This window comes from Paenibacillus sp. PvR098, assembly GCF_017833255.1.
GTDB lineage: Bacteria > Bacillota > Bacilli > Paenibacillales > NBRC-103111 > Paenibacillus_G.
On the sequence record NZ_JAFIBU010000001.1, the window covers coordinates 2,422,204 to 2,479,874 of the forward strand.

The window sequence follows — 57,671 nt, forward strand, 5'->3', positions numbered from 1 at the left end:
CCCGCATCCTTCTGGACATCCGTTGTCATTAAATTGATGTGATCCGCATCAATCGGCGCAATAGCTCCCCTTTCTTTGAGGGCCGGTGCATGAGGGAAATGATACTTATTGTCTTCCACGCAAACCAATTCAGCTTTGATCCCGCTAGGCAATGTAAATCCGATGCCTTTCACTTGACCAGGCTCTCTGCCATCCGTGTTTTCTACCGCAACATTCAGTTCCTTGATCATTCTCGCATACCGCTCCAGGTCATCTTCATTCGTTACCCGTACGGCAAAATGCGCTACGCCGGTCCCCCCCTCAGTAACCGCCAGATCGTAATTGTTATCCAAGCCGCAGCCGAAATAAGCGGTTTTGCCTTCCCGATGTATTTCCACAAGACCCAGGACCTCTTTGTAAAAAGCGCTCGCCTTTCCTAGATCCATGACTCTTAATTCCGCGTGCTCAAAACAACGTTCTCCTGCCATACAAGCACCTCATTTTTATGTAGATATGAAGGAATTGAATAAATTTTACATTGAGATATTTTAGAAGAAAAAGGAAATATACGACATCGGCAATGTGGTCTGATCCAAATAAACGGTTCTTTTCGCAATTTTTAATTGACCATCCACGTGGCGTAAATAATCCAATCTTTCACCGCACAATAGTTCAAAGGCTGGGTTATCTCCTCTGCTGCGGTAAACGATAAAGTTGCTTCTCACCTCGATCTCCGAACCTTCCTTCGGAAGATTAGGTCTAATATTGCTAATCATGTGGCGTAAACGAGAACGCGGTTGTTCCGACCAGGCATAATCCGTATTTAAACGCTCCACTCTCGTCTTGATGGAATCCCAATCTTCCAGCAGGATGAAAGCCGATTGGCTAAAACCTGTTTCTCCTTTCCCCTCCCGGGTCACTCTCACTGGAACGCGATAGTCGATATCCGGAGTCAAATAGTCCAGCCATTGCATCAGTTCACCATTATCGAAAAGCTCGGCCTCTTTATTCAAAAAACTTACACATTCCATATATACTTGCATATATTCTTGCCAATTTTCCATTGTTGTCCGAGTCAAATTTATCCCTACTTTCTTGTAAACAAATGATGAGGGAATATCCTTTCGGCATTCCGGCGCCCATATTTCAAACACTAGGCGATCTGAAAAAATAATTTTGTAAACGTTTTCAAATATTGCAATTATTCTTCCTTCATCAACAATTCTCCGAATTCCCGTTGGTACTTTTTTGTATCCGTCAAACAAGCTTGCTGGGCTAAGGATAGGAATAGTACAAACAATAAGCTTTGGACATACGCCTGAACCCCTTTCGTTTCAGCGTTTGAAACTGCTTTCATTTAAAATTTTAATACGGATGTTTTTTTTTATCAAATCGAAATATTTTGAATTGTATTCACTTTTTTTGATAACTTTACACGGTACATTTCTCGTCTCAGCCGCTTTGATCCCGATTTGTAATCCGGTTTTTTGGATGCCGAAGAGGCCAACCAGAAAAGTCTGGTTGACCACATCATAAGAAATCCCCTCTGAATGGCAATGTTACTCGATCTTACCCACTAGGGTAACATCAAGCAGCACGCCAAACGCGAGGGGATCACACCTGCTATTCTTTTATTTGATTTTGTAAGTAATCCAATACTTCCTCTACACCGGCAACTTGAGCATATTTGGCCTGAAGGTCAAATAAGCTTTGTTCATGCGCCGTTTGTGAACGGTCTCCCACAGCCTCTTTTACGACAACGGGCCGGAATCCGTAGGATATTCCGTCAACAGCCGTCGCACGCACACAACCGCTGGTAGAACATCCCGTCAGAATAATGGTATCAACGCCTTGCGACACCAAGCGGGAAACCAAATCTGTTCCAAAGAAGGCTGAAGCGTATTTTTTGGTCAAAAGCATATCGCCCTTTTGGAATTCAAGTACGGGGTCCACTTCCACAGCAGGCGTGCCGGCTTTTAATGTTTCGATTCCTTTTTGTTTTAAGGACCATGTCCCTGCATCCCTAAAATCGTCATCGTCATAAGCTACTCTGGTAAATATAACTGGAATTTTACGGGCACGGGCTACATCGAGAAGGCGCTTGTTCTCTGCCATTTGTGTGTCCATATTAGATGCAAGGAGCATCTCTGGATTTTTATAATCGGTAAAAGCGGGGGTGAGGTCAATGATAATGAGAGCCGGCCGTTTACCGAACCCAATATTCAACCCGAAACCCTTCTCCTTAAAAAACTGCTGTTCATCCACAATGGAATGTTCTTGCATGTTGATCCTCCTCTAGGGTAAAGCGCTTTCTAAGTGGCTCGACCTCTTGATATCTAAATCGTGAATTCCTCAAGCGTCGACTTCGCAAACAGATCTTCGATTTGCGGCTTGCTTTTAATCAGTCCTTGTTCAAAGGAATAGTTCACCATCGCGTTCAAAGTGATCCTGTTCTTTTCCAGCCCGTAAGGCCAAAAATCGTCGCCCAGCACCTTTTTCGTCCTTTGAACCTCCGCCGAAAGCCAAGGAAGCATGACATTTAGCGCTACATTCTGATTAAAGCTTTCATATACATCGTTTTTGGCTTGCGCAAAAGCTTTATACAGATTTTGAGCGACCCAAGGATTTTTCTCCAGTATTTCATCCTTAATGGCCACCAGATGCATAATCGGGAAAATGCCGGTCTTACGGAAATATTCTTGTTCGACGGTTGCATGATCATCAAACAGCCTCTTGACGTTAGGTGAACCCTTAACAAAGCAAGATGGTGCACGCGGACAGACTAGTGCGTCGATCTCGCCCTCCTCAAGCATTTGATTTAAGGTCTTATGCGGATCGATCGGTTGAATTTTAATTTCAGGAGGCAAACTTAATTTTATTTTTTCAATCCGCCCTGGTTTCTCTTGACCACCGCTGAACCAAAGAAGATCCGAAGGGTGAACGTCATATTCATGCTGCAGCATACCACGAATAAATACGCTGGCTGTTACTTGATATTCAGGTATACCTACACGCTTTCCGATTAAGTCCTTAGGTTCCTTAATCCCTGAATTTACATTCACATATATGCCCGAATGGCGGAAGGATCGTGATGGAAAAACGGGAATTGCGGTAAATTTCGGAAACCCGCGGTCACGAGCGATTAAATAGGAGGAAAGGGACATTTCGGATACGTCGAACTCCTGATGGCGCATCATTCGAAAGAACGTTTCCTCTACAGGCAATTTTAAAAAGTTAAGCTCGATTCCTTCAGGTTGGATCGTTCCGTCGACTAATCCCTGGACTCTATCGTAATTCCAACAAGCAAAGCTTAATGACAGTTTTGACATGATGTACCTCCCATATTTTGTTTTAACATTTTTATTGCGGCGAATTTGAAACCATGTTTAGAAAAGTCTGAAAGCGCTAACGTTATTGTGCATTCGGAGACGATGTGAATAATATTTATTCATCGTCCTTTCTAAGAACCTTAGTCTAGTTGCACGAAATAACTACATTCCGAGATATGACACCCCCGATTCCACAAATAGTGAACATAATTCACTAACAAGACTACATTTATTATAATTCATGAGATAAACAGAATTCAACAAAAAAATAAAATAACATAAGAAAAACCTGGCCGTGGCCAGGTCCTTGTCTAAACCCATACTTCTTACACAGGGAGGTATTTATACGAATCTGGCCTAACATATTGTTCTGTCATGAAATCAGCTCCCTTGACCATTATTGAAAGCGATTTAAAAGATTATATACGGAGTTACCGTTTTTGTGTCCTAACTGTGCGCGAAACGCAAAAAAATAGTCATGTACTGATCTCGTCGAGCTCTGAGGGTTAGTTCCCTTGCGTCCTCCGAACTGCATATTACAGTTGTTGTCGAACACAAAAAGATGCTGTCGAATTTTGGATGCAATGATTGACTACTAGTGCTAGACTGTATATGATTGCCGAGATCTTAAATCAGGTAGTAAAAAGCAAAGCACCAAGGAGCTGGAGGATTTTGAAAAAAAATATGCTTGCATTCGTTGCAAACATCGCAGTACTCGCACCATATGTAGGGTTTCTCTATGCGGAATGGCTGTTCCATCAGAATATACCCCTTCCTCTTCATTTACTGCTTCTTGCCGCTATGATGCTGTTCACTTACTTCGTAGCCGCGCCTCTATGGTTGAATTCCTTTCCAAGGAAAAGAAGGTTCGTCATCTATTTGATGATAAGCATTATTTTAATACTTGGTTTTGTTTGGGATCTGTTAAGAACCGTACATAGCGGGAATGTGTTCAGTCTGGAGATCTTCATGGTTCCCATTGTTTTGGCTCTGCTTTTTTTCTCTGTGAAAGAAGCTATCTTTGTATTGTTCCTCTGTGTGATGATCAGTACGGTTCATGTACTCATGAATTTCGATAAAACTCAACCCGGCAGCATATTGTCAGGTTTATTGCAGGTAGGGATTTGCATTGTTATCATTTTCATCATGGATCGTGCGCTTAAGGTAAGAGCAAGTCTTATGAACAAACAGCACATACTGGTAGAGAACTCCAGTGCATTCATTCTTGGAATCGATCGTAATGGTAAGATTGATTTGTGCAACCCGGCCATGTGTCGGTTATTAAATATGAAGCGGAATGAGGTTCTGGATCAATTTTTTTGGAAAGTTGGAGTAAGATTAGTCAACAAAGATGCGGATCAAATCTTCCAGCTACTGGCCCAAAGACAAAAAGTAGATCAAATGGAACTGAATATCTCAGATAGTTATAAAAATACATATACGTATCTTGCAGATACCTATCTGGTCAATGATGACGGACTGGCCAGCGGACTTATCGTCGTTCTCAATGACATTACAGAGCGTATCGTCATCGAAAGAAAACTATACGAACTTTCTGTTACTGACGAATTGACGAAAATAGCAAACCGGAGACACTTCGAGAAGCGCTTTGATGAAGAAGTCATCCGATCAAACCGGTATGGACATCCTCTCTCATTAATCTTGATTGATTTGGACCATTTCAAACAGATTAATGATACGTATGGTCATATATTTGGCGATCAAGTGCTGCAGACCGCTGCCAAAGTGCTGAAAATGCACGTACGGGATACGGATCTTGTTTCCAGATGGGGAGGTGAGGAGTTCGCCATATTGCTTCCGGAGACCACGCTATCCGAAGCGGAAGAAATCGGTGCTCGGTTGCTTGCAAAGGTTCAGGAAACTCCAATTCCGTTACAAGACGACCAAAGTGTGACAGTGACTTTTTCAGCTGGAGTAACCACTAGAACGCATGATATCGCAAAGGAAAATGTGATTGCGTCAGCCGACTCCGCCTTGTATCAAGCAAAACAAAACGGAAGAAACCGTGTGATGATTGATCAGTGACGGTTTCATTACAAAATAAAACATCCGCTTCGGGGTGTTTTATTTGTTTTCCCTTTCAAATATTTACTTTTAAACTCCTACTAATACATATTCTTACCATAAAAAATTTCATCCATTTCCATGTTGAGACTTTCCGTTATTTCCTCCTGCTCCCTTGGACTTAACTTATCTTTCGTATATCCAAATAAATAGTTGTTTAAATCGAATGCTTTCAACTTACATTTGGTATGAAAAATATTTTCCTGATATACATTCACATCGATCATGTCATATAAGCTTCTAACATTTTCCGGAATGTAATTTTGAATGGAGCTGATATCGTGATCGACAAACAGCTTGTGACCGCTTATATCTCTTGTGAAGCCGCGAACCCGGTAATCAATCGTCATAATGTCCGTATCAAAGGAGTGAATCAGATAATTGAGCGCTTTAAGCGGCGATATTTCCCCACAGGTAGATACGTCAATATCTGCTCTGAACGTGCTGATCCCTTCATCGGGATGGTATTCAGGATAAGTATGAACCGTAATATGACTTTTATCTAACTGCATGACGACCGTTGCTGGAAGAGGTCCGGGTGATTCATCGAATGACTCCGTTGGAGCTTCTTCAACCGGCCCCTCCGAAACCAGCAAGGTGACACTAGATCCTTGAGGAACATAATCTTGTTTGGCAATATTTAAAACATGGGCGCCAATGATATCCGATACGGCCTTGAGTATCTTGGTTAATCGGTCGGCATTGTACTGCTCATCTATATATTCTATGTAGGCTTCGCGTTCTTCTTTGGTTTTCGTATAGCAAATGTCATACATATTAAAGCTTAACGATTTTGTAAGATTGTTAAAGCCATGTAATTGGATACGCTGCTCCGGCGTTAATTTCATCATGAATTTCCCCTTATTCTTGAGATTCAATGAATACTATTCCCTTTTTCATACTTACCCATTCTTTTCCCCTTCAGAGCGCAGTCAAGAAAATAAATTGTTAATTTTTTTTGAACTATTTATGTCGGATTCGGTCGTTTTCGGTTGTTTGAGGAATACCATGTGTTCAATCACGTAAACTATTCTGACAAAAGAAAGGGGAGCGCTATGATACATTTCCATCAAGTCAATAAACACTACGGCCAATTTCATGTACTGAAAGATATTAATTTATCAATTAAACAAGGCGAAGTGGTTGTTGTCATTGGTCCATCCGGTTCGGGCAAAAGCACACTGGTCCGCTGCATCAACCGTTTGGAAGCGATCACGGACGGCGAGTTGATTGTTGACAGTGTAAGAATCAATGACAAGAAGACCGACATCAATGCGTTGCGCAGGGATATCGGAATGGTGTTCCAGCATTTTAACTTATACCCGCATAAAACCGTGCTTGAAAATATTACTCTCGCTCCCATGAAAGTCGTCGGGGTATCGAAAGAGGAAGCGGAAAAGACTGCAATGTTTTACCTTGAGAAAGTCGGCATCCCCGATAAGGCAAATGCGTTCCCGTCTCAGCTATCCGGCGGCCAGCAGCAGCGTGTCGCCATCGCGCGCGGTCTTTCCATGAAGCCGAAAATCATGCTGTTCGACGAACCGACGTCCGCGTTGGATCCGGAAACTATCGGGGAAGTACTCGATGTCATGAAGAAGCTTGCACGCGAAGGAATGACGATGGTTGTCGTCACCCACGAAATGGGATTTGCGAAGGAAGTCGCCGACCGGGTCGTTTTTATGGATCAAGGACAAATTGTCGAGGAAGCAGCGCCGGCTGAGTTTTTTGCAAACCCGCGAGAAGAACGAGCGCGTTTATTCCTCAGCCGTATCTTAAATCACTAATTCAGGAAAAAAGGGGATGTATGAAATGAAACGTTGGGGCAAAGTCACGAGTATTGCATTGACCGCCGTATTGGCACTGGGAACATTGGCTGCCTGTGGAAAGCCAGCTGCAGAAGAAGCACAAGGATCGATCGCGAAAATCAAAGAACACGGCAAAGTCATTGCTGGCGTAAAGTATGACCTGAATTTGTTCGGCTTGAAGGATCCGGCAAGCGGCCAAGTTCAAGGCTTGGATATCGACATCGCGAAAGCAGTAGCAAAGAAAGTTCTCGGCGACGAGAACGCGATCGAGCTTAAGGAAGTTACCTCCAAAACACGGATTCCAATGCTTAAAAACGGCGAAATCGATATGATCGTAGCTACGATGACGATTACAGAAGAGCGCAAACAAGAGATCGACTTCTCTGACGTTTATTTCACGGCAGGCCAATCCCTGCTTGTTCCGGCTAACAGCCCGATTACATCCATTAAAGATTTGACCAAGTCTTCTAAAGTATTGACAGCCAAAGGCTCCACATCGGCCAAGAACGTACGCGAAGCGGCACCAGATGCGCAGGTTCTTGAATTCGAAACCTACGCTGAGGCGTTCACTGCATTAAAAGCTGGCCAAGGCGACGCCTTGACGACAGATAACGCTCTGCTCTTCGGAATGGCCAAACAAGACAGCAACTTCAAAGTACTGGATGAGACATTTACGGAAGAGCCGTACGGTATCGGAATCCGTAAAGGCGATGCAGAGTTTGTGCAGCTGGTTAATGATACATTGAAGGAAATGAAAGAAAACGGCGAATACGACGCCATCCACGAGAAATGGATCGGCAAGAAACCGAACTAATATAATACACAAGCCGAGGGGATGAGCGCAGGCCGCTGGTCTCCTCTATGCTTTCAAACGGGATGTAAGGAGGTAAGGGATATGTTAATCGATTTTACGGTCCTCACCGACAATATTGACCGCTATATGATCGGATTTGGCGGGACCGTCGCAGCAAGTGTGATATCCCTCATTGCAAGTTTTATTCTAGGCACCATCATTGCGGTGTTTCGAATCACCCCCTTTAAGCCGCTTCAATGGTTCGGCGCGGCCTATGTTGAATTTATCCGGAATATTCCACTGCTGCTGATAGCATTTTTCGTCTTGGTCGGACTTCCGATCATGACCGGCGTTGTCCTCGTTCCTTTTGTTACCGGTTTGGTTGCTCTTTCCGTTTATACCTCCGCCTTTATCGCGGAAGCTATTCGCGCCGGTATTCAAACCGTACCCAAAGGTCAGATGGAAGCCGCTCGCTCGTCAGGCTTAACGTATATTCAAGCCATGTGGCACATTATTTTGCCGCAGGCCATTAAGATCGTAATTCCTCCACTAGGCAATCAATTTTTGAACCTGGTGAAGAACTCTTCGATATTTACGATTTTATCCGCGTCGGACTTAATGTATCAAGCCGACTTAATTAACTCGGATACCTTCGACACGTTTAGTTCTTATATATTTGCTGCCATTTTTTATTTGGTTTTGACCATTCCACTTAGCTACGGCGTGCGTTATTTGGAACGCAGGTACGCAGGGAATTAAAGGAGGGGAAGCGTAATGGATTTTATTGGTGCACTGTCCCCTGTGAATATACAATTTATGCTGCAAGGCTTTCTGCTCACGATCGAGGTAGCGCTCCTATCGATTGCGATTAGTTTTGTCATCAGTATTCTTGTAGGCACGGTTCGATACGCCAAGGTACCTGTACTTAGCAAAGTATTCGCGGTGTTGGTCGAGACGGTCCGTAACTTACCTCTGCTTCTGATCATCTTTTTTACGTATTTTGCTCTGCCAGAGATCGGCATTAAGATGGATAAGTTTACAGCGGCAGTAGTCGCTCTCGTTATTTTTGAATCGGCTATGATCTCCGAAATCGTACGAAGCGGTCTAAACTCGGTTGAAAAAGGTCTCATCGAAGCCGGACGTTCTTCCGGATTGACGAATACGCAAACGCTGAGGCATATTGTTCTCCCCATTGCGCTCCGTCGCATGGTTCCTCCTATGGTGAGCCAATTCATCTCACTGCTGAAAGATACGTCTTTAGCGGTGGTCATTGCGCTGCCGGAGCTGATGAACCACGTTCAAATCATCAACGGCCATAACATCAATTACGTCATTCCGACGTTCCTGTTTGCGGCTCTTCTGTATTTTGTAGTCAATTACCTGCTTTCCATCGCTTCTCGCAGGCTCGAAAATCAACAGGCATAACAACTATATGTATCTTTTCCTACGCGACAAAATGCTCTTTCTTCCTGTACTATAGGAAGAAGGAGTATTTTTGATATCCGGAGTAAAAAGGAGTGGCGAATCGAGAGATGCGGGATCATAAATTGTTCATCTGGGTCGTCATACTTCTGTCGACGGCGCTGCTTGGAGAAGTGAAAATCACTCCGTTCGATGGAGATTTTCGATTTTCACTTGGCATTGCAGCCTATTTCTTCGGATTATTATGGTTTTCTATCCCTGTTCTTGCTACAGGCATTTCTGCTGGAGTGTTCATCGTCTTTTTTCGGGTTGTGATGGATGCTTCGCTGTATGGCATTCCCTGGCCCGAAGGAATCGTACAGCATTTGCCCGTCTTTTTTTACTATGTTACGTTTGCAGCGGTCATTTCCCTGTTAAAGATAAAAACAAACGTAGAATATCCTTTAAAGGTAGGATTTTACGGCGCGATTGCGGATATGGCATCCAATGTAGCGGAATTGCTCATTCGTATGGGATTGGATGCAGTATCTAATATTACCACCCAAGGGATTTTGCTGATCGTTCTGATCGGCTTGCTTCGCAGCTTTTTTGTCGTCGGTCTGTGCAATATTTTAGCGATTCGACAGGTCCGGGCGCAGGGGGAGCAGCGTCGACAAGAGTTGGAACGGTTAATGCTGATTAATTCCGATTTGTTTGAAGAGGCCTTTTATCTTCGAAAATCAATGTCCAATATTGAAGACATTACTCGGGAGAGCTACCAGTTGTCCAAAGAGCTGAAAAATCTGTCTCCCCCTCACGCGGTGCGAGCGCTCCATATCGCAGAGAACGTGCATGAAATCAAGAAGGATTCCCAGCGCATTCTGTCTGGCTTATCTAAGATCATTCAACAGGAACAGATGCTTTCGAAGCGAGTTTCCATTTCGGTTCTTTGCTCGATGGTGGCGAGGGCCAATGAAAACTACAGTTTGCTGCTGGGAAAAACCATTGAGCTCAATACCCGCTGCGACGTTAAACTATCCACCGACGAAATTTATCCGCTTCTTTCCGTATTGAATAACATCGTGTCTAATGCGGTTGAATCGATTGAGATCCAAGGGCGAATCGAAATACGGGTTGATCTTAAATTCGATTCTGTTGTATTCTACGTGACAGACAATGGTCCCGGCATATCTTCCGATGAGCTGGACTTGATCTTTCACCCCGGCTATACGACCAAATTTGACAACGAAGGAAACTCTTCAACCGGTATCGGTCTTTCGCATGCCGCGGATATCGTTCGTTTGCTCGGAGGAGATATCTGCGTGTACAGTGTATCGGGACAAACGCGGTTTGAAGTCCGTATTCCGTCGGAACGTTTAATACAAAGGGAGGAGGCAGAGCATGCTGAAATTTTATCTGGTGGATGACGACCCTGCCGTCCGAAAAATGGTATCTCGTATCATTAGCGAAAGCGGCCTCGGAGAGGTCATCGGCGAATCGGAAGATGGAGCTCGAACAACGAAAGAAGACATTCGGTATGCGGAAATCGTCATCATTGATTTGCTGATGCCAGGACGCGACGGGATTGAAACGGTCAAAGCTCTTCGGGAAGAAGGCTACGAGGGCAGATTTATCATGATCTCCCAGGTCGAAAACAAGGAAATGATCGGAGAGGCTTATCAGCAAGGGGTCGATACGTTCATCCAAAAGCCGATTAATCGCTTGGAGGTTCTTGCGGTTTTAAGACGAGTTTCGGATCATGTATTACTGGAGAGATCGATGCAAACGATCCGTCATTCGCTTAGTTTATTGGAGACGTCGGGAATCGGAGATGCCAAAGGAAGCACTGCCGGGCAGAAGCAAAGGTCCATCGAAGAACAAGCACGCTCCTTATTGCCGCAATTGGGAATCGCCGGCGAAGCGGGCGCCTCTGACCTGATCCATATTGTCAGTTGGTTGAAAGAGCAGGAACAGGAAGGCAATATGCTGACCGATTTGCCGCCGCTCAAAACCATTTATGAGCAAGTTGCTAAGAAGAACAGCTATTCGCCGGATGCAAGTATGCTTAAGGACGTTCGTGCGCTGGAGCAGCGGGTACGTCGGTTGGCGCTGCAATCCCTTACCCATCTTTCATCTTTGGGATTAAACGATTACGGAAACCCAACATTCGAATACTATGCATCCCGATTATTCGATTTTCAGGAAGTACGCAATCGAATGCGAGAATTAGAGGAAGACAGCAAGACGTCGTCCTCTAAGTTGAATATTCGAAAATTTCTGTATGTATTCTATATGGAGGCGTGTTCTCTGAGCCATTGAGATCATCTTTGATAAAAGCAAGAATAAAGCATGTCATCATTGGGCCGCTTAAAACACTGATTTGCCTGTTGGATGTGGATTTGCGATAATGCGTATATACCATGAATCGGAAAGAGGTTGGAGTATTTATGGAGAAAAAGAAAAAGATTCTCGCGTTCTTAGGATCCTACGCGGAATCCGACAATCCCGGACTGTATTCATGCTGGTTCGATACGGAAACCGGTGGTCTAGAAATCATCGACCAAGCTGAAGGCCTTCAAAACCCGACCTTTCTCGCCGTGGATAAAGAGGGTTCAAAGCTGTACGCCATAACAGAGGAAACGGACTCTAATGGACAGCGCAGCGGAGCTGCTGCTGCTTTTGCTTTTGACCCTTCAACCGGAGCATTAACGTTTTCAAACAAAGAGATGACCGTTCCGTCAACTACTTGTCATATCACTTTGGATCATACCCGCCAATGCATCATGGTGTCCAGCTATCATGGAGGCATGATCGGTCTGTCCCCCCTGCTGGAGGATGGCCAGGTGGGAAAGACCGCTGACATCCACCAGCATAAAGGCTCCAGCATTCTTCCCGTGCAGGACCGGCCGCGGGCGCATTCCGTATTTATCGACCGCTCCAATCGTTTTGCCATCGTTTCCGATTTGGGCCTTGACCGCATCTTTATCTACCAGCTGGATATCTCTGCCCACCGGTTAATTCCTCATGGAGAAGTACAGGTTGCTCCCGGTTCAGGTCCGCGGCATTTTGCCTTCCATCCTTCGTTGCCATTTGGTTACGTTATTAATGAACTCAATGCAACCATCACCGGGTTCGCCTATGATGAGAAACACGGGGAGTTAAGCGAAACCCAAACGGTTTCTACACTCCCTGAATCGTATAAGGGGGAAAATGCATGCGCCGATATTCACATTTCTCCCGACGGTCGTTTCCTTTATGGGTCCAATCGCGGACATGACAGCATCGCAGTGTACTCGATCGATCCATCAACGGGAAAGCTCACTTTAGTCGAACATGCCTCCACGCTTGGCGGGCATCCGCGCAACTTCGCGTTGTCGCCGGACGGACGCTTCTTGCTCGCGGCCAACCGGGATTCCAACCATATCGTTACGTTTACCAGAGATGCGAATACTGGGAAGCTGCTCCCTACGGGGAGCGTTTTGGAAGTGTCCAAGCCTGTGTGTATTCAATTTGCTGCTGTGGATTAAGCCCAATCCTGCCCTTCGCTCTTGCGGAGGGTTTTTATTATCGCGATTGAAGGATAATTACACTGAGGCGGTATATCACAATGAATAAAGACACTGACTCAATGATGAGTAGTGTCTATAGTAAACGATCCATGCATAATCAAGCGCCAAATCTTTGTCTATATCCGCACTTTCTGCATAACTCCTCAACGGCTTCTCTCCTGGAAAATCCATAGAAGAGATTATTCGCTCTTTCGCTTTCTACGATTTCCGAAAAAGGCGTACTATGGATATTGCCTAAATTAATCACGCCTTCACCATCCAGACAGCAGGGCACAACCGTTCCGTCGACAAGTACCGCCGCTTGACTCCGAAGCGCATGGCAAAATCCTTTGCCGTCATCTTCGGGCGCTTGTAAACTCGGCCATTGAAACTCATGATCTTGATTCAAATAGATGCGATCGGCAATTTTGACCCCGCTGCCCGGCGCTACTTTCTCTTCAATTCTGAAGTCCAGATTAAACTCCTTCTCCAGCATGGCCAGCGTTTCCCGATTTCTGCTCCTTTCCGCATTGGTTATATTATCTTGATCTAAATTCCATAGCCTGAACGAGAAGATCACTTGATGCTCCGCCGCTTCACGGACAAAAGAAAGAATATCGGCCAAATATTGTTCACGATTGGTGGAGCCCTCATGTCCATCAAAGCTATGAAGCGAGAAGTTCATTTGGCGCAGCGCCGGTTTCCCCAGTATTTTATGCTTCGCCTTATTGATCAGCGTTCCGTTGGTCGTTATATTGACCTTAAATCCTTTGGCGTGGCTTGCATCCAGCAGCTCATCGATTTTGGGATGGAGGAGAGGCTCGCCTTTGACATGAAGATAAATATGATTCGTATGCGGGTTGATCTGATCCAATATGTGATTAAAGGTATCCAGCTTGATAAAATTCGCCTTTCGGCTGGTTTGCGGACAAAAGCTGCAGGCCAGATTGCAAACGCTTGTAATTTCGATATATACTTTTTTGAAAGTTTTCAAGAAGTGTTCCCCATTCCAGATCTAATCTATGATGATATTCATATGAATTGCTTCTCCGAATAAATAGAATCATCACATGTATTATACCATAGCATGTTTTCGTTTAAGTAGAAGACATTATGGGTGCTTTGTTTTTATCTTCTAAAGAGAATATACAAGCAACTTGGACATACATTTGAATTATAATCATTCCGTCAGATCAAACCCTGGAGGACCTTATGCGCAATAAGACCATAACCATTATCCAAATCGCTGCAACTTATATGGGAACTGTAGTAGGCGCGGGCTTCGCCTCCGGGCTATCCATCATGCAATTTTTCACGATTTTCGGTGCCTATGGTATTTTCGGTATTCTGGTAAGCACATTTCTTTTTATTTGGCTTGGAACCAAGATGATGATCATGTCACATCGGCTCAAGGCATTTTCATATCAGGAGCTCAATACCTACTTGTTTGGTCGTCAGTTTGGTAAAGTAGCCAATGGAGTCAGCTTTGTGATTTTGTTCGGCGTAACCTCCGTTATGCTTTCCGGTGCCGGCTCCATCTTTCAAGAACAAATGGGCCTCTCCGAACAATGGGGTATGATCATCAGCTTGGTCCTTATTTATTTGGTATTAACCCAACAATTAAAAGGTATTCTCGCCATTAATACCTTGGTGGTTCCGATGATGCTCTTTTTCTCTATTATCATTGGCATTACTTATTTTTCGATGGATGAACTATATAGAACCAGCGAGTGGCAGATGGAGCAGGTCGGCCAGCTGGAATGGATTATCAGTCCTTTTGCTTATGCCGCGCTCAATTTTGCTACCCTTCAAGCGGTACTGGTTCCGTTGGGTAGCGAAATCAAGGATGAACGCTTATTGACCTGGGGCGGGATTTGGGGTGGGATCGGGATTGGTCTTATGCTGTTCACCAGCCATTTCTCAATGAACTCATTGATGCCGGGGATCATGAAATTCAATATCCCCATGGCTGAAGTGATTCGGGAATTCGGTCCATACATGCACCTCTTGTTTATTTTGGTTATCTATGGAGAAATATTTACCACTTTAATCGGAAACGTCTTCGGTATGTCCCGGCAAATTCAAAGCATTTATCCGACTCTTCCGTCCAATCTGCTGGTGGCCACCATTTTACTCGCTTGCTTTGTGATCAGCCAGATGAGCTATTCTTTTCTTCTTTCCTTCTTGTACACCCTCTTTGGTTATGTCGGTCTCTTCCTGCTTATCTTTTTGGCCGTAAAACGAACGCCCGGATTTAAGTCAAGAAAATGATACAATTTGTATTTTTTTCTTGACTTGGCAATAAACACGAGGGTTATTTATTTGGAGTGTTCCCCTCAAAGGAACGGATGATTTCTCGGGCCGTATCGGGTATGGGCGTGCTTTTCCCGCTTTTCGTATCAATCAGAACGATCGTCCCTCGCCCTGCCGCTTTTAACTGGTCATCCACGATCAACGCATATTCCAAATCCAATGAAGAACGGCCCATTTTGGCAACTCTAACATGGAGCTTAAGAGGATCTTTCAGATATATAGAGGCGAGGTACTGGCATTCCAGGTTAGCAACGACGGATACCGTTTTATCGCTGAACAGGTCTTCAGTCAATTCGAGATTCTCGAAATACTCGATACGTCCTTGTTCGAAATACATGAAATAACTTACATTATTCACATGTCCAATGAGGTCAGTCTCACAATAGCGTACCTTAATGGGGATAAAAAAATGAAATTTTTCCATCCAGCTTTGAGGGTCAGGCTGGACAAAAGCTATCTTATTCATGAATAGATCTCCTTTCGTGATGGAACCGTACATCTACATATTTTAGAACTAATCTATTTTAATCGCAACACAACCTTTATCGCCGTGATTACAGTAAGATAAACCTTTGAATACCCCGAATTTTAAAATAAAAAAAGGATAGCGTATCAGAAATGATTCTGACAACGCTATCCTTTAGCCATGTCTATGTTCATAGAAAAACAATCTTTCAATCCTTGCTTGAGGTCACTTCGTCCAGATTTACATGATCTTCACGCATAATGAGCCCGACGATTTGGCAAGTCAACACCTCAAGATCATGCTGGTTTTTAACAGCGAATGAAAAGGTGACGATGCCTAGCTCCGGTCGTGATTTGGAAGGCCGCAATTCCAAGATCGTGATGATCGTATAAAGGGAGTCTCCAGGAAATACGGGGGCAAGAAATCGAACCTTGTCCATACCCGCTCCCGCCCTGCTTTCTTCGCCAAAAATATGGGCTCGGATGAATAAAGTCCAAGCCACGGATAACGTCAGGAAACCGGAAGCTATAATATTGCCGTACATGCCTTCGGCTGCAACCTGCTGATTAAGATGAATCGTCTGGGGATCATATTTCACGGCAAATTCCAGCATCTCTTCCTGAGTGACCCTGTGTTTATCTGTTACAAAGGTCTGTCCTACGTAGAATTGTTCGAATGTCATGGGTAACCTGCTCCTTTACGTTACTCAACCCTTTCTAACAAATGAACGGCGCATACACCGGCATCATGGTTTACCCATCCGCCAGCATTTTCGGCCAAGCCTACGCGGGCATTCTCGACCTGTCTTTCGCCTGCCCGTCCGCAGAGGTGTTCATATAGCTCAATGATCTGGGCAACACCGGTGGCGGCAATCGGATGCCCTTTGGAAACCAATCCACCGCTCGTATTAACAGGGACCCTGCCGCCAAGGGTGGTGTAGCCTTCTAACACAGCGCGGTGTCCTTTTCCCTCCCCGAAAATGCCCAGCTCTTCACAAATTTTAATTTCGGCCGGGCACGTCGCATCGTGTAATTCCACCACCGAAACATCTACTGGTTTCATCTCGGCTTCTTTAAACGCAGACTGAGCGGCGCGAACAACGATGCTGCCATGACCGTTACCGGAGACCACCTGGCTTGCCGCGACTCGAATCTTCGGCCTGCTTGAATTCAGATGCTCTGCTGTCCCGATGATCAAAGCAGCAGCGCCATCGCTGATCGGAGAACACATCAGACGCGTTAGCGGATCTACGATCATCGGAGATTGCAACACTTCATCCAAGGTGACTTCATTTCTATACTGCGCATATGGATTCAAGGATGCGTGATAACGGTTTTTCACCGATACTTGAGCAAACGGCTCCACGCCGCACCGATATTTCTCCATATACCGTTTAGCCTGCATCGCGTAGGTTTCCATAAAGAACGTTGGCGGCACATCTTTCGGAAGCAATTCGACGTCGCTAGCCGATGCCAGTGCCGTGGAGATAACCGTCCGATCTGCGTGATACAGCTTTTCAACCCCGACAACCAAAGCCAGCCGCGAACCCCCAGCTCGAATTCGCTGAATAGCCAAGTGCAGAGCCGACGCTCCACTCGCGCAAGCATTTTCAATGTTAAACACCGGAATTCCCTTTATTCCCGCATGCTGCGTTACAATTTGCCCAAGCATACATTCCTGTCCGGTGACGATTCCGCCCATGCCATTGGCCACAAAGGCGCACTCCACTTGCTCTGCTTGAACAGATGCATCCACAAGCGCACCGGTAATGGCCTCCAGTGCCAAATCTTTTAAACTGCGGTCCAAATATTTGCCCATGCGGATGATCCCCGTACCCAACACATATACGTTGTCTTTCAAATGAACTTCACCTCTTCCATTTCCATATTGTAGACTGTGGCGAGCTGCTCAACCCAAAGGCTTCTAATATTTAGCCGGATCTACCTCTGTAACGAGTTCCCTTTCGCCGTTATTGATCTTTGTAATATACAGGATTTTCTCAATGGACCCATTGGACTTGAAGGTCAATTTGCCTGAAACGCCATCGTAATCTTTTACTTGAACCAGCGCTTTTCTTACCGCTTCGGGATCGAATTGTCCAGACTTTTCAATGGCTTCTTTTAACAGATAAACCGAATCGTATCCCCGGAATTCATAGTCATCCGGACCATGCCCAAATTTCTTTTTCCAAGCCTCAATAAATCGGCCTGCCGCCGTTCCCGTTTCTCCCTCTTTGTGATAGTTCGTCGTAGAAACGATGGTGTTATTCGCTGCATCGCCGGCGATTTGCACATATTCGTTATTAATTAATGACACATTCCCGAAGAACGACTTGTTGTAACCCAACCCTCGTGCTTGTTTCGCAATGAGTCCACCGTCTGGAGCATAACCGGTAATCATAATTAAAGCGTTCGGAAACTCTTTAATTCCTTGACTGAGATAGGCGGTAAAGTCTTTCGCATTCACGGGATAGATGTACTCTTTCACTGTTTTCATTCCGTACTGCTCACCTATTTTCATAAACGGAACGGAAATGGACTTTCCAAAAGCATCATCACGCGCAAATACGATCACTTCCTTTGTTCCCATATTCTCTGCTGCGTGGTAGGCTATCGAACCGCCCAAATCATCACTGGTAGGTATAACGGTAAAATAGTACGGATCATTCGTATTGGTTACTTTGGGGTCCCCTGCTGTCGCCGCAATCCCCAGCATTTTATTCATTTCCGCTTTTTGCTTTTCTGACAGAGCTACCGCGCTCCCTGACCCGGAAATAAAAAATTGAGCCTTTTCTGAAGCGAATTTATCGACAATCTGCTGCCCCTTGAACGGGTCCCCTTCATTATCTTCCTTTAACAACTCGATCTTCCGCCCCAATATCCCGCCATTGCTATTAATTTCTTCTACTGCATAGGACACCGCATTAAAAATAGGAGTGCCGAACGTTGCGGTAGCTCCACTGAACCCGCCCGTGTACCCGATTTTAATCGGTTCAGAGGATGTACCGGTGCCGGCTGTGTTTACACCATCGGTTTGAGAGCCTCCACTGCAGCCAGACACTGTTAGGGCGATAACAAGCATCATAATGAACATGATTTTTTTCACGGTAAAATACCCCCATATGATATAATGTAGAATCGCGTTAAACCTTTATAGATTTATGTCTTTTATCAAAGATACGTTTAACCTTGGGCTCTTTACCTAACTTTGTCATCTCCGCCGTGCTCCCCAAAGGAACCATTTTTACTATGGGTGTAACGTTGAATGCCGCTTGAAATCGTTTATTGATCTCCATCGATAAATCATCATTGCTATTATTTTTTTGCTCAATAATAAGGGTGATTTCATCCCTGCCGTTATGAGAGTCCACTTCCACCATATATTCGTGAACCTCAAATTCCAACGATTTAAGCAAGCTTTCGATGGCCAGCGGATAAATATTTTGTCCTTTAATTCTTATCATGTCATCGACTCTGCCCAGAATCGGCAGCATTCTGGTCAATGTTCTTCCGCATGTGCAGGGCGTATCATCAACAGCAACTCTGTCACCGGTGGAGAAGCGAATCCGGGGTGAGTTTTTCCAGGCCCAGCTGGTCACTGTCATATTTCCGTATTCCTTGTTGTCCACACGCTTTCCATTCGGATCAAGCACTTCAATTAATCCAAAATCCTCCCACACGTGCATACCCAGTTTGCCGTGCTTGAGTCTGCTGTGCTCGCAGTTGACAGAGCTCCAAGTCATCGTATCTACGGTGCCATAAAAATCAAAATGCTTGGCCCCCCACAATTGTTCTATTTCTTTACTTGTCGCATCCGACACCATTTCTCCGGCTGTGAGCAGTATTCTGACGGAGGACGAAACCAGATCAATGCCTTCATTCTCTGCCACATCAGCCAAGTGTTTAATATAGCTCGCTGTTCCGTACAGTACGGTCACGCCAGCCTGTTTAATCCATTGAATTTGCTTTCCGGAGGGGGTCGTTTTTCCGCTGCTCGCAGGTAATACCGTAGCGCCAACACCTAACGCTCCTGCCGTTCCACACCATGCGGCACCCATTGTGCTAAAGGTAAACAATACTTGAACGATGTCCTTGGAGTTCACCCCAACCATACCCATCGTACGAGCAAAGGTATCCTGCAGCCCCGGAAAGTCATCTTCATTTAATGGCATCATGATGGGAGAACCTGTCGTACCGCTGGTGGAGACGATAAAGTGTGCATCGGATAAACCGGAAAAGGTGTAATAGTTACCGAAAGGAGGGGATTTTTCAATCATCAGCTTCTGCGTATTTTTATTCCATGTGGGCAGCTTTTGAATATCGTCAATCGTATGGATGTGACTGGGGGAGACTCCGGCTTCACTCCACAGCCAACGATAGAACGGGATGTTGTCCCACGCATAGTTAACCACTTGTTTAAACCGTAAGGATTGAATTTCTTTAATTTTTTCCCTGGGCTGCGTACAAAGCTCATGTTCCAACTCATCAGAATAACGGGGTGATCTGTACCAAGGAAGATGTTGATAAAGTTCCGACATATTTAGCCTCCTCATTTCCATATCATTCAAATCCATGAGTGATAGAACTTCTAATGTAAAAACGGAAACGGCGAGCATCCATATAAATGTGCTTCCAATGGTGAATTTCTGTGAGTGATGATGAATAGGCGGTAAAGATGAGGCACGGCATCTAGAACATATAAGTGGTGTGGGTGGTATGTGCGGTGTGTGAGTATTTTTGAATGAATGGAGATCATTTCTACTTGATTATGTAATGCATCTTGTTTTAAAAGAGCTCACAAAAAATGTAATCATTTTTCACCCCCCTACATTAATATTAATATAATTAACGCAATTGCTAGATAATACTCATTATTATATGTGGATTATACAATCTGTCAATAGTTCTGCGTAATATATTTTTACATCCTTCTGTCTAGGTCCGCTGCGAAGCGGACAAGAGATCGAACTAAACTTACAGAATAGTCTGTTAATATTGAAAACTTTAGAATTGTTCGTTCGAAGGATTCCGATCTCGTCCGTTAGTCTGCTTTTGCTATGTCTTTGCGAGGTACGGCGGCAAGCTGCACAATGATCATGGCAAGGTTGATGACGATCATACCTGCAACGGCAAACGAGAAGCTGGATGTCGCATCATAAATCCAACCGAGGATGATCGGTCCGGCGGCCCCGATGACGTATCCAACAGATTGGGTCATGGCAGACCAGGTTGTCGCTTCATGAGCATGGCGCGCTGCATCAAGCGGGAGCAGCAGATTGAGCGGAAACAATCCTCCGGCCCCCAGACCAAGAAAGATTGCGGCGATCCAAGGCTCCATGGAAAGAGCAATCATCAGCAGGCCGATCAGTTCCAGCACCGCTCCCGCAAGAAGCCAATGAAGACGGGACGGGAATCGTTTCAACAGCATGGGAAGCACGAAGCTGATCGGAATTTGTACAAACACGAATATCGTAAGGACCATCGCGGCATACGCCTTGCTGTAACCCATGCCTTGAATGATCGGCGGCAGCCAAGCCGTTAAGGAATAGAACAGCATGGCCATCAGCCCGAAAGATAAAGTCAGCATCCACGCTTTCTTATTGGTCCAAGGCAACCCGTCCGCCTGCCTCGAGGACAAAGGATTACCCCCCTCTTGGACATGCGGCGTCACAAAAAGCCACCAGACCAGAACAGCAAGGAACGCAACGACGGCCCATAGGCCGAGAGCCTTCTGCCATGAGTGCATTACTTCCTGCAGCGGCGCAGACAGTCCAGAGCTGAGCGTAGCGCCCAACGTCAGCGCAACGGTGTACACCCCGATCATGCTGGGGACATGATTCTGGAATTGGAGCCTGATAAACCCGGAAAGCAGTGGTCCTGCAGCAGCCATGCCCAGACCTGCGATCATCGCAGTGATCAGCAGGAAGGCTGTCGAGTGAGTAAACACGCGTAGTCCGATACCAACACCGATGATGAATAGCGACCAACCGAGCATCCGCTCAATCCCCCATTTGCTGCTGAGCTTCGCAGCTATTGGGGAGAAGATTCCCATGCAAAGCACTGGAATGGAGGTTAACAAGCTCGCTATCGAAGCGCTCATACTTAGATCGTTCCGTATGATCTCGAGCAGCGGCGCTATCGAGTTAATGGCTGGCCGTGAATTTAGCGCAGCGACAAAAAAAGCGACAACCATTAAGCCATATTTCATTTTCATATATCTCAACCTCTTTGCCGAGTAATAGATTCAATCCACAACATTGCCTTACCTGTAACCTCTGTAAGTTTATGTAGGAATGGTTACCGTAATGAGCCATAAAAAATACCTCTGTGAATCACTGATTTCTCAATGCACAGAGGTGTTTTTTGATAAGTTAAGTGGTAATGTGGTTCGATGGACGACTCACGAAACCTTGAACGGACTGAACAATGTAATAAGAACCTGATGCTAAAGGTAACGGAATACTTACCCTGCCATCTTGTCCTACAGAAACTGTACTAACCAGATTATGAGATGAATTGTACAGCTTCACTTCAGCACCTGAAATTAAATCTGAAGCTTCCAATGTCGCAGCGTTTAAGGTCAAAACAGGAGTCAGGATAACCAGAACCGGGATATCGATCGTGATTCCTCCATATACCGCGCTAACCACAGTCGCTCCAGAAGCAACAGGTCTGATCACGCCATCAGGACCTACAGCTGCAATGTTTTGGTATACGGAAGAATAAACCGTACTAGCATTATAAGTCACGTCGGTTACTGTTCCGTTCAATTCGGTTGCGCGAACGCTCACGCCTAACGTTGTCAGATCATAAAAAACAATAGGACCTGCAGGCGAGTAAGTTAGAGATGTTACCGTCGCATTGCCATTGCCATTCCCATTACCCAGAGTTCCCTTTGCATCAGCTTCATTAGCATAAAACTGATTGATAGCTCTGAAAGAGCTAATCGTACCACTGACCACATCCATTTCAAACACAGTCCAATAACGCTCTGTTCCTGTTCCCGTTGAAATATCGTAGGTTCTTACAGGTATTGTCGTAGAACCCTCATAGATCTCAATATGGGCTCCGGAATCTCTCATGTTGGATTCACCCGAAAAATTATGCACATAAAAACGATAAGTACCATCTACCGTTTGACGAATGGTTGTCGTTTCAGGACCATAGGAAGTGACATCATCATGATCCAGGTCGGCGTAAGTAGCGCCAGTTACCGAAGTATATACTTTATCCGCATACCAGGTATGGAAAACCCCGCCATTCGGTGTCGGACCTACGAGATGCGAATCTAAGTCTCGAGGCTGCTCGCCCCAAGTCAATACAATACGAATTTCATTGGCTGCTGCTACACGAATTGCAGTTGCATTTTCATTGGCGTTACGAACGTTCTCTGCCGAAACTCCGACAAGATAAGTGGTAATAAAACCTACTTTGGAAAGCTCACCCGTATAAATCCCCAAAGGTAAATTAACGGAATATTGACCGCTGCTATCCGTAACGACCGTAGCGACGATCGTACCGTCTTTATTGTCAAGTCCGCGTCGGAAATGAATCGTCATCCCCGCAACGGGTTCATCCAGTACATCAACGATCTTTCCTCCAAATCCGTATACAACATCTGTGACAGAACCATTGTCGGAAGAATCATCTTGGGAGGAGCCGCCGCCACCGGAAGAACCACTGCCGGAAGAGCTTCCTACGCTTACTCCATCACTGGTTGTTACATCAGAAGGGGTACGCTCAAAGGTCGAGCCATTCGTATTCACTGCAGCACGTTCAATCGTTCCGTTCCCTGTAACGGATGCTGCCGCATTAAGAATCAGATCTGCAATGGAAGCTCCTGCTCCAACATGTAATGTCGAATTAGCTGCTCCTTGAGCAACGGTAAGCTGCTGAATCGCGCCTTCCGTTAGGCTCACCCGAACACTGGTTGCCTGCACATCTACCGTATTGAATTGTCCCGCTAAAGAGACTTCGGCGTTAGAAGGAAGCAGGCTGGACAGAATGACATCCGTAATCGTTCCAGTCCCTTTCGCCTCTAGCAAAGCACTCGACTCCACCGTGATTTGCCTTACGCTTGTAGAGCCTTCTGCTACGATACGAACGCTGCCATCGGCTTTATTCACAATAACCGTAAGCAATACCGAGTCTTCGAAGTGAATCGAGTTAGAACCACCACCATTTACGGTTGTAGAGCCTTTCACCGTCACATTCTTTAAAAAGACATCTCCATCGCCGACGGATTCAGCTATAAGAAGATTTCCTTCGATGACTGTATTTCTTAATGTTACACTCTCAGCGCTGATTACAACATTTCCTTGGATCGTTGTTGTTCCTGTTTGAGGACCAAATGTACCCTTGTGATCGTAGGTCGTAGTAGGTGCTGCCGCGTTAGATAAAGACCGATCCAGCAGCACGACAATTTCCGCGCGAGTCATAGAGCTTTGGGGCTTAAATGTCCCATCTTCATAGCCTGACAAATATCCTTTGGCCGCAAGTGCACCAATAGAGCCCTTGCTCCAGCCTGCAAATTGCGCTGCATCTTTGAAGGCTTCGGCAGCCGCAGCGTTCTCCTGAAGTTTAAGCACATTGGTCAGAACAACTGCTGCTTCTTCACGGCTGATTTGCTGATCAGGTTGAATGGTTCCATCCGGGTAACCATCAGCATAACCAGCCGCTTTGGCACGGGCAATTTCAGCAAATGCCCAATGAGAAGCATTCAAGTCCGTGAACGAGACGGCAGCTTCTTTGGTAAAGTGGAAAGAGCGATTAACTAATGTAAAATATTCCGCTCTGCTGATACTGTGATCAGGTTGATAGGATCCATCTGAATAACCTGTCAACAAGCCATTGTTGATCCATTTCTTCATTTCTTTCTCTGCCCAATGACTGCTAATGTCGGAAGACGTAGTAGAATTGGCTGCGGCGAGCACCAAGCTTGGTGCGGCGATAAGCATGCAAAGCATGAGCATTATCGCTTTGGATACATACTTCATTCGTTTCAAAATATAGTCCTCCTTGAGTGTAGTAACATGTAGATTTTACCACTGTCGACTAAATACGACAATATATTTCTTTTTGTTTCTAGGCAATTATTCCCTGTACCCCTAGTTCTCTGCTCCTTGATTACATGCTAACTTCATTAAAGTACGATGACCTCTCCCGCATCCACATTTTTAAAGCCGCGAAATCTCCTGATAAAACCATGGCTTGTTCCTTCATGCTGCGGTATTTAAAAGAACTTCGCTTGGCATCGCGGAGCTCATCAGCATGTTCATCCAAATAGGCCCCGAGCTTCATGGCATCCTCTTGAACGTACGCCAGGTTCCAGCTTTCCGACAAAGGCTTTTTCGCCGTCAGAATCTGGTTGCCTCTCTTTTCCTCAACGATCCAACGATAGTGAAAATCCTCGGCAGACAGCAGCTTATGGCTGATCATCTCAAACCAGGCAGCATTGAACCCGCCGGCGAACCAAATAGAAGGCGGTCTTTTGCCGTGCCCATCGCAGCTCATTTCAGTAAGAATTCCCGCCTTGCTAAGCATTTTGACCAAGTAAGCGACCCCTGCATCGAGCGTAAGCGTATCGAGTTTGTAGCCATGTCTCCGTTTGGTGAACGCTTTCCAGGATCTCATGTGCTGCGGACACCATGACTCCTGATTATAGGCCCTGAATAACGAGATTCGTTCCACTAACTCCTCGGTAACATGAAACTCATCCAAAATAACCATATCTTCTCTGTAAGAAGCTTGGATATGAAGTGCATCGAACAGCTTCTGCAAATACCGCACATCTCTCCTTCCTGATCCGGGCTGCAAAATCAACCGATTGGCCAAGTATCTGACAAAAAATCCTCTAGTTCGAAGTGCATTGGTCAATAACTCCATGCTCGTCAACTGCTCAAGTGTTTTCATCATTTTTTGCTCCATAGGTATCCGCTCCTTTGTAATGTTCAATAGTTGTTGTATGCATGTTCTTGTTCATACCTCTATTATTACATCCTCACCTTACAGGCGATGTAACCTGACGCCAGGTCAGAACTCCCTCCGAGATGAGTTTCACAGTATCCATAACGGACGGCCAATGAAGCTCCTCCCATTCCGTATGCTCATGCTGGTAGCCGCAAGATACGTTGATACTCGGTATCCCGTGCTCGGCATAGGTCATGGCATCGCTGATCCCGCCTTGGCAGCTTTTCCAATCGGGCTGTCCGATTTGTTCACCCACCCGCTCCCAGTACTCCCCAACTTTATCCGAGCAGAACGACATATACCTGCAGGAAGTCACAATGTCACGCCGATTCCGGCGATCTGCCACGACAGCCATATCCACATCGGCCAACCACTCGGCAGGAATTTCATTCGAGCCGACCCGCCCTCTCTCTTCATCTCGAGTAAAAGCAATCTTGAGCGTACCGTAATATGGATGACTCTCCATTCTTTCGATAACCTCTAGAACAATTGCAATCCCCGCCCGATCATCTGCCCCCAGAATGCCTTCAGAGCTGCGGAGAATATCGCCATCCCACACGATTTGGCGGCCAGGCACAAAAGGGAGCACCGTATCCATATGAGCGGAAAGGAGCAGAACCGGCCCTTTATCCAAGGCTCCAAATCTTCGTTCCGCTAACACATTCCCATAGCGGTCACGAACAACGGTAAACTGATGGCGGGTCAGACGCTCTGTTACATAGGCGGCTACTTGCTGCTCGCGTCCGCTCACCCCTTGGATGTTCAGTAGTTCAAGTAAAGTTATTTTCAATGGTTTCATATGAGTAATTCCCCCTTGGTGAAGTTACTTATGATTCTAGACTAGGAGGGTTACAACAATTGTAAGGTGAACAAGAGAAAAGGCGCCGCTGCCGGCGCCTTTTCGGATTACATCATATATTTAGGATCATTTGCATTGTAAATGAGAATCGGCTTCGGATGGTTGATGCGGTAGCCGTTATCTGCCATAATGGTTTGCTCGTCCAACCCATAGACGGCTAAGCTCTTCTTTAATTCATTCATATACCGGCTTACCTGATTGATGTTGAGCTCATCGGCGATCTCTTTCTGAGGCACCGGCTTTTGTTTTACGAAAAGCATCTCCAGCATCTGCATCCTGCGAGGGGACAAATCTCTGATTCTGCCTTTGATCACAACCCGCTTCTCATCATGATCGGTACAGTCAAAGATAAAGGCCGTTTCATCCTGCCTCAAATCCCGATATTCCTGCTCGCTGAGGGAAGACCGGCCTGTCGGCATCAAGCACATATAAGGCTTGGTCTCCTCCTTTAGAATGTCCTGCTCCAGCTTCATTACGTAATCGATGTCCACATCGTCTGGATTACCAAGCTCCTCATACATTTGTTTAGCCTTGACGGCCGTCTCCACGCTATATTTCGCCAACGCGACAGCCAATTGGGCTTGCGCCTTCATGCTTTGAGAATCATTCAGCTTTTCATGCGGAAAAGAAAGCCGCTCCGTCGGCATGCGCAAGTCCGGTTTCCTTAAAGCACTCTCAAAGCTTCGGATGGATGAACGATACCTTTTATTATAGTAATGAATAAATCCAAGACGGTAATGGGCAATCGGCAGGGCGCGGGGCTTGGCCATTTTGATCAAGTCCTCAAAAAACATCTCCGCCTGTGCGTAATTGACCTTACGGCGCTTGATATCCCAGCCGAGCTCCAATACCAGCTTCGTAATGGAATTTCGGTAAAAATCCTTTTCTGGCTCCAGCTCCCACAGTCGCAAATACAGGTAAAACAGCTTTTCCTTCAGCTCATAGGAAGCCCGCTCACCATTTTCATACTCGTCAAGCAGGCTTTGCTCCAGCTCTTCCAAGTGCATCACGTTCGTGATTTCATGATATGGGCTATTTCTGGCTGCGCGAAATTCAAACATAGAGACACCGCCCTCTCCCTTAGGACTTTAGTGATCACCGCAGTGACTGGACACGTATTTCAGAACGGATCGTAGTTTTGCAGTTCGCCTGTTATAAATACCAATAAATCCTTTTCGAAATCGAATGCGCTGCTTTTGATATCAAGGATCAGTGTATCCTCAGCGCTTGTTACAAGGTAAGCGGACAGGAAGCGCTCAATGAAAACCTGCATTCCGCCCTCGGCGTACTCCTCCATGATGTGTCTGAACTCCTCGATCTGTCCCAGCTTATCAAATTGCATGCCGGCCTTAGAGAAAGCGATAGTGACATAAGAGATCAGCTCCGGCTCCGTGAAGGTAGCCAATCGGATGTCATTGGAATGACTGCTAATCGGTAAGCTGCGATCATATTTAAAACCTAAGCTTGCACAAAACATGAAAGTCTGTGCATTCTGGGGAAAAATCCCTTTATCCTTCAGCGTATGGTAAATGTCTTCGTATTTCTTGCTCCAGTGTAGTCGAGGATCTCCCGTATATTGAATGCTTCTCATGATTATCGCTCTCCTCTTATCGATCAGGCTGAAAGCCCAGCACGCTGTCGCGCACGACTTCTGTTTTGCCAGGTGCAGGAATTTGCAGTCGATACACTTCTCCCCAGCGTCCGGTTTTCCGCAGCTCCGCGCATTCGACGCGAGTGAACTCCGTATCCGTTGCCAGCAGGATCCACTGCGGCGTCATATCCGGGATCAGCCGCAGCAGATTGTCGCGGTTTTCACCGGAAATTCGTCCGAACGGCGTATCCATGAATAACGGTATTTCCAGCGTTTTATCCGTTCCGCCGGAGATGCTGAGCAGTGAAATGATGAAGGATAAAGACAAGATTTGACGCTGGCCGGATGACAGATTCGGCAGGAAGTTGGCGCCATTCCATGCCAGCACCTGTAAAGAGAAGTCCTTCTCTATTTTCACTTCCTTCAAATTCTGCCTGCTATCCTCATCAATGAATTTACGGAAGTTCGACGTGGTGACCTCTTCCACTTCCCTCGAGATTTCATCGACGAACTTGGTTTGAATCGCTTTTAGCGCTTCTTTGGTGGCGTTCGCAATATCTTTCATTTTGACCTTGATGTCTTTCTGAGCTTCCTTCTTCTCCATTTCTTTCACAGCCGAATCAATTTCCCGCTTCTCGTTCAGGAGACGGTTAAGTTCATCTTTACCCTGATTAATTTTCAGCCGAAGCTCCTGAATGCGGTCTGACAGGTTATTGCGGGCTTGCTGCAGATTACGATAATCCGCATTGTGACTTACCCCGATGTCTTCGTTGATCGAATCGATGTCCCGTTGGATCCGTTTCATCTCTTTGTTAATATCGGAGTATCCTTTCAACAGCTCGCCGCTTCGCTCTTCCGCCAGCTTGTTCTGTTCCATTACGGTACGTACTTCTTCTTTCAAATCGTTCAATTCACGAGTATAGGAATGCTCCTGATGCTTCTCGAGCAGCAGGCTTACGGCTTTAAATTGCTTGCTGTCCGGATCCACATCCGAGTCACACACCGCGCATTTGCGATCCTCTATGATCTTTTCAAGCAACTCTTTTGCAATATCAAACGGGTTGCCCATATGGGCACGAATATGCTCTAGCTCACTATAGAAGCGAGTATATTCATCCTTCAAAAGCAGATTAAAGCTATGCTTATTGAAATCGCGTATTTTGGCCAGCTGGTCTGCTTTTCGTTTACCCAAGTCATTGATCTGTCCCGTTAGATGCTCCCGCCTTATGACCTGCTCTCTGACGTCCTGGTGCTCCTTAAGCTGGTCGTCGATGAGGGAGATTTCCCGTTCTTTCACCTCAAGCTCTTCTTGCCATTTCTCCACATTGCCCTCAAACTCTTCCATGGCCCGTTCCTTGGCTAGTTGTTCACCAAGCTTTGTCCGATACTCGCCGCTGGCCGCATTCTGAATTTCTTGATGGTAGCTCGAATGGAGCTTCGCCATGACCTGCAGAGAATCATCCAATGCATCAAGCTTGAGAAGGTTCTTAATTCCCTTGGCGACTTCTTTCTTCTGGCTCTGCTCGTCCCGCATCAATTGCTCGATTCGTTCACCGTCGAACAAGAAATAGTCCTTCATCCTACGATCGAAAATCCGATTCACAACGGATGAAATGTCCTCCTCCCGGTCGTACATATGCGTTCTGCCCTGTATGTCGATGTGTGTCATCCGTGCGGAAAGGAAATCTTCCTGGATTTGCTCATCGTCAAACAGCTGAGAGACAAGGACACGCTCCAACTCGAAATGCTCCCCTTGATGAGAGAAGCTGACTTTCACTTTGACCATTCCGGATCCGTCCGGCGACTCGCGAAGAACATTCAGGTTGCAGATGTAGTAGCTATCGCCTTTCTTACCGATCTCTTTATCCTTAGCAAGCTCCGCCACGCCGAATAAGGCGAGCATCAAGGCTCGATAGATCGTGGTTTTGCCCTTCCCATTGGCCCCATACACGACCGTAACATTCTGTTCGCCCTTGGACTGGAAGCCGGCGAAATGAATGGTTTGCTCCCCGTAATATTGTTTGAAGTTGACCAGCTCCAGCTTCTCGATCTTCACGCCCGTTCACCATCCTGAACAATTCTTCTCATTTTATTCTCCAGCTTCCGCTGTACCTCTTGTTGATTGAGTCCTTGGCCGAATCCTTGCAGAGCCTCGATGACAAGCTCCTGAACTTCCTCAGGATATTTTTTCAGCTCTTCTATGATCTTCGGATGCACATTACTAGCTGTCATGGTCTTCCAACTCCCCTGATAGTGATGAATAAATGTCTTCCGGCTTCAAGCTTAGCAAGTAACCGAGCCGATACCGCTCTAGAATCTCGAAGGCTCTGCTATGTATGGCCAGCTGATTGCTCGCGCACAGGTAAAACTCTACAAAGCGGGCAAATTCACGCTTCATGATCTGCGCATAGGTGTTTCCGTCATCCGCCGCATCGAGCGGCGGAATCATGACAAAGTCATGGATGTACGCCTGCTGTTTCCCGATAGCCTTCCTTAGAATTCTCCCGCGGCGCTGGACAAACTGACGCGGGTTGGAGGTGCTGGCCAGAAAATACGCACGTTTTGTTGCCGGTACGTTGACGCCCTCATCCAGGCATTTCATGGCAACAATCACTTGAATGTCGCCCCGATCGAACGCCTGAAGAATCGACTTGCGGTCGGCATTGCTCGTAGAGGATACAATTTCCTGCACCCGCAGCCCCGTGTCCGCAACCCGACGCAAAATTTCCCTATGCTTTCCCTCCGGACTATATACAATCGTATGCTTGAAATGCTCTAGGCCAACCTCACGGATATGCTGCCTCAGAAGAGCAAGGAACGTCTCAATCTTTGCTTCCGACTTATTCAGAAGATTCGCCCGCTGGGCTGCAAACACATTCGCCGCTTCCCGGCGGCTGGGGTCAGTCTTGGCCGCCTGCAGGAGCTGGCTAATGCGTATCGTCAAGCGTTTGTACTCCCGGTAATCCTCTTCACTCATCTCCACGTAATGGGGAAAGAACTCATAAGGGGTAAGATAACCCTCCTCAATAGCTCTTTCCAGCCCGAAGGAGATCACCTCTCTGGAGAAATAATCCGTTACCACCTGTGTCCCGTCCAGATCCCTCCATCGCTCGGGAGTCGCCGATAAGCCGATGCGCATCTTAATATCCGGATGGAGCGAGTTGCGCAGGTACGCCGCTCCCAGGTAATGAGCCTCGTCCCCGATAAACAGAACGCTGTCTTTGTTGCGAATTTTGGACACAAGACGAAGAAATTTATCCTCGTCCGCATTGGACTGATGGGTGACGATGAAACAAATGACTTCCTCAAATCCTAAATTATAGTCATCGATGAGCGAGTTTGCTTCGAAGAGCCAATCCCGACTGGTAGACATCACCGGTATAAATCCAAACGCACGCACCTCTTGGTTCCATTGCTCTACGAGATGCTTGAACGGCACGGAAACAATCAGGCAAATTTTCTTATGAGACTTAAACACACCTAAAGCCGCAGCCAGCGAGGTGATCGTCTTGCCCGTCCCTGTCGCCATCGAAAATAACCCTCGGCAGTTATTGTTTGTCCATTCTTCAATGGCATGCTTCTGGTAGTCAAACAGTTGTAATGTGGAAGGCATTCGTATCGGAAGCTCCTCCTCCGGTTCCGCTTGTGTCTTGCCAATCTCGTAAGGCCGCTCCGTGTATTGGGTAATTAGAACGAGCTTCTCGCGAATGAAATCATGCATCCGGTAGATGCGAAAGAAATCGTTCTGACCAGAGAACATCTTATGGAAACGCTCCTCGTGCTTGGCCACATAAGGCGCCTGACCTTCTACCCAAGAGCAATACACCGAGAAGCTTTCACCATTGTAATTGGCATGGAGGGAATCGTTATAGCTACCGTGGATCGCCACTTTGTCCCCGGCCTCATCCGTAAATATGGCAAACTTGTCATGGAAATCGCCTATATTGTTTTTCGGGATGGCAAATTTCACTTCTAACAGATTATCCGCGACCAGCCATGCCAACAGAGGCAGCGTCTCGTGATCGTCTTGCTTCTCAAGGGCATTCAGCTCCAGAAGGATCGCTTCATATATCGCTTGATCCTCCTTGGCCTGTTCCCCCCGCTCCATTGCATCGTAGTCGCTTGCTGTCAGGTGAGGCGAGGTAATTAATTCCGCCTTGCCCTTGCGTTCGATGAGGCTTAAAATTCCCTTGAGATTGAGCTGCAGCCACCCGGACGTAAAATAACCTACGCCCCGCTGATACAGGATCGAGTTGTGAAGAAGCGGGTGGAACAGCTTGTCCACAATGCTGTTCTCGGATGAATCATATACGTATTGCAATTGAAGCTCACGCAGCAACGTTCATCAGCCTCCCGTTCGAGTTCGGTAGAGGTCTTGGGTTATCATCTCCAGAGAAGGCGTAGTCACATAAGGAATGTTCTCGTCCATCTGGTCGTTGTAATACAGTCTGCTCATCGACCTGTTGATCACATTGAGCTCCTGCAAGCGCCGCTCCATCTGCTGGATAGACGCTGCCCCCTGATACTCTTTCATTAACAGGTAATGGATCAGATCAAGCTCGCTCGCGATGCTGTGAGGATTGTCATCACGAATAGCCGTCTTCTCCGTAATGCCCAGGATCGTAACCGTCTCATCCTCCTGCTTCAGCAGCGAAACCATGAGGGCCGGCGTCCACTCTATGCCGTTGGCCAGCCGAGGGAGACGTTGACGGACACTCGGATTCTGATAAAGTACATCCATGTCCAGCAGAAACTCATTGCCTTCGTACAGCTCATCAAATGACGCATGAATCAGGCTCAGGAACGCATCCCTTTTCTCCTCCGTCCACCCGATCGTGTCCTTATGCACGAAGGCCAGTGCCTGATCGTTCTTGAATTCATACACAATGATGTTCCTGGAGTTGTAGCTAATAGATGCCCAGCCGATGCTCTTGAAGTGCTTCTCCAATTCGCTTCGGTACGCCACGGTCTGACCACTTTGAAGATAATGTTCAAGGAGGGCAATCGGGGACCTCCTTGACGGCGCGTTTATCTCCTCTTCCTTATCAAACAGTCCGAGTTTCGGATAGATATAGAAGCTGAACTCATCCGGATATTCCCGTTCCAGCATGTAATATAACGTTTGGTAGGAATCTATGTTGGCCAGCTTCATAATGGCGCGATTCACCACTTTGATCGAGACAACCGACTCGACCGACTCCATTTTTCTAACGAGCCAGGTTTTGACGGTTTCCAAACCTTGCAGATTAACTTGTAAATTATCAATATGAATATATTCATCGTAGCCAGCCCGAATGATCTGATCGCCCATCCGCTGCTCAATGTGGTATGTTTCCCAGCCGAGTTGATTTTTGAAATGCTCCACAATTTCCTTGCGGCTGACTTTTCTGTTCTGAGCTTTAATATAGTCATAGAAAATTTGTGTGAGCGGCTGCCTGGCGGCATCAAGCTCTCCCTTTAAACAAATACGGGGAGCCTTCACGAAATCAAACTCATCCGAGCCGTACAGCTTAAAACAAGTATAAAGTGCATACTCATTGGTTATGCCAAGCTGTTCAAGATCCTCTCTAAAATGCCAAAGCGTTCTCGTTAATCGGATTTGCGGGGCCTGGCTTTCCTTCAGGAGCTGAATCGTCCATTCCTTTATGGGGACAAGATCGCCCGGGTCGACCGAAATCGATGACCTGGGAATATAGTATCCGTTATCCCAAATGACAACCTCTTCTTCATTGCGAAGCAGCGATGAATAAATGCTCCGGTCATCGTTATCTCCAAAATAATCCGGATACATTTCTCGTGCGATATCCGTGAACAGGTGCGAGTTTTTGATAAGCGCCAGGCCCTCAGGAAAAAATGCCTCAAAAACAGGTAAAAGCAGATCCTTCTTCGTCCCTTCGGCAGGAAAATAAAGCGAACGAAACATGATGAAACAATTGGGAACGATGGTCTCGAATACCATGTCCGGTGTCAGGAGGGACGTCGGATTTTTTTCGAAATATGCGTTGACTTTATCCTTAAGTCTGCTAGGATGGTACCAACGCTGTTCGCTCATCAGATGTTTGATCAACTCTGCTATATCCTCATCCACCTGCCCGTTGTCGCCGGCAAAGAATGCGTGGTACTCCGTATCGTATAACAGCCCGATATCACATTTTTTAACGATGCTAGCCAGCACCGCCTCTTCCGCATCATTCATGGTGAAGGGTCCTCCCAGAATATCCTCGATGGATACCAGGTTATATCTGCCGCTCACGGTTTCTTTCAGCTCGAATAATAAAGGGACATGCCGCAAGATGAAGAGCTCGAATGCCTTAACCTCAATTTGCCGAATTCGTTCACGCGTGACCCCTAATTCGTCGGAGATTTCCTGAAGCGTCATCGCCTCCCTGTAAGGTCCTTTATTCACACGTTTATATAAGACCTCCCAAGGTCTTTCCTCCAGGAAGTCCAATCGATTATTATGAGCAAGCGCGGACAGGTCATTATAAAATCGTTTCCATAGACTCTCCAGCGTAACCTCTACCTCTGCTCCTTCCACATGAATCGATAATTCCTCAAATATGGGTAGGATACGAGAGATCCTTGCATGCTTCTTTCGCAGTCCATCCGTAAGCTCCGTCTTCGTATAGCGGCAAAGCTCGCCCCACCTGACAATTCCCATCTCGGATAGCTGCTCGACGATTAAAGAATAACCATTGTACCTGTTAATGACTGGAAGAAACAGATCAATGGATTTCTCACGTAAGAGAGGAGGAACATAGATCGGCCTCTCCGTTGGTGTTTCCATGGTTATAACAACATTTGCCCGTTCCTGGCAATGAATTTCAATATTATTCAGAAGCTCATTCTTGAATCTGTTGATTTTACCGATACCAATGCTCGGCTTATGAAGAAAGTAGTCCTCCAAGTTGTCCGGAAGCTGCCCATAAGTGGTCAGGCCGTCTTTCAATAAACAGTGAATATTTCGAGCAACCGAACCGGAAAAGTCGGGAGCTATGTCCCGTGTAAGGATGACATTCGGAATTTGGATCACTACGTTCTCGAAGGTCACCGTCTTGGTGAATGATTCGTCCGTGCCGCTGTGATCCCAACCCTCTCCCTCCAGCTTCCCCAGCTCTCCGCGAACCACAAACTGCTGCTGCAGCAATTCTTCTACGAAAACCCCGTACCACTCTGACAGATGTAGCTTGTCCAGTTGGTGCTGAATATTAAGCAGATATAAACCATGAATGTCGGATATCGTCTTGAGGCCGAAAGAGCTCAAAAACGGCCGCAAAAAACGCTCAAGCTTGAAGCTATACGTTACCGCTGTGTTCCCTGTCAGCTTGCCTTGATACACGAGGAAATCGCCTTTCCCAAACTCAAAGGATGAGTACGCCTGCAGCTTTCCTTTATAACGAACGCCAAGCAGGCCGAATACTCTGACCACGCTCCAGAAGGTTTCGGCATCTTCATTAAACAATAATCGGAGCTCATCCTCGCACAGCTGATCGTACGTTTGTATTTGATGCGAATGTAAAAAAGATTGTACATGCGGGTTCGAATTGGCTATCAAACGTCCCTCTAAGCTTTTATCTATAAGTATTGAACCCACCCATGATCACCCACGTTGTCTTGAACTTGTTGATACCGTTAGAAAATAGGAATTCACAAACAAAAAGATCTATGGAGTCCATTCAACACAATGCATGGATTTTCCTCCAAGCTTACTTGTACATCTCGACCCAAAGACTAAGCTGCTGCTTCAAGCTTTCCCTCACCGACTTTGGTTCCAGTATCTCTGCATTGGGGCCGTATTGAAGAATCCAGTTTACGAACTCCTTTTCGTTGTTAACCGTGACCTCAAAGATCAAGCTGCCATCCTTCTGATCCTTCATACGGGGACGAACGAATAGCTCCTCTTCCTTTATGTAACGTGCAACTTCAGGGGCGAACCTAACCTTAAACATCATATTTTTATCCCCACGGTCAATGGTCCACGTGTTTTTGAGGTACTGCTTGATGTTAAAATCCCCTTTATCGTAGGGGAGATTCGTAATCTCCACCTTCTGAAAACGGCTTATTCGGAAGGTGCGAATCGCCTGTTTTAAGTGGCAGTAGCCAATTAAATAAAAACGCTGGTCACGGGGCACCAAATAATATGGATCTATTTTCCGCATGGTTGTTTCGTCTCGATACTGCGTGTGGTACACCGTATCGATTGTTTTCTGCCCCAGAATCGCCTCAATGATCGGCTGAAGGAAATTCGGGGTCTCTTTACGATACGCCGGCGTCCCCATCTGGATGATATCCGCCAAGTTTTCGATGATGCTGTTTTGCTTGGACTTCTCCTTTAAATGCGTGGCCATTATCTTATCGTAGGCCGTATCAAATCCGGGCGGGAGTTTATCTTTGTCCAGCACGGAAGGCAGCAGCGAAAGCACGAACGCCTCCTGTTCCGAGAAATTGAGCGGATAAAGAAAAAATTTCCCCATAAAACGGTAGCCTGTGCCCCGTCCCTCATTGGTAACGGGTGCGATCAAGCTCAATATATCCAAGTCCCTGTAAATCGTTCTGATATTCACATCGCATTTGAGTGCGAGATCAGCTGCCGAAATCCCCGGATTAGCTTGAATGGCATTGATGATATTAAAAATGCGGATCACTTTGTCGATCATGTTCATACCCCTTGATAAACTAGTACTATTTTCCTGTATATTACTTATTCTTCTAAAGCAGAAGAGTTCCTTCTTAGGAACTACATAAAAATGAATCAATCATTGTTTGAATACTAGATATGCACGGGGTTAATCCGTCATGTCATCCGTTGGACCTTGGTCTTTTGGGGTATCACGAATTATCGCCGTGTTCAATCCGAGTTGTATCAAAATGTTTAAAATATCGATCTGAATTTTATCTGTTTTCTTCGTCATGTAATCCTCCGAAAAGCGAAAATAGGTACTTTCCAGTATAGGATATCATTGCCATGCGACATGAGGTTGTCTCGAATATGCGTTCGTATAGAAAAGAATAGTATTTGTGATGAAGTGGTAAAAAATGGATTATTTTTACTGGATATCTTCCACAACTATGTGTAATATGGAAAAATATCACTTTAGAAAGGCAGGGATACAAAGCTGGGGGCCTAAAGCATGATGCTATGGCAGCCGAGCCACCAAAGGGGGAGCTTCTTTTTTTTGTTTAGATTCAAATCGGGGAGCAAAAGCCTAGCTTCTGATTCTCGGAACTACTTTGAAACAAACCACAAATCAATGCTCTCAGGAGGAAGTCACACATGTTGAAAATGAGTATTCAAACCCGGTTGATCGCAGCATTTCTGGTCATATTAATCCTGCCATGCAGCGTCGTCGGATGGTTTTGTTATCTGGAGGCAAGACAACAGGTGGAAGATCAAATTATGCAAAGCGCAAGTCAAAGCGTTCAATCTGCAAACCATGAAATTAATACACTTATCTCCAAAAGCCTATCCGACATGGATTATTTGGCACAACAAATCCATGCCGAAATGGTTGATGGCACGGCTAGTCCACAGGTTAGAGCCATATTGGAGCCATATAAAGCAATTAACCCTCAATACGAAGTCGTTTATTTCGGAACCAATACCGAAGTGATGATTTTCTCCCCAGATCGAACCATAGAGGGTTACGACCCTCGGACCAGGCCTTGGTTTATTACAGCGACGGAGAACAAAGGAAAGGCTATCGTAAGTGATCCCTTCCTCTCCGCAACGAATAACCAGATCGCCGCTAACCCGTCGAAAATGAGCGATGATGAGTCGGGAGTTGTGGGCGGGCGGCAGCTTGGTTTTGACCGATCTTGCCAAACGAGTGAACAGCATCAAAGTGGGCCAAAATGGCTACGTGTTTATTCTGGATAAGGACGGGAAGTACGTCACCAATCCCACGATTGAGCCGGGTACCGAGAACACAGAACCATATGTAACCAAGTTTTACGAATCGAATACTGGAGCCGTTGATTTTCAGTTCAATGGGGTAAACAATAAAGGGGTATTTGTCACCAACGAATTGACCGGTTGGAAAATTATCGGCGCCATCGAGATGTCAGAAATCACAAACGCAACCAAGGGTATCCTCTATACAACCATTGCCGTAATTGTGATCGCGATCATCATCGGCGTATGCTTGCCTTGTGGATCGTCCGCTCGATAACTACACCTTTGAAGCAATTAATCCATACGACGGAAAAAATAGCAGCCGGAAATCTGACTGAAGAAATCGCGATCCATTCCAAGGATGAATGGGGACAGCTCACAGCATCGGTTAACCATATGGTTCATAATTTACGAGACTTAATCGGGGGAAAATCGGGGAAATTATCGAAGTCATTTACGACATCTTGGATCAAACCAATTTGCTCGCCCTCAACGCGGCTATCGAGGCTGCACGTGCTGGAGAACAAGGAAGAGGGTTTGCGGTCGTAGCCGATGAGGTACGTAAGCTCGCGGAACGAAGCGGTAAGGCTACCAAACAAATTACAGTAATTATCAAAGGCATGCAGGAAAACACGCATAGAAGTGTAATGGCCGTTTCCGACGGGGTGAGTCAGTCCGAGGAGACAAGAAAGGCTTTTGATCGAATTATTGAAATGATTAGCAAAACGGAACTCAAGGTAGGGGAAATTGCGACTGCATGCGAAGAGCAAGCTGCCCAGTCTAATGAGGTTATGCATTCCATTGAAAACGTCTCATCTGCTAGCCAAGAGGCAGCAGCCGCTTCGGAGGAAACGGCCGCGACGTCACATTCCCTTGCGCAGCTTGCAGAAGGTTTAAATGAATCCGTCTCCGTCTTTAAAATCAAGTAAAGGCACCATGAACAGCGTAAGGAATTCCTTAAGGCGGTGGAAGAGTTAGTTACTAGTATAAATATGAGTCTAGCAGCCGTGATTTTAAAAAAAAATGTAGGGCCACCCTTTCGAGTGCCCTACATTTTATGCAGTTAAACTGTTTTGCAGCCATCGAATGACCACTTTCTGGTCTTTTTCCGTCTTGCTTACCCGATAAATATAGAGTCGGTTTTGATGATGCCGATAGTAGATTCTTCCTTTAGACGAGAAAGGCATTTCCAGTAAATTCCCTACGGTAGAATTCACCGTATTTGGACGTCTCTTCGATTCAACCTCCGCCAGACGATAATGCATAAGACAAATCTCATGTTCTACATTGATCCGGTCATTCGTTGTTAGTTGAATGAAATCATGAAAAAACTCTTTGTGAAATTCGGCATGCGGGTAAATTTTTTCAAAACGCGGTTTGTACTCCTTTTGTAAAATATGCTTCTCCATAGAACTGGACTCTCGTGCATTCATTAATTCTTCTTCAAGCTCTTTGTTTTCTTGCGCTAACTGAATCAAGGCCACGGCATCCTCTCGGCTTCTAAGCTCTAACCCGATTAATTCATCGATTTTCATGGTTAACGATTTGATTTTATGCCCGGCCTTCTCTAATTTCGATTGGTTCTCCTCTTGGGTATAGCGTAACCGCTCCGAAATGCTGGTTAATTGTTTTTCTTTATCACCCAGCAGTACATGTACCTGATCTAACTGGCTTTTGACAAAAGTTTCGTTGGCCCGGACCGTCTCTAATTCCTGAACCCGCTTTTCCAGCTCTTCGTGAGTATGTTTTAACGTGCTTTCAAGCTCCGTCCGGTATCTTTCCAGATTTCGTTTTTCATGAAGTAATTCGTTGATTTTAACTTCCAGGCTTTCGCGCTGCGTACGCAGCATGTCAATCTCATTTTGTATTCGTTCCACTTCGTCATTGGAGGTTGAACCCGCAAGCACTGCTTCCAACTTCTCCTGTTGTTCCTGCAACCGCTCAATCTCAGCTGACATCTGATGGTTACGTTGTTCATTAATTTTCAGTGTTACTGTCAATTCGTCCAACTGTTTCGTTACCAGATTCCGCTCATCCAAAAGCTTTAATCGCTGCTGTTCCAACTTTACGACCTTTTGCGTGGCGTCACTGATTTTGGCTTCCATGTCGTGATAGGAAGCTTTTAACTGCTGCACTTCCAGCAGCTTTTCTTGCAAATCTTGTTGGAGGATATCGGTATGGATTGAACTATCGCGATGATCGTGAAGCATTTGTTCAAGCTGCTTAATTTCCTCATTCTTCTCCTGCAGATCTGCGGCGATTTGCTCACGTTCGCGTACGTAAATCATTAAGTTATTTTGTTTTTCCTCTATATTTCTAAACAACACTTCCATTCTAACTTCTACTTGCTTAAGTTTCGATTTTGTATACGATCTCGTTTGACTGTAGTACCTCCTTAATACAGGCAGGGTTCGTATGAGATCGTTTTTGTAGCGGACCAATAAATAAGTGCTGCCTGCTAAGATCGTGAACAGCAGGCTGTGCTCCAATATGAACGCGATCGTAAAGCTCAGGATCTGAAAAGCCAAATATATACCAACAAATAAAAAAAATGCTTTTGCTAATTTATTCATCATCTTCCACCAATCGTTCACTTTTGTTCCAGCTCAGCGAGTTGATCAAGAGCCTCCTGTGTATACAGAAGGTGCCTGGAAAAAGCGGCATTCAACTGCCTGTAATGATCTATGGTAAGCCCGCCCAATAAAGCCGTCTCCCATTGAGCGACTGTTTTTCCTATGATGGACTCTCCTGCTTCTACAATATGCTCACGCAATGACCTGTTCCCAAGCTCCTTTAGCTTGATGACATCAAGATAGGTCAAAAAGTAATGATAATACTGATTCACTGAATCATCAATTTGCTTCTTCCGCTGCTTCAGAGCACTTTCCTTGGTGAGGAAGCCTGTAACCATCGTAAGAGCGGCCACAAATATCGCCATCGGAGGAAAGACATTGAGAATGGCCCACGTTAACGTATGCCACCCCGCTGCCAAGGCGAGAACACTAGCTACCGTTGTTCCAATAGATACCATAAGGATTTGCTCGGTAGCTCCGACATTAAATTGGAGGTCTACATTTCCCCTTGCCTTATGTACGAGCATATGAGGAATAATACGCTCAAGATCCGGCTGCTGGGCAGTTAGTTCTTTCTTCCATGCTTCCTCGTATACTTTATTGCATTGACCCAGCATTCGTCCGATATCCAAAGAAACGTCATTCGGATGTAAGTATGTTTCCATAAGAGCCTCGACTATGGATTTATCGTCAACGACATTCTCATTAGCCGTCAGCTTCTGACCGCCCAGCTTCTCCGAAAGCTGGTTAGCTCCTTTTACAGCCATATTGACTAAAGAGCCCATCTTCTTAGCTGAATCTTTAATGCCACTGTACCAGGAGCTATCCGCTTCAAGCTTTCGATGCATAAGGTTCTTTTTGCTTTGAAAATAGCTGGCAAGCTGATCATATGCCGTTTCAAAAAAGATTTCCGGAGCTTTGGAATTGAACTTCCATAAATTTTTGTGACGCTCCGTAAATTCATCCGTTATGCTTAAATATTGGCTTGCCTGCGCTTGAACGATCAACTGCTCCTGCATCAGAGCTATCCGTAATTGATCTTTGTTTTTTGAACCGGCTATGGCTGAACGGTTTTCTTGTAATGCGCGTTTAAAAGAGGTCATGATATTATTTATGGTCTCTTCACTGACTGCGGATAAATCGGTATGTACTTTTTGAAAAGCTTCATATTGAACAATCTTAGTAAGTAGGCTATTCATGCTGTGCTCCCTTATGGTAACTGAAGTGATACTTTCCGATATAACTTTCCTGCCGGCTGGACGAGCTGCTTCATTCGTTGAAAAGCGTCGTTTGGGTTAGTAATGGAATAAGAAACCATAAGAGCCGTGGCTAAACCAACCAGGCACCCTATCCATACAGGACCTCCGACCAGCGAGGTAACGAGCAAAGCGCTGCCGGACACCAACGCTCCCTTTCCATTTTGCTTTAAGGATTCAAGCCGATTGCCGCTCTTCATCGCACTGTAAACCATGCCTCCGGCAGCTATGGGGAACAAGATCGGATTAGCGGTGGCAAGTGAGGAAATCAACAGGCCCCCGGAGAGACGAGATAGCCGTGACGGGTCCGGTTTATTCCCAAGCAATAATGCAGCCGCCAGTCCTGCCAGTCCTCCAAGTAACTCAGTGCCGTTAAAGGTGAGCGCATCCGCTAAAAAGGTTTTGGAGATGCCCATTTCACTTACCAGTCCACTGATACTGCGATATTGTTCCTCCGTTAGTGAAAACAAAGGGTTAATCCCTGACTTAGAGGCCGTATCTCGAAGTAAATGCTCTCCTGCCTGCATCAACTCCGTGACTAGAGAGTCATCCGTTTTCACATCTCTTACGGCTTCAAACGCCCCCCACACCGTATGTTGACCATCCAGTAAATGATGGAGGCCAGATCCCCCAATATGAGTTTGGTTATATACCGCATCAATGGCTTTATCATACTCATCTATGTTGTGATTAAACTCGCTGGCCATCCAGGTTGATAACGGTTCCCCTAACAGGGTAACTCCCCCGCCTATGATTAACGGAGCATCCGCTCCCATGGAACCAAAGCTTAAATCACGAAGTCTTCTTTTTTTATCCATCGTTCTCCTTGTATCCATCCTGCTATATGTATTTATTCTTCTAGTTATATCGACCACACTTATTCGTCCCGTTAGACGAGATTACATCCGATCTGTATTACCATCCAAAAGCTTTGCCAATGGAGCAAAAACTTCATTGCGTATGGCTTCGCGTGAGCTAACCTGTACTAGTGGAATGCTACGGGCAACCGCCTCACGGATTCCCCAATATCGTTTCATCACTTTGTCATCTACGGGTATCCCCTTTAACAGTCCATGCATCTCCGTAATTCGAAATGCACTTTCATCCACAAGCGGATAATAAAAGGTCGGATGATCGGATACCGCCGGGAGTCGATTCCAAGCACTAAAATCATAAGTATAACGGATCAACCACAATTTTGGATAATCCTCTTCAAAATTAACTTCCACGCCGTAAACGGCCCCTATGCTCGTATTGGCCTCATCCGCCGGAGAAAGTTCCTCTTTAAGTTGATACAGCTTAATAAAATCATTGATCAACCAACCGCTGTAGTGTACATCCGACTTCCACCTTAGGGGCCTCTGCGTTAATGGAATCAATCCGGCTTCCTCGGCTTCCATATCCATCTCCGTAAACAGCAAATCCAGATTTTCATAGGTTTTCAATAGAACCTTAAAGGCTTGGGCAATGTTTGTTCCGGTGTTACTTTCTATAGACATAGCTCTTATTCTCCTTGATTGGATTTTCAGGCCACACAAGGGTTTCGAACCTTTGTCTCTTCCCCTGATAATGGTATGCCGAATCATTCAGCTCGATCGTTTCGAGTCCGGAGGAGAACCCTCGGAACCGGACAAAACCTTTTTTCAACAGCAGGTCTGTAATATCCTTTAGAATCAGCCGCTGCCCAATCTCAAGCGTTCCGGTATCCAACTCCTGAAGCGACTCCAGCACCTCCTGCCAAGACAAAAAACCAAGCGATATATCGGATCTAATAATCGGGCGGTTCCTCATGGTTCGTTCAACCGGCAGCAAGATGTCAAGGGGCGCCAGGAAGACGAGAAATTTCTGACGATCAGCGCCTACTGAATGGATCATCCGAGCGTAACGCGCGAGTTGATTACGGCTTTCTTCAGGTTTTATCACAGCTAGCGGGTCTTCATCCTCCGAGGATAACGAGCTCAAATATTTGACCTCGATACCGATCAAAGTCTCAGGATGATCTATTAGTAAATCAATCTCCCCTTCCGGATGAGAAGGCCAGAAACGGTATTCCATATCGTATCCCCGAATACGATCCAACATAAGCTTCCATTGGAGCTTTGATTCATCCGTTTCAAAACGAACCTGTGAAAGTACATTCCTGAACCCCAGCTCGAATGACAAGTACCGAAGCGTCCCGAAAAAATCCCCCGTCAGCTTATCCTCCAGTCGTTCCGACAAATTACTGCCTGTGCTTGAGATTTTATTGTGAATTTCTGATATCATCGTTGGTCACCAGCCGCATCCGATTTTCCCCTAAGAAGATCATCGGTGAAGTTATTTTCTTATAAAGAAGGGGGAAGTGGCTAAGCCTACAAACCCAACATTCGATTTCTTCTATTTCCAGGATCATAGGATACAACGAGCTGAGATGGCTTCACCCACTGCCACATATATCCCTGCTTCGTCCTTACCACCGCCTGATCCGCGGGAACGTCCAAACATGAAGCTAATGCTTTCCTAAGCTTCTGTATGTACACACGGATGGTATCCTTATTACCGCCTTCCCATAAATCCCCCGCCATTTGCTCGGAAGTGCGGGGATTCGTCTGCTTCATGAGATACTCAAGTAAGGCAGCAAGCCGAGGTTGAAGCTCCACTGTATCCCGGGGACCGGAGAACAACGCTTTTGAACGGAACATATCCAAAACGCACCCTCCCTGTTCGATGATTTCATCTGTCATTTGCTCGGCTTCATCGTAGGGAATAACCGATACATCATGATTCTTTATTAGCGCACAGGTCACTTTTTTTTGTTGAGACGCGGCTTCGATCTGCATACGAAACAGTTCGATTTCCGGAATATACATGCGATCCGTATCTTCCTTCCAAGCACCCTCGAGGTGCTGCTCCGCTTTCTCCCTATCGCCCATTTTAGCGTAACAGACGGCCAAAGAACCCATGGCTCGAACTCTTTGGTTTCCTGTTAGCTTCCCCGATGTTAAAGCCATTGAAAAGTGCTCTGCAGAATTATTCCACTTCTGGTCATACCAGTGAATGTATCCTAAATGATAATGGGCCAATGGATGGTTCGGTTCAAGCTGAAGCAGCTGCTCGAATAAAGAGGCAGCCTTCAAGCGATTTAACCATTTCACTTTGTGATGTGTCCCATGCTGCAATAAAAGCGCAGCCAAACTGTATTTGAGCCTGGCTTGTTCCGGCTGGAGCATCAGCATCTTATTATAAAGAGCAATTCCCTCCGACATCCAAGCCGCCTCGTCACCGAGCCCCTCCGCTCTTTCCCACTCTTGCTCCATTTCCAACAACTGATCATACGACTCCTTAGGAGGATCCGGAACAATGAGCTCACGCACCCTTTCTACTACTAGCCCCTCGCCCTTTTCATCACGATAATCCTCTTGAACGATCGTCCATTCGTTTCCCATATAACGGATTTTAGCGCCGTTCACAAGTGGTTCGCCGGACTGCTCAGGCTTAGGGATAATCATTTGAACCTTTTTTTTGATTTTTGCCATTGCTGCACTTCCTTCAACGGTATGATTACCTTTTATCTTATCGAAAAAGGGACAGGCCGTGAAGAAAAATATAGTTTGGTCTATGAATTTAAATCCATCGGAGTAGACCATTCCGAGAGCAGCTCCCCGATCATTTTCTCTTGAATCAGCAAGTCCGCATGAAGATCGAGCTCCGTTGGCTCAAAATTGACGACCACAAGCTTAGCTCCGCGCTCTTTAGCATGCAACGGAAGCTGATTAGCGGGATACACAGACAGGGAAGAACCTAATACAATCAGCAGATCTGCTTTCTCGATCTCGTCATAAGCCTTGTCCACCGCCTCTTCCGGCAGAGCCTCCCCGAATAACACCACATCCGGTCGAATGAATCCGCCGCACTTACAATAGGGTGCGTTCATTAAATAGACAGAGTCATCATACTTCTCCTTGCACAGCATGCAGGACAAGCACCTAATATTCCCGTGAAGCTCAATCACGTTCTCACTCCCTGCTTTTCGATGCAAACCATCAACATTCTGTGTAATAACGGCTTTTAATTTCCTCTTCTTTTCTAATTCGGCCAGAACATAATGGCCCCGATGAGGCTCACATGGCTTCAGCCCTTCCAATCGGCTTCGATAAAACTCAAAGAACGCCTCGCGATTATTTTCCAACGCCTGCACGCTTGCAAGAGCCATCGGATTTTTATCCTTCCAAATTCCTCTGAGGCTGCTGCGGAAGTCCGGAATTCCCGATTCGGTACTCATGCCAGCCCCCGTCAGAACGATACAGTAGGTAGACTCCTCTAATAATGGCTTCAACATGTACCTCACTCCATTTCATTTGTTATCCCTTACTCTCAAGAACGCTTCAAGAGAACCGCTATACGATAGTCATAATCTATAACCGATCAGGGCCGGACTTAAAATATGCTTTCGATTACGGATAGCAAACAGAGGATCTTCTCCATGTACAGCAAAATCGATATCTCTATGCATCAGTATGTCCTGCTTTTGTTCGTAAGTAAGCCTGGGGGTAATCCCCCTAAACACCTGCTCTACCTCAGTCAGTGCCTCCTTTAATTGCTGGGCTTCCTTCCTTACAATAATCATCGGGGCACCCAAATCCAGAAGCCGACAAATTCTGCTATAATATCGCTCAAGTCTACGCCAGGCCAGATTTTTGCGGCTGCCTTTTACTTTCGCAGAAAGCTTTAACAAAGCGATCGAATCGCATATCCCTTTGAACCACCTTGCATCGGGTAAACGATCATCGCGCAGGCACTGCTGCACCTTGTTTATATGTACATGGAAGATTCTAATGATTTTCACTTCGTGGTTCGTCATCGTGTGACCTCCTTAAATGTGATCTTTCTATTCCCTTATAGTAAATGATGCGGCGTAACATTCTTGTTACGTGATAGCGTGTACAATTCCATTATACGAAAGGACGTCTTCTCTAACTAAAGAAAAAAAGTTTTGCAATGGTTCAAAATACCATAGTAAACTACTTAAGTCCCTGCCTAAATCATCCAGTAAACTCTACTCTTCGAAGGAGCGAAAAACACCTTGAGTATGGATAAAATCGACCAAGCCTATCACCGGTTAAAGCAGTCCCTTAAAGAGAATACGGACCCCGATTTTGAAAAAAAAACCAATACCTTACTAAAGAATCTTCACGCCAGGATCGATGCTTGGGAGCCTGGACAATCGGTTGATTTTATTGAGGACTTCTTAGTTGGCGAGGAAGTAAATCGATTTGCAGCAGCCATAGCCATTGAACCACGGCCAATCGTTCCTAACTTGTTGAACTTCATACAAATGGATGATACCAAAGAAATACTCGCTAAGCTGTTCTTGGTTCGTAAGCAGAATTATCAAGTCATGAGCTATGCGCTGGCAGGAACAATACGACAGATTGGCTTATTAGACCACCTGTCCAAGAATGGCCAATCTCCTAAGCCGACGATGTATACGCAGAGACTTGAACTATTACTATTTCCTGAGCTTTTTACCGCCATAGCAGACAGCCATTATTTGAAACAAGTAGGGGAAGAGCTTAACATCCCTAACGCGAGAAGTAGGCCGTTTGAATCCTTACAATTTTATATTCGGGAGAAAATCAATAAGTACTTGGAAGCAAACCAATTAACGGAGAATGAATCCACTTTCTTCAAAGCCGCAATCGCTTGGCATGTGCTAGATAGATAACCCCCGATAATGAAGATAGCCCTTATCATCATTCGATGACGGGGCTATCATTCTTTATAGATGTTTGCTTTTCAATTGGTTTATCTTAATTCAATGTGATCGCTTATATACTGTGCAAGGTCCTTGACACCGGAATACCCCATATGTTCATAGCCGAAAAAGGGAGTCAGGATAACCCTTGTGTTATCACCTATTATATTTTTGCTGATAGCTATTTTTTTACCACTGGGCTGCAGAGTGATTTCCTCATATATCTGTTCGCCCCAAATACCGTCGACCATTCTCTTCTTAGCCGGTATATTTCCAATACCTAAGATTAACGGCACGGGATAACTTTTCATCAAGTCCTGGAACAAGCTTAATCTTTTGGTTCTCCATTCTATGTAGGGATTGTTATTAGGTCTATCGAAAAAATTAAAGGCGTCAATATAACTTTTTTGGTTGATATTGTCGTAGGGCAAAGGATCGGCTTCACGTTTCCGCGGAAGAGGACGCCAATCCAAGAGGGCCGTTTGAATGCCGGGCCGATCAGTAAACAAGCCACCCTCCATAAGGAAACGTTTAACGTCTTGAATTACGTTATGATCAGCTTGTTGAAACCATGAATGAATGGGCTGATCCGGATGTTCCAAGGCTAAAATCATTCTGGAACATAATCGTAGGAACGGACTTCGAGGCACGCGCACTTCTCTCCCCGGTTTCCATTGATCCTGTTTCCAATAACCCTTTGTCCAATCCCCATGGACACAATGATTAACGTTTTCTTTATATGTAAAGCATATGCTTGCAATATTATCTTCCACACTTCGGTCTCCAAGACCACCTTCATTACCCAAGAAGATGATTTGAGCCTTGGATACATCGCCATAACCAATAAAAGACAACAAAGAATGAATATGCTCTTCCGTTAAGTACAAGGGTTCTCTCTCCTTTTATCTCACACCGGTACCGAATTTAGTAAGCGTATTTGTGGCAGCAATTGACCATGCGCCTCAACACCCTAAGAATTTTCCGATCCTCTTATTTATTTGCTTCATCGCCTATTCTGATATAAGCCCTCTGCCAGATTCCGAATCACATTTCGTTTAGCCAACATCTCTACCCATCGGGCAGGAATTCCTTCTAATCCATAATAAGCTCCCGCGAGCTGACCGTATACGGCCCCCGTTGTATCGGCGTCGTCGCCCAGATTTACGGCGAGAAGCGCCCCCTCTTCATAAGAAGTTGACTTAGCGAACGCCCACAAGGCCGCCTCCAGGGACTTGATCACGTACCCGGTTCCCTGTATCACCGGCGGCTCGCTTCTGCGGTAAGAACCGTCTCGAATCTCTTCTACCCGCGGCGTTAGAGGCTCCTCCCCCAGCCATTCCCTGAACGCCCCGGGTTCCAACATTTCATCTTTGGACCATCCGTGCAGTGCTGCCAGGATCAACGCTGCCAGAAATTTGCATGCGTCCACACATTCCCACGTCGCATGTGTGGTTTTGGAGCTTAGCGCCGCATAGCGAACGGCTAAAGCCGGCTGCTCGGCAAAAAACATCGGTACAGGGGCCAACCTCATGATGGAACCGTTGCCGGCCAAGTGCGGACTTTCCAAGCCGCAGTAGCCCTCTCCGGATTGCTCGAACCGCGAAATTGCCTCACTAGTGGCATTGCCGACATCAAAACATTCTCCCGTGCTGCTCATATAGCCCTCTCGCATCCATTGCCTATACCGCGTCATCTGATCTACGGGATCGAATCCGCTGGTGGAAAGCAAACTCTCCGCCAAACATAGCGCCATGGATGTGTCATCCGTCCACTGGCCAGGCAGCAGGTCAAACACACCTCCGCCCACCATATCATGCACCGGTGCAAACGAACCGGGGGAACAAAATTCGACCGTTGTTCCTAACGCATCTCCTGCGGCCAAACCGAATAAACATCCCTGGTATCGATCCGAACTTAGCGCAAGCCTAGTATTCATACAACAGCTCCTCCTCCATCTAATCCATCGTTCGATCCTTCCTTCGGCTGAGCGGTTTGCCGTCTTCTTCTCATTCTCACAGCAGCGTCGATGGCGCGCTGAAAATCAGGAGAGAACTGCTTCCGCCATCGATGCTCTGCTTCCTCCAGCGGCGTCCGCCAGTAATGACTGTCGAACGGAGGCAAGCCATCAATGGAATCTATCAAATACGTGGTCATCTTGCCGAAGGTGCTGCTCGATGCCTTGGCATTACTAGCACCCTGCTCGAAAACCACCCTCCAGGCTTCCTTATAAGAACAGCAGCATAATGTTCCGGTTTGTTCGTCCTGAATAACAAACCCTATTTTGCTCTGCAGATCCTTGTTCTGTTCGAAGGTTACCAAGTGCAGGATTTGATAACGATGCTGCGGCGAAGGTGATACTCCCTCCATCCGAATCCAGCTATCCTCCCACTCGTCCTTTTCTTCGTCTATCGCAAACAGCCGAATAAAGCTTCCGAACAGAGTCTGGTATGCGAGGTCATCCACAATCCAGAGCTGTTCAGTGTACGAGATGATTTCACCCAAATAACATTCGTCCCTCGTAATATCTTCTTTCACAACCAGGACTTGCCGGTCGGGGTTGATGCGGCTGCCCTCGGCTGCGGTTCGGTACAATAGGACGCCGGGGCCCCGCTCATCCCTATACTCCGTTGATACTACACGGTACCAATTGCCCTGAAATTGGACCAACGAACCGTTCTCGGGATGACCATCAAGACTTTCGGGATCAACGATGATTTGCACAAGATTTCTCCTTCCACGAATTTCAAATTATCATACAACCGGAAATGCATCAACGAGAAAAAAAGGAGCAACTTCCCCATTTTAAAAGGTACTTCATCCGTATTTGGTCTATTCGTTCGCTCGACTGTGGTAGTTCATCATACGCGAGCATACCGGACACTCTACTTCTTCTAATGACATAATGGAAACCTCATTTGCACAAATCCGGCATAAGGAAGTATGGATTTTTTCCTGCGTCGCCGTTTGTGCCGTTACAACTTGCAGATAACGGTCCACCGCGGCGCATGGCCGGCAAATGCCAAGCTCCCATCCGGAATAAACATACGGCTTGCTTGAAACCTGAATTTCACGCCCCCTCCTCTTCGCTAGAAACGAGGGCATATAGGGCTGATTCCGATCGGCCCTCTGCTTCTCTAATTGAAGCAAAGAGCCTTCTAGTACTTCACCCCACATCTGCTTGATTTTGGGATGCTGTTCAGCTTCCATTTCCTTTTCAATATCTGAATAGGCATCTCTGATAAACGAACTCCCGCCTAACCAATAGCTTCGGTTCCAACCGCATTCACATGACAGCTCATACAGGGCACTCATTCCAATACTTCCTTTCTAAATATCCATTCTTTATCCAATTCACCTCTTTGTCCCACCTCTCCTTCTCTTCCGGGCTATATGTGTTTATACAGTTTCACTCCATCCGTTGGAGCCTTCCAATCCACATTACCCCTTCCAATTTCATTTGTTATCTATACCATAGCAAAAAGGACGTAACCTAAGTGTTACGTCCTTCCGGAAGCTTAACCGTATTTAAGGGACAGAGCAAAGCAGAGTCGTACCCAACATATAGATTAGGCGTACGACCTAAGTATTTTATCGATGACCTCATCATGATTCTTCTTCAAATCTGCAGGCAGCCAACTGTTATATTGCTTGTAGATTCGAATGGAATTACTGAATAATTCAATATTCTTTTTGAAATATTTTTCCTTCTTTTTATCAAAATCAAGATTACTCTGTGCCGTATTTTTCCTCCGGGAGATTAACACAAGATTACCAAGTTTATCTGTCCATTCTGACCGCTGATCCGGGGTAAAGTTTTTCACCCACTGGCTTGAAAGATCCGGATTTTGCGGCAATATGTGCTCAATGCTGATCATTTGCGGCGGTGAAAATTTCGTAGTATGACCGAGATAAAGCAAATCTAATTTCAACAGCAAGTATCTGGCATACCTGCGCCCATATATTCCGCCTGTAAGTATCCTTTTTAGATCTGCTGTATTCACACTCATTTCTGAGGATGATATTACATCCTGCGGGGTTTGAGCATCATCTATTTTTTTGATAATCGAGTTTACATTCTCAATTCTGAGCGTAGGTGACAGCCCAACGATCCAATCGCAGGAGAACTTATTATCCAGTGCTTTCACAAATTCAAGAAGCTGATTGGTTTTGAATTTATTATAAAAGTGTAAAAGTGCGGCCACCCAATAATCCGCTTCGAGTCCCTCTTTCATGAGAGTCAAATAGTTATTCAATTCAAAGCTATTGAACAAAGTATAATGATCCTGATCAAATAGATAGTTGTAATGTTTATAATAGGTATCAATAAATTCAAAGGTGTTCTTTCCTTTTTCGAGCAGAGCGGGCTTGCTGTGATACGTTTTGTTTATTCGATCAAACTCTCTTGGAGCATAGATGTTTTCTTCGAATTCCTTGAGCAGATTATATCCGGCTTTTTGCTTCACCAGAACCGTTCTTAAATGAGACAGGAAATTATCAAAATCTTCTCCAAAATACTCTTCTATGCTTTCCCACTTCTTCGCATAATTCGTCCGCTCAGCCGCGTCTTTTACTTTTGCAAGGTTTTCTGCCTTTAAAATATCACTGTTTCTTAGCTTGATCCCTCGATTATTCATCACGGTAAACAAGTGAAAAGCATCTTCCAATTCTTCCGCGGCAACATAGATCATCAAGACATTGGATCTTAAATAAGGGAAGAACTCGTCAATCGAATGGCCATTGCTGAAATAATCTCTAATCGTCAGTATGGCGTTAGCCATATTTTTTATAGAGATATCTTCATCTTTACGACCGGCAAATTGCTGAAGCTCTTGGACCCTTGCGGTTCCGCCTTCTTCTTTGATATATGAATTAACAAAATCCTTTACCTTGTCCCGTATATCAAAAACAATCCGAAGCCTTTCAGGAATATTATCATCCGGATTGGCCATTTGGTATATCGTTTTGCGGCAGGTTTCAATCCTTGAGGAATTGGTGACCGGCGTTAAATCACGAATCACAGAGGTAATTAAAAACAAAGTCGTCAGCCTTTGCTGACCATCCAGTAAGTCATACTCTTCATAATTTGATTTTCCATCATTATTATCGGTCTTCTTTAATACCATGGAACCCAGGAAGTATTGAGAATCGGGATTGGAATTTCTCGCCTGATACACATCATCGAGGAGTTCTATCAATTGATCGCTTCCCCAAACATATGGACGCTGATACTCTGGTATCCTGAACCACTTTTGAAATACATCTTGATCGTTGTATAAGTAAGACAAACACACTAACCCATTTTCTTACATCATTCGGTAGAAATCAATACCAAATAAGAGGCGTACCATTCCTGATGACCATTCACAGAACGACAAATAACCCGCCCAGGTTTGCACCTGGGTCGGGTTACTTTCGTTACTCATGAATTCACCGTATTAAACCATGATTTTGCAAATATCATTGGTGAATTCCACCGGATCATGGATAGGCAATCCTTCTATCAATAGTGCTTGATTGTACAATAGGTTTGTATACAAATTTAATTTCTCTTTATCCTTTGCATAAGCATCCTTTAAGGATTGAAATACCTCATGATGGATGTTAATTTCCAAGATCTTCTCCGCTTTCACATCTTGTCCGCTAGGCATGGCTTTCAAAATCTTTTCCATTTCTATCGTTAAATCGCCCTCTGCAGACAGGCAGACAGGATGGGTTTTCAGTCTCTTGGATGCTCTGACATTTTTCACTTTGTCTGTCAGTATGCTGTTCATGTATTCAAAGAGGTCTTTGTTATCGTTCTCTTCTGCATCCGAAGAATTCTCACTAGCATCCGATTCAATCCCTAAGTCGCCGCTCGATACGGATTTAAATTCTTTCTCTTTATAGGTCATGAGCATTTTGATGGCGAACTCATCGATATCATCGGTAAAGTATAAGATCTCATACCCCTTGTCAGCTACCATCTCGGTTTGGGGGAGCTTCTCTATTCTTTCAATCGATTCTCCCGAAGCATAATAAATGTACTTCTGATCTTCAGGCATTCTCGAGACGTATTCATCCAAGGTGACCAGCTTCTTCTCCTTGGAGGAGTAGAACATCAGCAGATCCTGCAGCACTTCTTTATGGGTGCCGTAATCACTATATACCCCGAATTTTAACTGTCTGCCAAAGGATGTATAGAACTTCTCATACTTCTCTCTTTCATCCTTTAACAAGCTTTGCAGTTGGCCTTTGATTTTGTTCTTTATGTTTTTGGCGATGAGACTTAATTGTCGATCGTGCTGAAGCATCTCTCTAGAGATGTTCAAAGACAAATCCTCGGAATCTACCATTCCTTTGACAAAGCTGAAATAGTCGGGAAGCAAATCGGAGCACTTATCCATGATCAGCACACCATTGGAATAAAGCTCTAACCCCTTCTCATACTCCTTCGTGTAATAGTCAAACGGCGTATTCTCCGGGATAAATAGAATGGCATTATAGACCACGGCACCATCGGCGCTAATATGGATATGCTTTAAAGGCTTATCAAAACCATAACGTTTTTCAGAATAAAAATTCTCATAGTCTTCTGTCGTAAGCTCGTTCTTATTTTTCCGCCAAATCGGTACCATACTGTTGATGATTTGTTCTTCTTGGTATTCCTCGAATTCATTCTCGCTGCCTTCTTTAGGTCTTTGTCCTTTCACATCCATCTTGATCGGGTATCTAATGAAATCGGAATATTTTTTGATAATCGATCTTAAACGGTACTCTTCAAGAAACTCATCATATTGATCATCCTCGGTGTTCTCTTTAATCTTCAAAATAATTTCCGTACCTGCCGACTCTTTCTCGCATGGCACAATGGTGTAGCCGTCTGCTCCCTTGGATTCCCATTTGTAAGCTTCATCGCTGCCCAAAGCCTTGCTGATGACCGTAACTACATCGGCCACCATAAAAGCGGAATAGAAGCCAACCCCGAATTGACCAATGATATTGTGCCCATCCTTCGATTCATTTTCTTTCTTAAACGCTAACGAACCGCTCTTGGCGATAACCCCCAGGTTATTCTCAAGATCCTCTTTTGTCATCCCAATCCCCGTATCGGAGATGGTCAATGTTCTGCTTTCCTTATCAGCCGTTACTTTGAGGTAATAATCTTCTTTGTTAAACACCAATTGATCATCAGCTAACGCTTTATAATAAATTTTGTCGATGGCATCACTGGCATTCGAAACGAGCTCTCTCAAAAAGATTTCTCTCTGCGTATAAATGGAGTTAATCATCATCTCTAATAATCTTTTGGATTCTGCTTTAAACTGTTTTTTTGCCATGAATAGGTCCCCTCTCAATCCGGTCTACGGTTAGCACTCCAGACAACTGAGTGCTAACCCTTACTTTTATATTACATATGCCATTTTTTGATGTCAATATGTTACTGAAAGTTCCAAGGCAAAATCGACTTGGGCAAGACACCAAACAAGAAAATGGAAGATGTATAGAATGGGTTTCTGGATCAAATCTTAGCCATCATTCTATTTTGTGACAACGTTTGCATCTATTAATACGACTGCACCATAGCACAACTATATTTTTTCACAATAATGTCTTGATAAAAATAAGGAAATAAGACTTATTCCGATTTGTCAGGACATTATTTGTTTTAATAAAGGTTTACTAATTATCTACATCATTGCCGTGATACGGATTGCACATACACTGATTTAGTTTACACAATAGAAAAGCCGCGGTTATCCGCGGCTTAAATCAGTAGATGGTATGTAGTTTTATATTGGTTGGTGAATCAACTTCTCCTAGCCTTGACTATATTTACAATAATGGTCGGGACGACACGATTTGAACATGCGACCCCCTGGTCCCAAACCAGGTGCTCTACCAAGCTGAGCTACGTCCCGTTAACATTTAGCGTAAGGATAAAAGCAAAATTCGAACCAGCGACCCTCACCTTGGCAAGGCGAAGCTCCACTCGTTCTATTTCCGCAATATTGGTGCGCGTAGAGGGACTTGAACCCCCACGGTCTCCCGCCAGATCCTAAGTCTGGTGCGTCTGCCAATTCCGCCATACGCGCGTATTGAAAGTGAGCCATGTAGGACTCGAACCTACGACACCCTGATTAAAAGTCAGGTGCTCTACCAACTGAGCTAATGGCTCTAGCTATGAACTGGGGATCTAGGATTCGAACCTAGGCATGACGGAGTCAAAGTCCGTTGCCTTACCGCTTGGCTAATCCCCAATAATCAAAGAGTTATCGAGTACTTAAATCCATACAAGGGTTTTACAATGTTCTACCTTTTAATATACCCTAATGGAGGCTGATGGATTCGAACCACCGAACTCGTCAGAGAACAGATTTACAGTCTGCTGCGTTTGGCCACTTCGCTAAGCCTCCAGAATGGTGCCGTCGAGAGGACTTGAACCCCCAACCTACTGATTACAAGTCAGTTGCTCTACCAATTGAGCTACAACGGCACATATGGCGGAGCCGACGGGATTCGAACCCGCGGTCTCCTGCGTGACAGGCAGGCATGTTAGGCCTCTACACCACGGCTCCGTGTTTGTTTGATTGTGGGGAATAGTAATGTAGTGATTACCCCATCATCGTATTTGGTGGGCCCTAGTGGACTCGAACCACCGACCTCACCCTTATCAGGGGTGCGCTCTAACCAGCTGAGCTAAAGGCCCTAATTGCTTATAAAAACAAAAACTCCCACAAAAGTGGGAGTTTTCTGCTTGGCGACGTCCTACTCTCCCAGGACCCTGCGGTCCAAGTACCATTGGCGCTGGAAGGCTTAACGTTCGTGTTCGGTATGGGTACGCGTGGTTCCCTTCCGCCATCATCACCAAACATATTCAGGTTTGCGCCCTGAAAACTGGATCGAAACAAAGCATGCTGAAGTTCATGTATTTGGATAAGCCCTCGACCGATTAGTATTCGTCAGCTCCACACGTTGCCGCGCTTCCACCCCGAACCTATCAACCTCGTCGTCTACAAGGGGTCTTACTAATTGGGAAATCTCATCTTGAGGGGGGCTTCACGCTTAGATGCTTTCAGCGCTTATCCCTTCCGTACTTAGCTATCCAGCCGTGCCTCTGGCGAGACAACTGGTACACCAGCGGTACGTCCATCCCGGTCCTCTCGTACTAAGGACAGCTCCTCTCAAATTTCCTACGCCCACGACAGATAGGGACCGAACTGTCTCACGACGTTCTGAACCCAGCTCGCGTACCGCTTTAATGGGCGAACAGCCCAACCCTTGGGACCTACTTCAGCCCCAGGATGCGATGAGCCGACATCGAGGTGCCAAACCTCCCCGTCGATGTGGACTCTTGGGGGAGATAAGCCTGTTATCCCCAGGGTAGCTTTTATCCGTTGAGCGATGGCCCTTCCATGCGGTACCACCGGATCACTAAGCCCGACTTTCGTCCCTGCTCGACCTGTTTGTCTCGCAGTCAAGCTCCCTTATGCCTTTGCACTCTTCGAATGATTTCCAACCATTCTGAGGGAACCTTAGGGCGCCTCCGTTACTCTTTAGGAGGCGACCGCCCCAGTCAAACTGCCCACCTGACACTGTCCCCATACCGGATCACGGTACCAGGTTAGAACTCCGATACGATCAGGGTGGTATCCCAACGTCGCCTCCACACAAGCTGGCGCTCATGCTTCTCAGGCTCCCACCTATCCTGTACAGATCGTACCAAAGTCCAATATCAAGCTGCAGTAAAGCTCCATGGGGTCTTTCCGTCTTGTCGCGGGTAACCTGCATCTTCACAGGTATTAAAATTTCACCGGATCTCTCGTCGAGACAGCGCCCAAGTCGTTACGCCATTCGTGCGGGTCAGAATTTACCTGACAAGGAATTTCGCTACCTTAGGACCGTTATAGTTACGGCCGCCGTTTACTGGGGCTTCGGTTCACAGCTTCGGATTGCTCCTAACCGCTCCCCTTAACCTTCCAGCACCGGGCAGGCGTCAGCCCGTATACTTCGCCTTGCGGCTTCGCACAGACCTGTGTTTTTGCTAAACAGTCGCTTGGGCCTTTTCACTGCGGCCCCCTCGGGCTATTCACCCTACCGAG

49 protein-coding genes, 8 tRNA genes, 2 rRNA genes, 2 pseudogenes and 1 riboswitch (2 of these 62 only partly in view) are annotated in these 57,671 nt (G+C 45.7%); of the genes and pseudogenes, 14 read left to right on the forward strand and 47 right to left on the reverse strand.

From position 1 onward, the window contains the following. The 4 genes from JOE45_RS12055 to JOE45_RS12070 all read right to left on the reverse strand — a co-directional run. Positions 1-467 carry the 5' portion of a VOC family protein gene (locus JOE45_RS12055; RefSeq protein ID WP_210019967.1) on the reverse strand. It extends 424 nt beyond the left edge of the window, so only the first 467 of its 891 coding nucleotides appear in the window; its start codon is at positions 465-467; its stop codon lies off the left edge, out of view. A 60-nt stretch (positions 468-527) separates the two neighbouring features. Beyond that, positions 528-1,244 carry an aromatic-ring-hydroxylating dioxygenase subunit beta gene (locus JOE45_RS12060; protein ID WP_210019966.1) on the reverse strand — a complete coding sequence of 239 codons (717 nt, stop codon included), beginning with the start codon at positions 1,242-1,244 and terminating at the stop codon, positions 528-530. A gap of 358 nt (positions 1,245-1,602) precedes the next feature. After that, positions 1,603-2,262: an isochorismatase family protein gene (locus tag JOE45_RS12065; protein WP_210019965.1), complete on the reverse strand. Its 660-nt coding sequence runs from the start codon at positions 2,260-2,262 to the stop codon at positions 1,603-1,605. Positions 2,263-2,315: 53 nt separating this feature from the next. Beyond that, positions 2,316-3,308, reverse strand: a complete 993-nt coding sequence (locus JOE45_RS12070) for an ABC transporter substrate-binding protein (protein ID WP_210019964.1) — start codon at positions 3,306-3,308, stop codon at positions 2,316-2,318. A gap of 672 nt (positions 3,309-3,980) precedes the next feature. Here JOE45_RS12070 and JOE45_RS12075 point away from each other — a divergent pair. Further along, positions 3,981-5,354, forward strand: a complete 1,374-nt coding sequence (locus tag JOE45_RS12075; RefSeq protein ID WP_210019963.1) for a sensor domain-containing diguanylate cyclase — start codon at positions 3,981-3,983, stop codon at positions 5,352-5,354. An 80-nt stretch (positions 5,355-5,434) separates the two neighbouring features. On the opposite strand, the gene speD is transcribed toward JOE45_RS12075, so the two are convergent. Next, on the reverse strand, positions 5,435-6,241 hold the full coding sequence (gene speD / locus JOE45_RS12080; RefSeq protein ID WP_210023323.1) for an adenosylmethionine decarboxylase: 807 nt from the start codon (positions 6,239-6,241) through the stop codon (positions 5,435-5,437). Positions 6,242-6,448: 207 nt separating this feature from the next. Here speD and JOE45_RS12085 point away from each other — a divergent pair, with 207 nt between their 5' ends. From JOE45_RS12085 to JOE45_RS12115, 7 genes are all read left to right on the forward strand, one after another. Beyond that, positions 6,449-7,177 (forward strand): amino acid ABC transporter ATP-binding protein, encoded by a 729-nt coding sequence (locus tag JOE45_RS12085; protein WP_210019962.1) that lies wholly within the window; start codon positions 6,449-6,451, stop codon positions 7,175-7,177. A 16-nt stretch (positions 7,178-7,193) separates the two neighbouring features. Further along, positions 7,194-8,012, forward strand: a complete 819-nt coding sequence (locus JOE45_RS12090; protein WP_461479708.1) for a transporter substrate-binding domain-containing protein — start codon at positions 7,194-7,196, stop codon at positions 8,010-8,012. A gap of 81 nt (positions 8,013-8,093) precedes the next feature. Beyond that, positions 8,094-8,750, forward strand: coding sequence for an amino acid ABC transporter permease (locus JOE45_RS12095; protein ID WP_210019960.1), 657 nt, complete (start codon positions 8,094-8,096; stop codon positions 8,748-8,750). 15 nt (positions 8,751-8,765) lie between these two features. Further along, complete coding sequence (locus tag JOE45_RS12100; protein WP_210019959.1) at positions 8,766-9,416, forward strand: amino acid ABC transporter permease; 651 nt, start codon at positions 8,766-8,768, stop codon at positions 9,414-9,416. A 107-nt stretch (positions 9,417-9,523) separates the two neighbouring features. After that, complete coding sequence (locus JOE45_RS12105; RefSeq protein WP_210023322.1) at positions 9,524-10,819, forward strand: sensor histidine kinase; 1,296 nt, start codon at positions 9,524-9,526, stop codon at positions 10,817-10,819. Continuing rightward, positions 10,794-11,711 (forward strand): response regulator, encoded by a 918-nt coding sequence (locus tag JOE45_RS12110; RefSeq protein WP_210019958.1) that lies wholly within the window; start codon positions 10,794-10,796, stop codon positions 11,709-11,711. Before JOE45_RS12105 ends, JOE45_RS12110 begins: the two co-directional genes overlap by 26 nt. Before the next feature lie 128 nt (positions 11,712-11,839). Continuing rightward, entirely contained in the window at positions 11,840-12,919 is a 1,080-nt protein-coding gene (locus tag JOE45_RS12115; RefSeq protein WP_210019957.1) for a lactonase family protein, read from the forward strand. 139 nt (positions 12,920-13,058) lie between these two features. Here JOE45_RS12115 and JOE45_RS12120 read toward each other — a convergent pair whose 3' ends face one another. Further along, complete coding sequence (locus JOE45_RS12120; protein ID WP_210019956.1) at positions 13,059-13,934, reverse strand: radical SAM/SPASM domain-containing protein; 876 nt, start codon at positions 13,932-13,934, stop codon at positions 13,059-13,061. Between the two features lie 218 nt (positions 13,935-14,152). On the opposite strand from JOE45_RS12120, the gene JOE45_RS12125 reads away from it, so the two are divergent. Next, a complete protein-coding gene (locus tag JOE45_RS12125; protein WP_210019955.1) occupies positions 14,153-15,211 on the forward strand; it encodes a YkvI family membrane protein in 1,059 nt (352 codons plus the stop codon). 43 nt (positions 15,212-15,254) lie between these two features. On the opposite strand, the gene JOE45_RS12130 is transcribed toward JOE45_RS12125, so the two are convergent. The 17 genes from JOE45_RS12130 to JOE45_RS23860 all read right to left on the reverse strand — a co-directional run bounded on the left by JOE45_RS12130 (position 15,255) and on the right by JOE45_RS23860 (position 37,049). Continuing rightward, positions 15,255-15,719, reverse strand: coding sequence for an acyl-CoA thioesterase (locus tag JOE45_RS12130; RefSeq protein ID WP_210019954.1), 465 nt, complete (start codon positions 15,717-15,719; stop codon positions 15,255-15,257). 208 nt (positions 15,720-15,927) lie between these two features. After that, positions 15,928-16,401 carry a MaoC/PaaZ C-terminal domain-containing protein gene (locus tag JOE45_RS12135; protein WP_210019953.1) on the reverse strand — a complete coding sequence of 158 codons (474 nt, stop codon included), beginning with the start codon at positions 16,399-16,401 and terminating at the stop codon, positions 15,928-15,930. Between the two features lie 20 nt (positions 16,402-16,421). Next, positions 16,422-17,579, reverse strand: a complete 1,158-nt coding sequence (locus JOE45_RS12140; protein ID WP_210019952.1) for a thiolase family protein — start codon at positions 17,577-17,579, stop codon at positions 16,422-16,424. A gap of 63 nt (positions 17,580-17,642) precedes the next feature. Next, on the reverse strand, positions 17,643-18,824 hold the full coding sequence (locus tag JOE45_RS12145) for an ABC transporter substrate-binding protein (RefSeq protein WP_210019951.1): 1,182 nt from the start codon (positions 18,822-18,824) through the stop codon (positions 17,643-17,645). Positions 18,825-18,861: 37 nt separating this feature from the next. Then, positions 18,862-20,256 (reverse strand): phenylacetate--CoA ligase family protein, encoded by a 1,395-nt coding sequence (locus tag JOE45_RS12150; protein WP_210019950.1) that lies wholly within the window; start codon positions 20,254-20,256, stop codon positions 18,862-18,864. Between the two features lie 503 nt (positions 20,257-20,759). Continuing rightward, the gene (locus JOE45_RS12155; protein ID WP_210019949.1) at positions 20,760-21,932 is read right to left on the reverse strand and encodes an MFS transporter; all 1,173 of its coding nucleotides are present in this window, start codon (positions 21,930-21,932) and stop codon (positions 20,760-20,762) included. Positions 21,933-22,089: 157 nt separating this feature from the next. Further along, complete coding sequence (locus JOE45_RS12160) at positions 22,090-24,714, reverse strand: S-layer homology domain-containing protein (protein WP_245247294.1); 2,625 nt, start codon at positions 24,712-24,714, stop codon at positions 22,090-22,092. A 130-nt stretch (positions 24,715-24,844) separates the two neighbouring features. Next, on the reverse strand, positions 24,845-25,645 hold the full coding sequence (locus tag JOE45_RS12165; RefSeq protein WP_210019947.1) for a hypothetical protein: 801 nt from the start codon (positions 25,643-25,645) through the stop codon (positions 24,845-24,847). Between the two features lie 73 nt (positions 25,646-25,718). After that, entirely contained in the window at positions 25,719-26,486 is a 768-nt protein-coding gene (locus JOE45_RS12170; protein WP_210019946.1) for a M20/M25/M40 family metallo-hydrolase, read from the reverse strand. A gap of 107 nt (positions 26,487-26,593) precedes the next feature. Then, positions 26,594-27,607: a helix-turn-helix domain-containing protein gene (locus tag JOE45_RS12175; RefSeq protein WP_210019945.1), complete on the reverse strand. Its 1,014-nt coding sequence runs from the start codon at positions 27,605-27,607 to the stop codon at positions 26,594-26,596. A 59-nt stretch (positions 27,608-27,666) separates the two neighbouring features. After that, a complete protein-coding gene (locus tag JOE45_RS12180; protein WP_210019944.1) occupies positions 27,667-28,137 on the reverse strand; it encodes a hypothetical protein in 471 nt (156 codons plus the stop codon). A 16-nt stretch (positions 28,138-28,153) separates the two neighbouring features. Further along, positions 28,154-30,193 (reverse strand): AAA family ATPase, encoded by a 2,040-nt coding sequence (locus JOE45_RS12185; RefSeq protein WP_210019943.1) that lies wholly within the window; start codon positions 30,191-30,193, stop codon positions 28,154-28,156. Beyond that, positions 30,190-30,369 carry a hypothetical protein gene (locus JOE45_RS12190; protein WP_210019942.1) on the reverse strand — a complete coding sequence of 60 codons (180 nt, stop codon included), beginning with the start codon at positions 30,367-30,369 and terminating at the stop codon, positions 30,190-30,192. Before JOE45_RS12190 ends, JOE45_RS12185 begins: the two co-directional genes overlap by 4 nt. Then, entirely contained in the window at positions 30,359-32,476 is a 2,118-nt protein-coding gene (locus JOE45_RS12195; protein WP_210019941.1) for a DEAD/DEAH box helicase family protein, read from the reverse strand. Before JOE45_RS12195 ends, JOE45_RS12190 begins: the two co-directional genes overlap by 11 nt. A gap of 6 nt (positions 32,477-32,482) precedes the next feature. Next, a complete protein-coding gene (locus tag JOE45_RS12200) occupies positions 32,483-35,731 on the reverse strand; it encodes a sigma factor-like helix-turn-helix DNA-binding protein (RefSeq protein WP_210019940.1) in 3,249 nt (1,082 codons plus the stop codon). 112 nt (positions 35,732-35,843) lie between these two features. Further along, positions 35,844-36,794 carry a helix-turn-helix transcriptional regulator gene (locus tag JOE45_RS12205; protein ID WP_210019939.1) on the reverse strand — a complete coding sequence of 317 codons (951 nt, stop codon included), beginning with the start codon at positions 36,792-36,794 and terminating at the stop codon, positions 35,844-35,846. Positions 36,795-36,923: 129 nt separating this feature from the next. Next, positions 36,924-37,049 carry a hypothetical protein gene (locus tag JOE45_RS23860; protein ID WP_280873785.1) on the reverse strand — a complete coding sequence of 42 codons (126 nt, stop codon included), beginning with the start codon at positions 37,047-37,049 and terminating at the stop codon, positions 36,924-36,926. Between the two features lie 163 nt (positions 37,050-37,212). After that, a riboswitch (cyclic di-GMP riboswitch) is annotated at positions 37,213-37,296 on the forward strand. Positions 37,297-37,411: 115 nt separating this feature from the next. Between JOE45_RS23860 and JOE45_RS12210 the strand changes: the two genes are divergently transcribed. The 4 genes and pseudogenes from JOE45_RS12210 to JOE45_RS23530 all read left to right on the forward strand — a co-directional run. Continuing rightward, on the forward strand, positions 37,412-38,014 hold the full coding sequence (locus tag JOE45_RS12210; protein WP_210019938.1) for a PDC sensor domain-containing protein: 603 nt from the start codon (positions 37,412-37,414) through the stop codon (positions 38,012-38,014). Further along, entirely contained in the window at positions 37,998-38,306 is a 309-nt protein-coding gene (locus JOE45_RS23520; RefSeq protein WP_348632527.1) for a PDC sensor domain-containing protein, read from the forward strand. Before JOE45_RS12210 ends, JOE45_RS23520 begins: the two co-directional genes overlap by 17 nt. Continuing rightward, positions 38,276-38,386, forward strand: a pseudogene (locus JOE45_RS24200) (HAMP domain-containing protein); the annotation flags it as partial. The gene JOE45_RS23520 and the pseudogene JOE45_RS24200, both read left to right, overlap by 31 nt. A gap of 71 nt (positions 38,387-38,457) precedes the next feature. Next, positions 38,458-38,958: pseudogene (locus JOE45_RS23530) on the forward strand (methyl-accepting chemotaxis protein); the annotation flags it as partial. Positions 38,959-39,084: 126 nt separating this feature from the next. On the opposite strand, the gene JOE45_RS12220 reads toward JOE45_RS23530, so the two are convergent. The 8 genes from JOE45_RS12220 to JOE45_RS12255 form a co-directional block, all read right to left on the reverse strand. Next, the gene (locus tag JOE45_RS12220) at positions 39,085-40,623 is read right to left on the reverse strand and encodes a coiled-coil domain-containing protein (RefSeq protein ID WP_210019937.1); all 1,539 of its coding nucleotides are present in this window, start codon (positions 40,621-40,623) and stop codon (positions 39,085-39,087) included. Continuing rightward, positions 40,620-41,801, reverse strand: coding sequence for a hypothetical protein (locus JOE45_RS12225; RefSeq protein ID WP_210019936.1), 1,182 nt, complete (start codon positions 41,799-41,801; stop codon positions 40,620-40,622). The genes JOE45_RS12220 and JOE45_RS12225 overlap by 4 nt, the downstream gene beginning before the upstream one ends. Before the next feature lie 11 nt (positions 41,802-41,812). Continuing rightward, positions 41,813-42,676, reverse strand: coding sequence for a hypothetical protein (locus JOE45_RS12230; protein ID WP_210019935.1), 864 nt, complete (start codon positions 42,674-42,676; stop codon positions 41,813-41,815). Between the two features lie 81 nt (positions 42,677-42,757). Next, positions 42,758-43,357, reverse strand: a complete 600-nt coding sequence (locus JOE45_RS12235; protein ID WP_210019934.1) for a hypothetical protein — start codon at positions 43,355-43,357, stop codon at positions 42,758-42,760. Then, positions 43,341-44,123, reverse strand: coding sequence for a hypothetical protein (locus JOE45_RS12240; protein WP_210019933.1), 783 nt, complete (start codon positions 44,121-44,123; stop codon positions 43,341-43,343). Before JOE45_RS12240 ends, JOE45_RS12235 begins: the two co-directional genes overlap by 17 nt. Positions 44,124-44,209: 86 nt before the next feature. Continuing rightward, positions 44,210-45,373, reverse strand: a complete 1,164-nt coding sequence (locus JOE45_RS12245; RefSeq protein ID WP_210019932.1) for a hypothetical protein — start codon at positions 45,371-45,373, stop codon at positions 44,210-44,212. Positions 45,374-45,453: 80 nt separating this feature from the next. Continuing rightward, positions 45,454-46,176 (reverse strand): NAD-dependent protein deacylase, encoded by a 723-nt coding sequence (locus JOE45_RS12250; protein ID WP_210019931.1) that lies wholly within the window; start codon positions 46,174-46,176, stop codon positions 45,454-45,456. Positions 46,177-46,245: 69 nt separating this feature from the next. Continuing rightward, entirely contained in the window at positions 46,246-46,698 is a 453-nt protein-coding gene (locus JOE45_RS12255; protein WP_210019930.1) for a hypothetical protein, read from the reverse strand. A 222-nt stretch (positions 46,699-46,920) separates the two neighbouring features. Here JOE45_RS12255 and JOE45_RS12260 point away from each other — a divergent pair, with 222 nt between their 5' ends. Continuing rightward, positions 46,921-47,562, forward strand: coding sequence for a hypothetical protein (locus tag JOE45_RS12260; protein ID WP_210019929.1), 642 nt, complete (start codon positions 46,921-46,923; stop codon positions 47,560-47,562). An 80-nt stretch (positions 47,563-47,642) separates the two neighbouring features. Here JOE45_RS12260 and JOE45_RS12265 read toward each other — a convergent pair whose 3' ends face one another. The 16 genes from JOE45_RS12265 to JOE45_RS12340 all read right to left on the reverse strand — a co-directional run. After that, positions 47,643-48,479: a hypothetical protein gene (locus tag JOE45_RS12265; RefSeq protein WP_210019928.1), complete on the reverse strand. Its 837-nt coding sequence runs from the start codon at positions 48,477-48,479 to the stop codon at positions 47,643-47,645. 116 nt (positions 48,480-48,595) lie between these two features. Further along, on the reverse strand, positions 48,596-49,528 hold the full coding sequence (locus JOE45_RS12270; RefSeq protein ID WP_210019927.1) for an ADP-ribosylglycohydrolase family protein: 933 nt from the start codon (positions 49,526-49,528) through the stop codon (positions 48,596-48,598). Beyond that, positions 49,525-50,313 carry a hypothetical protein gene (locus tag JOE45_RS12275; RefSeq protein ID WP_210019926.1) on the reverse strand — a complete coding sequence of 263 codons (789 nt, stop codon included), beginning with the start codon at positions 50,311-50,313 and terminating at the stop codon, positions 49,525-49,527. Before JOE45_RS12275 ends, JOE45_RS12270 begins: the two co-directional genes overlap by 4 nt. Before the next feature lie 108 nt (positions 50,314-50,421). Continuing rightward, the gene (locus tag JOE45_RS12280) at positions 50,422-50,904 is read right to left on the reverse strand and encodes a hypothetical protein (protein ID WP_210019925.1); all 483 of its coding nucleotides are present in this window, start codon (positions 50,902-50,904) and stop codon (positions 50,422-50,424) included. 254 nt (positions 50,905-51,158) lie between these two features. Continuing rightward, the gene (locus tag JOE45_RS12285) at positions 51,159-52,877 is read right to left on the reverse strand and encodes a DUF262 domain-containing protein (protein ID WP_210019924.1); all 1,719 of its coding nucleotides are present in this window, start codon (positions 52,875-52,877) and stop codon (positions 51,159-51,161) included. A gap of 150 nt (positions 52,878-53,027) precedes the next feature. Beyond that, positions 53,028-54,908 carry a molecular chaperone HtpG gene (htpG, locus tag JOE45_RS12290; RefSeq protein ID WP_210019923.1) on the reverse strand — a complete coding sequence of 627 codons (1,881 nt, stop codon included), beginning with the start codon at positions 54,906-54,908 and terminating at the stop codon, positions 53,028-53,030. 505 nt (positions 54,909-55,413) lie between these two features. Then, positions 55,414-55,490, reverse strand: a tRNA-Pro gene (locus JOE45_RS12295). Positions 55,491-55,581: 91 nt separating this feature from the next. Further along, positions 55,582-55,664, reverse strand: a tRNA-Leu gene (locus JOE45_RS12300). A 10-nt stretch (positions 55,665-55,674) separates the two neighbouring features. Continuing rightward, positions 55,675-55,747 (reverse strand) — tRNA-Lys (locus JOE45_RS12305). 10 nt (positions 55,748-55,757) lie between these two features. Then, a tRNA-Gln gene (locus tag JOE45_RS12310) sits at positions 55,758-55,829 on the reverse strand. Between the two features lie 73 nt (positions 55,830-55,902). Then, a tRNA-Tyr gene (locus tag JOE45_RS12315) sits at positions 55,903-55,985 on the reverse strand. 4 nt (positions 55,986-55,989) lie between these two features. Further along, positions 55,990-56,065, reverse strand: a tRNA-Thr gene (locus JOE45_RS12320). 5 nt (positions 56,066-56,070) lie between these two features. Beyond that, positions 56,071-56,147: transfer RNA gene (locus JOE45_RS12325), tRNA-Asp, on the reverse strand. 54 nt (positions 56,148-56,201) lie between these two features. Beyond that, positions 56,202-56,278, reverse strand: a tRNA-Ile gene (locus JOE45_RS12330). 46 nt (positions 56,279-56,324) lie between these two features. Continuing rightward, positions 56,325-56,441: ribosomal RNA gene (gene rrf, locus JOE45_RS12335) — 5S ribosomal RNA — on the reverse strand. A gap of 60 nt (positions 56,442-56,501) precedes the next feature. After that, positions 56,502-57,671 (reverse strand): 23S ribosomal RNA (locus tag JOE45_RS12340); it runs 1,752 nt beyond the window's last position.

Bases quoted from the DNA above. Each gene is read 5' to 3' on its own strand.
- JOE45_RS12065 (WP_210019965.1), bottom strand. From the start codon at position 2,262: ATGCAAGAACATTCCATTGTGGATGAACAGCAGTTTTTTAAGGAGAAG.
- JOE45_RS12070 (WP_210019964.1), bottom strand. From the start codon at position 3,308: ATGTCAAAACTGTCATTAAGCTTTGCTTGTTGGAATTACGATAGAGTC.
- speD (WP_210023323.1), bottom strand. From the start codon at position 6,241: ATGAAATTAACGCCGGAGCAGCGTATCCAATTACATGGCTTTAACAAT.
- JOE45_RS12085 (WP_210019962.1), top strand. From the start codon at position 6,449: ATGATACATTTCCATCAAGTCAATAAACACTACGGCCAATTTCATGTA.
- JOE45_RS12090 (WP_461479708.1), top strand. From the start codon at position 7,194: ATGTATGAAATGAAACGTTGGGGCAAAGTCACGAGTATTGCATTGACC.
- JOE45_RS12095 (WP_210019960.1), top strand. From the start codon at position 8,094: ATGTTAATCGATTTTACGGTCCTCACCGACAATATTGACCGCTATATG.
- JOE45_RS12100 (WP_210019959.1), top strand. From the start codon at position 8,766: ATGGATTTTATTGGTGCACTGTCCCCTGTGAATATACAATTTATGCTG.
- JOE45_RS12105 (WP_210023322.1), top strand. From the start codon at position 9,524: ATGCGGGATCATAAATTGTTCATCTGGGTCGTCATACTTCTGTCGACG.
- JOE45_RS12110 (WP_210019958.1), top strand. From the start codon at position 10,794: ATGCTGAAATTTTATCTGGTGGATGACGACCCTGCCGTCCGAAAAATG.
- JOE45_RS12115 (WP_210019957.1), top strand. From the start codon at position 11,840: ATGGAGAAAAAGAAAAAGATTCTCGCGTTCTTAGGATCCTACGCGGAA.
- JOE45_RS12125 (WP_210019955.1), top strand. From the start codon at position 14,153: ATGCGCAATAAGACCATAACCATTATCCAAATCGCTGCAACTTATATG.
- JOE45_RS12130 (WP_210019954.1), bottom strand. From the start codon at position 15,719: ATGAATAAGATAGCTTTTGTCCAGCCTGACCCTCAAAGCTGGATGGAA.
- JOE45_RS12135 (WP_210019953.1), bottom strand. From the start codon at position 16,401: ATGACATTCGAACAATTCTACGTAGGACAGACCTTTGTAACAGATAAA.
- JOE45_RS12150 (WP_210019950.1), bottom strand. From the start codon at position 20,256: ATGTCGGAACTTTATCAACATCTTCCTTGGTACAGATCACCCCGTTAT.
- JOE45_RS12155 (WP_210019949.1), bottom strand. From the start codon at position 21,932: ATGAAAATGAAATATGGCTTAATGGTTGTCGCTTTTTTTGTCGCTGCG.
- JOE45_RS12160 (WP_245247294.1), bottom strand. From the start codon at position 24,714: ATGAAGTATGTATCCAAAGCGATAATGCTCATGCTTTGCATGCTTATC.
- JOE45_RS12165 (WP_210019947.1), bottom strand. From the start codon at position 25,645: ATGGAGCAAAAAATGATGAAAACACTTGAGCAGTTGACGAGCATGGAG.
- JOE45_RS12170 (WP_210019946.1), bottom strand. From the start codon at position 26,486: ATGAAACCATTGAAAATAACTTTACTTGAACTACTGAACATCCAAGGG.
- JOE45_RS12175 (WP_210019945.1), bottom strand. From the start codon at position 27,607: ATGTTTGAATTTCGCGCAGCCAGAAATAGCCCATATCATGAAATCACG.
- JOE45_RS12180 (WP_210019944.1), bottom strand. From the start codon at position 28,137: ATGAGAAGCATTCAATATACGGGAGATCCTCGACTACACTGGAGCAAG.
- JOE45_RS12190 (WP_210019942.1), bottom strand. From the start codon at position 30,369: ATGACAGCTAGTAATGTGCATCCGAAGATCATAGAAGAGCTGAAAAAA.
- JOE45_RS12205 (WP_210019939.1), bottom strand. From the start codon at position 36,794: ATGATCGACAAAGTGATCCGCATTTTTAATATCATCAATGCCATTCAA.
- JOE45_RS23860 (WP_280873785.1), bottom strand. From the start codon at position 37,049: ATGACGAAGAAAACAGATAAAATTCAGATCGATATTTTAAACATTTTG.
- JOE45_RS12210 (WP_210019938.1), top strand. From the start codon at position 37,412: ATGTTGAAAATGAGTATTCAAACCCGGTTGATCGCAGCATTTCTGGTC.
- JOE45_RS12225 (WP_210019936.1), bottom strand. From the start codon at position 41,801: ATGAATAGCCTACTTACTAAGATTGTTCAATATGAAGCTTTTCAAAAA.
- JOE45_RS12230 (WP_210019935.1), bottom strand. From the start codon at position 42,676: ATGGATAAAAAAAGAAGACTTCGTGATTTAAGCTTTGGTTCCATGGGA.
- JOE45_RS12235 (WP_210019934.1), bottom strand. From the start codon at position 43,357: ATGTCTATAGAAAGTAACACCGGAACAAACATTGCCCAAGCCTTTAAG.
- JOE45_RS12240 (WP_210019933.1), bottom strand. From the start codon at position 44,123: ATGATATCAGAAATTCACAATAAAATCTCAAGCACAGGCAGTAATTTG.
- JOE45_RS12245 (WP_210019932.1), bottom strand. From the start codon at position 45,373: ATGGCAAAAATCAAAAAAAAGGTTCAAATGATTATCCCTAAGCCTGAG.
- JOE45_RS12250 (WP_210019931.1), bottom strand. From the start codon at position 46,176: ATGTTGAAGCCATTATTAGAGGAGTCTACCTACTGTATCGTTCTGACG.
- JOE45_RS12255 (WP_210019930.1), bottom strand. From the start codon at position 46,698: ATGACGAACCACGAAGTGAAAATCATTAGAATCTTCCATGTACATATA.
- JOE45_RS12270 (WP_210019927.1), bottom strand. From the start codon at position 49,528: ATGAATACTAGGCTTGCGCTAAGTTCGGATCGATACCAGGGATGTTTA.
- JOE45_RS12280 (WP_210019925.1), bottom strand. From the start codon at position 50,904: ATGAGTGCCCTGTATGAGCTGTCATGTGAATGCGGTTGGAACCGAAGC.
- htpG (WP_210019923.1), bottom strand. From the start codon at position 54,908: ATGGCAAAAAAACAGTTTAAAGCAGAATCCAAAAGATTATTAGAGATG.